We start from the raw sequence: 57,216 nt of genomic DNA on the forward strand, positions 1-57,216 counted from the left end.
TTGTCAGGCGCATCCAGGCTTTAAAGAAACCTGCAAAAACAGGGGTTGCCTTTGAGCCCATAGCAACCTGAAAAGCTCGACCGTTCAGCTACCAGAATCTGTAGTGTGGGCAGACAGCAGCGCGCAAGCCTAGAGCCGCAAATCGGTTAGTTCGGCGGCGGCCGGTTTTCTTTGCAGTTCACTTACGCTCGGCATGGAACTACTCAAGCATTTTTTCGACATCATTCTGCACCTCGACGTGCACCTTAAACTCCTGGTGAACGAATACGGCAGCCTCACCTACCTTATTCTATTCCTCATCATCTTCACCGAGACAGGCGTTATCATATTCCCCTTCCTGCCCGGCGACTCGCTGCTATTTGTGGCCGGCACGCTGGCGGCCCAGCCCAACTTGCAAACCGGCGAGCCCCTGCTCAACGTCGTGATACTGATTCCGCTGCTGATGGCGGCGGCCTTTATCGGCGACAACCTCAACTACTTTGTGGGCGATTACCTTGGGCCCCGCGTGTTCCGAGAAAATTATAAGTTTCTGAACCGCAAGTACCTCGACCAAACCCAGGACTTCTATGCCAAGCACGGAGGTAAGACCATCATCATGGCGCGCTTTGTGCCCATTGTTCGCACGTTTGCGCCCTTTGTGGCCGGGGTGGGCACCATGACGTACCGCTTCTTTGTGACATACAGCATTGCGGGTGCGGCCCTGTGGGTGATTTCGCTGACGCTAGCGGGCTACTTTTTTGGCAACATTGCCTGGGTGCAGAAGAACTTCACGCTGGTTATCTACGCCATCATCCTCATCTCGATACTGCCGCCCCTGTGGTCGTATTTGAAAAGCAAGTTCAGCCCCCAGCCCGCTGCTGGCGGCCAGTAAAGCTTGCAGCTACATGCATCTGTGGCTGGCCAGCACAGGTAGCTGAGCAGCGGCTGAAATTGTAATATGTTAGTCAAACCGCCCCACCATTGCTTTGTTGGGGCGGTTTTTTTGTGTTATTTTGGGGCTGTTTTCTTCTATCAAAGCATTATCGCATGCGTCAGTTTGGGCTCATTGGCCGTACCCTCAGCCACTCGTTTTCGCAGACCTTCTTCACGCAGAAGTTCTACTCGCTGCAGCTGACCGAGCACCAATACGACCTGTTTGAGTTGGCAAAAATTGGAGAGTTGCCAGACCTGGTGGCGGCGCACCCCAATCTGGTGGGCCTGAACGTGACGGTGCCCTACAAAGAGCAGGTGGTGCCCTACTTAGATAAGCTGGCGCCCTCGGCCAGCCGCGTGGGCGCTGTGAATGTGATTGAGTTTGATGCCGAGGGCCTGCTGGTGGGCCACAACACCGACTACATCGGCTTTCGGGATTCGCTGCGCACGTTCTGCCCGTTGCGCGGCGAGGAGGCCCGCGCGCTGATACTGGGCAACGGCGGCGCTGCCAAAGCCGTGGAAGTAGCCCTGCTCGACCTAGGCATTCCCTACTGGAACGTGACGCGCCACCCCCTGGGCCCCGGTCTGACCTACGACGACGTGACCCCGGAGATACTAGCCGCCCATCCGCTCATTATCAACACCACGCCGCTGGGCACCTTTCCGCTCACCGACGAATGCCCCCGCCTGCCCTACCCGTCACTCACTGAACACCACTACCTCTACGACCTGGTGTATAACCCCATGGAAACGCTTTTCATGCTGAAGGGCAAAGAGGCCGGAGCGCAAGTAAAGAATGGGTTTGAGATGCTGTGCCTGCAGGCCGAAGCAGCCTGGGACATCTGGAATAAGCATTTTGCTTGATGCACTCTAGTACAGATATAAAGAGAAAGACCCGCCAGCACGCTGACGGGTCTTTCTGTGAATTGGCTGAAGCTTACATACGACTACTTAACCGCCAGCTTCTTGGCAATTTCTGCTGTGTGCTTACCTTGGAAGCGCGCGCCTTCCAGCTCGTTTTCGCTGGGCATGCGCTCGCCCTGGCCGCCGGCCACGGTGCTGGCGCCGTAGGGCGTGCCGCCAGTCACTTCCTCATGGCCCATCTGCCCCTGCCAGGCGTAGGGCAGGCCCACAATCACGAAGCCGTGGTGCAGCAGTTCGGTATGGAAGGCGCGAATGGTGGTTTCCTGGCCGCCGTGCTGGGTGGCGGTGCTCACGAAGGCGCCGCCTACTTTGCCCACTAGCGCGCCTTTGGCCCACAGACCGCCGGTGCTGTCCATGTAGGCTTGCATCTGGCCGCACAAGTTGCCGTAGCGCGTGGGGGTGCCGAAGATGATGGCGTCGTACTCAGTTAGCTCGTCGGGGGTTGCCACGGGCAGGTGCGAGAAAGCTTTTTGGGCTTCGGTGGCGCCAATCTGGTCCAGCAAGGACTGGGGCAGGGTTTCGGGCACCCGCTTAATTACTACTTCGTTGCCATCGACTTGGCGGGCACCTTCGGCAATGGCTTCGGCCAATTTCCAGATGTGACCATAGGTGGAATAAAACAGCACAAGAGTCTTCATAAAAAAGGAAAAAGGGTTGGGAAATAAAAACGGTTAGTAGAAAGATTGCAGAGGGGCGCTTGATAAAAGCCGAACCAGATGCGCAAATGCATGTAGGTACATAGGTCATACTGCATGCGGGGCCAAATGGTTGTCAACCGTGCCGATAATATCTTCAGCGTTCAGTTTTTAGAAGGGTCACAATTTTCGAATGTTCAGCATGTTTAGGAACCGCTTGCAACCTTTCGGAGCCAACCGGCATCCAAGAGCAGCAGGCCGCCTCCGGGCCGGGCTGCACCCCGCTTTGATTCGCCTTTCTACGCTGCAGAAAATGACCTTCTCTATCACTTCACCCGCCGGCAGGGGCTACCGGTTTTCGGCATGAGCACCGCGGTTACCTGGTTCGCGTTTGGCGCCGACGATGTGCTGCCGGACCAAACGCCCGCGGCGCCACGCCTCACGGCCAGCCGCAGCGCGGCCGCAACCGGCCCGCCCACCGAAGCCGAGCTGATTGACGGCTGCCTGCGCGGCCGGCAGCTGGCCCAAAAGCTCTTGTACGACAAATACGCGGGCAAAATGATGGCCGTATGCCTACGCTACGCCCAGACCACCTTCGAGGCCGAGGACGTGTTGCAAGAAGGGTTCATCACGGTGTTTCGGACGCTGGCCAGCTTTCGCCGCGAGTGCCCGCTCGAATTCTGGATTCGCCGTATTATGATTAACGCGGCCCTCCGGCAACACCGCCGCAATGCCTCGCTGGTAGCAGTGAGCGACGGCGAGTACCCCCAGAGCTTGGCCAGCGAAGAGTTTACCCTTAGCAATTACAATTTCCAGGAGCTATTGGAGATGGTGCAGGAGCTGGCTCCGCGCTACCGCATGGTCTTCAACCTATACGCTATCGAAGGCTACAACCACAAAGAAATCGGAGAATTATTAGGTATCACCGAGGGCACGAGCAAATCGCAATATTCCCGGGCCCGGGTCATCTTACAAACTAAACTGGAACGCCTCGGCACTCCAACCCGCCATGTCAGCTAATCCTATCGAAGAGAACTCTACGCCTAAACCCACCGGCAGCTTAGAGGACCTATTTCGCCACCACTTGGGCGAAGAGGCCGCCGTGCCGCCGCGGCCCATGCTCTGGGACCAGATTGATAACTCCCTGCTGGTTCGCCAGAACGAAACCTACCGCCGTCGGCTGGCTGCCACACGCTGGGTAGCGGCGGCGAGCCTGCTGCTGGCCACCCTGGCCGGCACCGGCTGGTGGGCCCACCGCGCCGGCGACATGGCCAACCCGGAAGTGGCCACTGCTACGCGCGCGACGACTCCCAACGACAGCACCTCAGCTCGCTTTGGCCGCCCGGCAAACAGCCCCGGTGGCTCAAGCCCTGCATCGGACGCGTTGGTAGCTGCCTCGGGCAGCACCTCCCTGAACCCTTCCCTTAGCGATGCCGACGCAATGCGTCGCAACGCAGCGGCTGGTTCTTCCACGGCAGCGTCGGGGGTAGCAGCCAACTCGGCAAGGCGTAGCACGGGATTTGGTCCTGCATCAACGGGCCAGAACTTGGCCACTAGCCGCGACGCTAACAGCGCGGCAAATGGCTTGGGTGCTGGTAATACAAACACTACCAGCGCTGCAAGCACCAAAACCAGCCTTGCCGCCAATCAGTCCTTGGCCGCACGCTCAACACAAACTGCCACCACCGACGACACTGTCCTAAACAGCGCCGCTACTGGCGAAAACGTTGCAATGGCGGCAACTCCTGCAGCCACCGGAGCAGCTGTTGCTAGCGGCACAACAACCACCGGCGCCGCCGCGACGGCCACGCCCGGCGCAGCGTCATTCGCGCAAGCTGCTTCTACCGTGGCGCCCGAGCAGGTGAGCCTACTCGCCGCGAACTCCGCTGCGCTGAGCTTGCCTGAGGCCGCAGCCCTTCCTAATGGTTTGACTTCTTTGTCTATTGCCGAAATCGAGCCAGTACTCGCAGCTCAGAAATGGCACTACGGCGGCAGCTACACCGTGGGCGCATTCAACCCCAACATCAATTTCTCGCGCACTGGCATCGAGCCGCAGCACGACTACAACCCCGCCCTAGGCGCCGACTCCCCGGCTCTAACCGAGGCCGCTGCGGCTCAGTACCGCGAGAACCTGCGCCCCGGCCTTAGCCATCGCATTGCGCTGGTAGCCAAGCGTCACTTGGCCGGCCATTGGTCGTTGAGCACCGGTGCCGAATTCACCCAAGCCACTGCCAAGTCGGCTTCCTCTTCGGCTTTTATCGGCGAGCAGCTTATTGACCTGGGCCAATTCACCAATGGGGCCATGCGTACCACGGACTTTCGCTATCGCATGGCGGGCATTCCCGTCGAGCTGAGTTATAGCAACCCCGCGAAGCGCGGCTGGAGCATCTACGGCCGCATTGGCGGCGTGGTAAGTGCCCTGCTCGGGGTTCGCAGTGAAGTAGATGGCTTGCCCGAAGCTACCCGCACCTACTCGTTGGCTTCGACCGGTATGCCCTACCGGCGCCTGCTGGGCAGCGTGCGCGGCGCGGCCGGCGCGCAATACCGCACCGGCAACTGGGGCTTCATGCTCGGGCCAACAGCCGAGCTGGGCCTCGTGCCCCTGAATGCTCATCCAGTTCAGAGCTTCATGGCGCAGAGCCGTCCTTACAGCTTCGGGCTGGAAGCTGGCGTGGAGTTCGGTCGATAGTTCAATTGCCTCAGCAAGACAAACTCCCCTCCTTAGCTAAGGAGGGGAGTTTTCGCGTAGCGAAAACGGGGGTGGTTGGAGTCGTTGAACGATGATAGAACAACTCGTGGCAGAATCGTTCGGGTTTCGTTCAACGAGTGCAACCACCCCAGCTGGAGCTTCGCACCAGCGTCCCCTCCTTGGCTAAGGATGGGAGCTTGATGTTCTGCCTCCCATTTCACTTCCGACGAAACCCAAAAACCTGGTTTGTGGTTAAGTTAGGCTGACCTTTTCGGCCTACCTTTCCCGTTGCATGGAGTACCAACTTACCTCTGAATTTAAGCCGACCGGCGACCAGCCCACGGCCATTGCCAAGCTCGTAGAAGGCGTAAACAACGGCGAGCACGCCCAGGTGCTGCTCGGGGCCACCGGCACGGGCAAAACCTTCACCATGGCCAACGTAATTGCCCAAACCGGCAAGCCCGCCCTGGTACTTTGCCACAACAAAACGCTGGCCGCGCAGCTCTACGGCGAATTCAAGGCGTTTTTTCCGAACAATGCCGTCGAGTACTACATCAGTTACTACGACTATTACCAGCCGGAAGCCTACATCGCCAGCACCGACGTCTTCATCGAAAAGGACTTGGCCATCAACCAGGAAATCGAGAAGCTGCGGCTCCACACCACCTCTACCCTACTCAGCGGGCGGCGCGACATCATTGTAATTGCCTCGGTGTCGTGCATCTACGGCATCGGCAACCCCGAGGAATTCGCTAAAAACGTCATTTTCCTCAAGCCCGGCATGCGCTATACGCGCAATAACCTGCTTTATCAGTTTGTGCAGATTCTGTACTCGCGCACCGAGGTAGAATTCACCCGCGGCACCTTCCGGGTGAAGGGCGACACGGTGGACGTGTTTCCGGCTTACGCCGACCATGCCTTCCGCATCTATTTCTTCGGCGATGAAATTGAGTCGGTGCACAAGATTGACCCGGTGAGCGGCAAGAAGCTCAGCGACGAAGCCAACGGCGTGGCCCTGTACCCCGCTAACCTGTTCGTGACCGGTAAGGAAACCCTAAACTCAGCCATCAAGCAGATTCAGGATGATATGGTGCTCCAGCACGCCTACTTCGAAAAGGAAGGCCGCGACTCGGAAGCCAAGCGCATTATGGAGCGCACGGAGTTTGACCTGGAGATGATTCGGGAGCTGGGCTACTGCTCGGGCATCGAGAACTACTCGCGCTACTTTGATGGGCGCACGCCGGGCTCGCGGCCGTTCTGCCTGCTCGATTATTTCCCCGACGATTACCTCCTGGTGGTAGACGAAAGCCACGCCACCATGCCCCAAATTCGGGCCATGTGGGGCGGCGACCGCAGCCGCAAAACGGCGCTTATCGAGTACGGTTTCCGCCTGCCCTCGGCCCTCGACAACCGGCCACTGACCTTCAACGAGTTCGAAAGCATGTACCGGCAGGCCGTGTTCGTGTCGGCCACGCCCTCGGACTACGAGCTGGAGCAGAGCGGCGGCATCATCGTGGAGCAAATCATCCGCCCCACGGGCCTGCTCGACCCCGAAATAGACATTCGCCCCAGCATCAACCAGATTGACGACCTGCTGGACGAAGTGGACGAGCGGGTGAAGCAAGGCGACCGCGTGCTCGTGACCACCCTCACCAAGCGCATGGCCGAGGAACTGAGCAAATACATGGACCGCCTGGGCATCAAGGTGGAATACGTGCACTCCGACGTGAAGACGCTGGACCGCGTGGAAATTCTGCGCAAGCTGCGCCTGGGCGAAATCGACGTACTTATTGGCGTGAACCTGTTGCGCGAAGGCCTCGATTTGCCCGAAGTAAGCCTCGTGGCCATCCTTGATGCTGACAAGGAAGGCTTCCTGCGCGACCAGCGCAGCCTGATTCAGACCATGGGCCGCGCCGCGCGAAACGACAAGGGCAAGGTGATTATGTACGCCGACCGCATCACGGGTTCCATGCAGCGGGCCATCGACGAAACGAACCGGCGCCGCGCCACCCAGGCCGCCTACAACGAGCTACACGGCATCACGCCGCGCACCGTACGCAAGAGCCACTCCGAAATCATGGGCCAAACGGCCTTGTCGGACTACCGCATTGTGGAAACTCAGGGATATGCCGGCCCCGACGGCGATGGCACCGCCCTGGCCCTGGCTGCCGAACCGGTGGTAGCCATGATGACGCGCCCCGAGTTGGAAAAGCTCATTAAGACCACCGAGAAGCAGATGGAAGCCGCTGCCAAGGAGCTCGACTTCCTGCAAGCCGCCAAGCTGCGCGACGAACTGGCCGCGCTGAAAACCATGCTCAAGGGCAAGCGGGAATAGGCATTTGGCATAATATTAGGAAAAGGGTTAATGACGCAGCCGTCTTGCGTTATTAACCCTTTTTCCTGTTTTCACTATGAGATACTGGCTACTTATTACAGGTCTGCTGATGGGCCGGATGGCCGCAGCACAGACGGTGCCCGTGCCCGTACCGATGCCCCTTCCCGCAACCAACTTGCAGTCGACGGTAAATACCACAACGCTTAAGGATACACCGGGAGTGCGCTATCAATATCAGGCGGTATACCCTGATACATATTGTGTTTGGCTTGCGCCCGCTTGGCGTGGGCAAACTAAGCTGGAGCCCAAACGCTACATGTTCAATACTAACTACCGAGGCGAACTGGAAGGCATGCTAATGCAAACCATCAATGAGCTTTCCGCCGATGGATGGGAGTTTGTTGAAATCCGCACGGAATCGAGAACAACCGGAGCAACACAGACAATCGAGAAAGAAGCGCAATCAATCGGCGCTAACAACCCCGTCTACAAGGCCACTACGTCTTTTCATACCTCTTCTGAGACACGATACCTTTTTCGCAAAGCCCTAGTAAATTAGTGCGCGCTGGGCAACCCCGACGCGGGTCCCTGCATCGACTGATTCGCACCTTTATTCTGCTTTTGCTATGAAAAACTTTTTCCTAACTGCGGTTTTAGCTGCTGTCTCGCTCACCTCCTGCATGGCGCAGGACAAAGTGAAGCAACCGCGCCAGCTCAGTGGCTTTGAGGTCGTCAGCTCCAGCGGCGGCATCGACGTAGTGCTCCGACAGGGCTCCAACACCACCGTGGTTGTAGAGGCTTCGCCCGAAGCACAAAAACACCTAGTTACCAAAGTGGAGGGTAAAACGCTGAAGATTGGCTGGGAATCCAATTATTCCTGGCGCAATCTCCTGAGCAATGGTCGCAAGGCGAACGTTTACATTACTCTCCCGAGGCTCACGGGCCTGTCCCTGAGTGGTGGGGCAGATGCCACGGGCGAATCAAATTTTAGCGCCGACAATTTCCGGATTGATGCCAGCGGCGGCAGCGACATAAAGCTGAGCATCACCGCCAAAACCCTCTCCGTGCAGGCCTCGGGCGGCAGCGACGTCAACCTCACCGGTCGTGTCGAGCGCCAGAAAGTGGACGTCAGCGGCGGCTCCGATTACAACGGGTTCGCTCTGCAAAGCACGACGGCCACCATCAGCGCCAGCGGCGGCTCCGATGCCAAGGTATCGGTCGATGGCGAGATTTCCTCAGATGCATCGGGTGGCAGCGATGTGCGCTACAAAGGCGACGCCCGGGTGGCCAGCTCCAACAGCAGCGGTGGCGGCAGCGTGCGCCGCGTGAAGTAGCGTTGTTGTTTAGTTGTCAGTTGCTAGTTGTCGGTTGTTAGCATTCTACTATAGTAGACTGATAACTAACAACCGACAATTAAAAAATCAAGGCTGCTTGTAGAGCACGCCACCCTTCATCACAAGCTGCACCTGGCGCACGGCGAGGACGTCCTGCGTGGGGTCGCCGGTCACGGCTACTAGGTCGGCCAGCAGACCGGGGCGAATGCGGCCGCGGTCGGCCAGATGAAATACCTGGGCGTTGCCGCTGGTGGCTTGGCGCAGCACTTGTAGCGGGCTGAGGCCGTGGTCTTGAACGAGCTGCTCCATTTCGCGGGCATTGTCGCCGTGGGCAAACACGCCCACATCGCCGCCCATCACCAGCGTGACGCCGGCTTTTAGGGCGGCTTGCACGCTTTGGGCTTTTTGCTGGATGCGTGGCGGCACGGGGTCCTGGCCCTTTTTCCAGCCGCGGTACTGGGAAATGGCGTCGCCGGCAGCCACCGTGGGGCACAATGCCACGCCGCGCTGCTTCATCAGCTTGAATATTTCGGGCGTGCCGTCATCGCCGTGCTCGATGGTTTCGACGCCGGCCAGCGTGGCGCGCTGCATGCCCTCGGGTGTGCTGGCGTGGGCCACCACGCCGCGGCCGGCGGCGCGGGCAGTCTGTACAATCAGCGTGAGTTCTTCCTGCGAAAACGTGGGGGCGGCCGTACCATTCAGGCCCCAGCGGTAGTCGGCGTAAACTTTGATAATGTCGGCACCCTTGCCGATTTGCTCGCGCACGGCGCGCACGATGCCATCGACGCCGTCGGCCTCCTGGGCGCCCTGGGGCACGTCGATATCGGTGGCGAGCTTGGGGCCGTAGCTGCCGGTAGCTACCAGGGCCCGAGTAGCTATCAATAGCCGAGGACCGGGAATAATGCCCTTGTCAATGGCTTGCTTCAGGCCAACATCGGTGTAGCCGGCGCCTTCCGTGCCCAAATCGCGGGCGGTGGTGAAACCGGCCAGCAGCGTGCGCTGGGCATGCACCGTGGCCCGCGCCACGCGCAGGGCCTGGGACTCAAGCAGCACCTGGTCGTTCCAGGGCGTTTCGTTGTACGGGTGCAGCAGTAGGTGCGAATGGCCTTCGATGAGGCCCGGCATGAGGGTGAGGCCCGGCAACTCCAAGGTCCGGGCCCCGGCGGGTGGCGTGACTTTGCCAGCCGGCCCAGCTGCCGTGATTTTATCGTTTTCGACTACTACCACCCAGCCCGGATGCAGGTCCTGGCCGTCGAATACAGCGGCGGGCCTAAGCAAAGTAGCGGGCGTGGCGGCTGGCTGAGCGCGCAGTACGCCCGCGCAAAAAAGCAGGAGCACACTCCATCCAAAACGAAGAAAAAGACCTCGTTCCCGGCGCACAATATGAAACAATAAAGCCGCAGCGGCCCGGCAATCAGTTGACATAAGCACTGGGGATGAAGAAAACTCGAGCGACGGGACGAAGCTACTGGATTGAGCGGGGCTTAGCCATGTACCCTTGGGTTAAAAACCCGAGCGTATCTGTAATATTGGGCACTCCCGGATGTTTTGTCGGCCACGTTGCGTGGCGCTCCGAGGTGCACCCCGCCCCATGCCGAACACTACCATTCGCTCCATCGAGATTTTTAAGTTGTTCCTGCCGCTGAAAGAACCCTTTGTCATCTCTCTGGGTCCCATCAACCAAGTGCAGAATGTGGTGATTCGAATTCGCACGGCCGATGGCTGCACCGGCTACGGCGAATGCAGCCCCTACCTCACCATCAACGGCGAGAGCATCGACACTTGCTATGTGGTGGCGCAATACCTGGCCCCTGCCCTGCTCGGGCACGACGCCCTGGACATTGCCGGCGCGGTGGCCATCATGAACCGCATTATCTACGCCAACAACAGCATCAAAAGCGCCTTCGATATCGCCCTGCACGACGTGGCCGCGCAGCAGGCCGGCCTGCCGCTGTACGCTTTTTTAGGCGGGCAGCGCAACAAGATACTCACCACCGACATGACCGTGAGCCTCGGCCCCGTGGAGAAAATGCAGGCCGATGCCGTCCTGTTTCAGCAGTTGGGGTTTCCGGCCATTAAAGTAAAGTTGGGCGAAACCCTGGAAGCCGACGTAGCGCGCATCCGGGCCATTCGCGAAGGCATCGGGCCCACGCACCCGCTGCGCATCGATGCCAACCAGGGCTGGCACACGGCCGATGCGGCCCTTGCGGTATTGCATGCCCTGGCTCCCTACAACATTGACCACTGCGAAGAGCCCATTGCCCGCCACGCGTTCATGGACCTGGCGCGGGTTTCGGCCGCCTCGCCCATTTCCATCATGGCCGATGAAACCTGCGGCGACGAACACGACGCCGCTCGCCTGATTCAGCTCGGCGCGTGCACGCAGTTCAATATCAAGCTGGGCAAGTCGGGCGGCCTGCACCGGGCCCGCAAGATTGTGGACCTGGGCGCCGCCGCGAGCATAGTGCTGCAGGTGGGCGGATTCATGGAATCGCGCCTGGGCATGACCGCCGCCGCGCACCTAGCCCTGAGTAGCAGCGCCATCCAGCACTGCGATTTTGACACGCCCCTGATGTACACCGAAGACCCCGTGGTGGGTGGCATTCGCTACCTGGCCAATGGCGTGGTTGACGTTCCCGATACTCCTGGCCTGGGCGCCGCTATCGATGAGGCGTATTTACGGCACGCCGAGAAACGTGAGTTCACCAGGTAATAAGGAAACAGCTTATTTCAACCAACATCATGAGTTAGTTAAATCCAGTTTGCATGTAAAAAGCGTAGGGTAACATTCAGTTTTTGAGCAGCTCACCAATTAAGCGGCATCCTCCCAAAGACTGCTTTTCGTAGCACGCCACTGCTGTTTTCACCCCCATGCTTCCCTCTGCAAAACTGACCTGCCTGCTCGTCGACGACAACGAGATGAACCGGCTGACCCTCGAACATCTCATCGAGCTAACCCCCGAGCTAGAACTGGTAGCGTCCTTCACCAACGCTGTGGATTGCCTGGAATTTTTCCGCCAGGGCGGACAGGTTGACCTGGCTTTTCTGGACATCGAAATGCCTCTGCTCTCGGGCCTAGACCTGGTGCGCATCATGCCAGAGCCTCAGCCCGACATTGTGCTCGTTACCTCGCACCGCGACTTTGCCCTCGATGCCTTCGAGCTGCGCGTGACCGATTATGTAGTGAAGCCCCTTGAATTTCCGCGCTTTCTACAGGCCGTGCAGCGGGTAATCAAAAACCGCCAAGCTCCGGCCGCTGCTCCCCAGGCCGCGGCGGCTTCCTTCGCTCACGACCAGCACTTCTTCGTAAAAGTGAACAAGAAAATGGTGCGGGTTAACTACGAAGAGCTCCTGTACATCGAAGCCCTCTCCGACTACTCCGTGCTGGTACTCGACAAGCAGAAACTAATTGTTTACACTACCCTAAAAAACCTGGAGGAGCGGCTTCCCACCAACCAGTTTGCGCGGGTGCACCGCTCCTACATTGTCAATACCCGCCGCATCGATGTGGTAGAAGACCACATGCTGATTTTTGGCAAGCACGAAGTACCCGTGAGCAAGTCGTACCAAGAAGGTTTTTACCGCCGCCTGCGCGGGGTGTAAGCGCGTCGCCGCAGCGGTACCCCAGCCCTCTTCTGGGTAGCCGCGCCAACCTATTCCTTTGGCAGCTCCGTAGGCAGGGCTGCCAGCACCTGGCTCACCGATGCCATCAGCTGCGCCACCAGCGCAGCCCGCTCGGCAGCCGACTGGTTGGGCCCTGGGGCTTTCTCTAGTATAGCCACCGCATGCGCCACGCCGGCCACGCCCAGCGCCGCCAGGTTGGGCTTGATGTGGTGGGTGAGCTCGGCCACTTTGGCCCACTGGCCGGCCGCAGCGGCCTCCTGCAGCTGCACCAGGCTGGCGGGGGTGTTGGCAAGGAACGAACGAATGATTTTCGCCACGAACGCCTCCCGGCCGTGGGCCATGGCCCGCAGCTTGGTCAGGTCGTAGGGCGTGGCGGTGCGGGGCAGCACGCGCAGGGCGTCGAGCTTGCGGTAGAGCTCTTCTTCATCGAAGGGTTTGGCCAGGCAGTCGTTCATGCCGGCGGCGCGGTAGCGCTCGCTGTCTTCGCGGAAGGCATTGGCCGTGAGAGCCAGAATGGGCACCTGCGCCCGCACGGGGTCGGGTAGCTGGCGCACGGCCCGGGTCACCTCCACCCCGCTCATGATGGGCATCTGAATGTCCATCAGCACCACATCGTACACATTGTCGGTGAGCAGACGCAGGCCTTTTTCACCGTCGACGGCTTCTTCCAGAATCACGCCCCACTCTTCCAGCATAAAGCGGGCTACCTCGCGGTTGATTTCGTTGTCTTCCACCATCAGCACCCGCAGGCCGGCCAGGGCGCCCGTGTTGAAGGTACTCGCGGCGAAAAGCGGCGGCGCCATGGGCTTTTCGGCTTTTGGCAGCGTGAGGGTGAAAGCAAAGGTGCTGCCCTGCCCGGGCATGCTGTGGCGCAGCGAGAGGGTGCCGCCCAGCTGCTCCACCAGCGCCCGGCTGATGCTCAGGCCCAGCCCGGTGCCGCCAAACTGCCGGGTGGTGTCGGCGTAGGCCTGGGTGAAGCCTTCGAAAATGGTTGCCTGCTTATCGGGGTCGATGCCGATGCCGGTATCCGCCACGCTGAATTCGACGGTGAGGTGCGTGCTGGTTTCGGCCAGCTGCTGCCCCACCACCGTGATGCTGCCGCGAGGTGTGAACTTGATGGCGTTGGCTACGAGGTTGATAAGGATTTGATTGAGGCGGGCGGGGTCGCTCACCACCCACGGGTAGGCGCAGCTCTCACGCAGCATGGTGCCGTGCACCACCAATCCTTTTTCCTGGGCTTGCAGCACCAGGGGCTGCACGGCCTGGCTCATCGAATCGCAGAGGTTGAAGCTCACCTGCTCAAACTCCAGCTTGCCGGAGGTGATTTTGGCCATGTCGAGCACGTCGTTGATGACGCTGAGCAGGTGCTGCCCCGAGGAGCGAATCATGCGCAGGAAATCCTGTTGGCGGGCATCGAGGGGGGTTTTGCCCAGCTGGCTGGCCATGCCCAGAATGCCGTTGAGCGGCGTGCGAATTTCGTGGCTCATGTTGGCCAGAAAATTCTCCTTGGCCAGGGCCGCCGACTCGGCCGCTTCCTTGGCGCGCTTCATTTCGCGCTCGGCCGCAATGCGCTCGGTGATGTCGTGCGAGTGCGAGATGACGTAGGGCGCCTGCCCGGGCTCGTCGACCAAGTAGTTGCGATACAGCAGGTAGCGCAGCTCCGAGCTGCCGCGCGGGCACACGCGCTGCACGCCGGAGGCTTCGTGGTCGAGGGCAATGTTTTCGAGGTAGACGGCGAAGGTCGCCCGGTCTTCCAGCGTCATCACGTCGGCCACGTTGCCGCCCACAATGGCTTCCATGGGCATGTTCAGCAGCTCGCTCAGGGCGGGGTTGGCGGTGAGTACGGTGCCGTCGAGCGAATGCGCGCAGATGAACGCCTGGGCGTAGTTCATCAGGTCGCGGTACTGCTTCTCGCTCTGCTCCAGGGTCTGCTGCGCTTGTTTGAGCGCAGTGATGTCGGTGCTCACGCCCAGCACGTGCACGCTGCCATCTGGCCGGAGCAGGGGCCGCTTCACGGTCTGGAAAATAAGCTGGGTGCCGTCGAGCTGCGTCAGCGACTCTTCGGTGGTCAATTCCTGGCCGCTGCGGATAACGATTTTGTCGTTTGCCACGAACTGGGCTATTTCCTGCTCTTCCACACTGCCGGACACCAATTTTTCTCCGGTCAGGTGCCGCGAACTCTCGCGGATGGCCTGCATGGCATGGTTCTCAAACACCAACCGATGTTCCTCGTCGCGCACGTAAATCACGCTCGGGCTGGCATCCAGGATGCTTTGGGTGAACTCCTGCTGCTCGCGCAGCTGCCGGCGCGTCAGCTCTTGGGCCGTAATGTCGAGGCCGTAGCCGATGACCAGACTTACGTTGTCGCCGGCTTCGGGCACGGGCTGCAAGCGGCGCAGAATGAAGCGCGGCGCGGCCGCATCGCCCAGGGTCTCGACCCACTCGTGGCGCTGGCGCTTCGCAAGCACCTCCAGCAAATGGGTTTGCCGCTGCTGGGCCACGGCGGCGGCGTGGCCGCGGCGCGCGTTGTACTCCTCGCTGGTGCGGCCTAGCATCCAGTGGCGCAGTGCGGCATCGGGCACAGCGGCGGGGTTCACAAAGCGGTAGCGGTATTCTTCGTCAACGACAAAGATTTCGGCTGGCAGCTCATTAAGAATGGTTTCGTAGAAACGCTGCTGCTCCTGCAGCTCCTGCGCCATGCGCACGCGGGCCGTGGTGTCAACCAGGTACAGGTTGACGTAGCCCTCGGCGGCAAACGGCACGACGTGCACGCTGAAGCTGCTGTTAGCAATCGTTATTTCTTCCTGATAAGGAGTACCCAACGCCAATGCCTCGGCTGCCAGGGCCCGCAGCTTGCGCTGTCCGGGCACGCGCTGGGCCCGTGGTAGGGTTTGGGCCAATACGCGGGCGGCGTTGTTGGCGTACAGTTCCTGGCCCGAATCAGCCAAGCGCAGCACCGGATAGGGGTTCTGCTGAGGAATGCGGGCGATGGACTCGAATTCGGCCAGCATTTGGTGGCGTTCCGTGACGTCGTGCAGGCACAGCAGCCAGCGACCGGAGTTGTCGGAGTCGGTTGGCTCAGGCAGTGTATCACAAGCCAATACCCGGCCATCGCGCAGCTTGATGCTGTTGCCAAGGCTGCTGGGCGCGATTGCGCCTATTTGGGGTCGCACGTGCGCCAGCAAGTCATCGGCGCCACAGCCTAGCCAGCCGGCCGGGGCGTCAGCGAGGCCATATAGGGCGAAAAAGCGTTGGTTGATGGCCTCAATCCGTCCCTCGGCGTCGAACAAGGCCACGCCCTCGGGCAGCAAATCCAGCAGCAGCGAAAACGACTGGCTAGCTGTTTCGGCCGTGCTCGCTGCGTGGGTCAAAGCCCGCAGCAAGTCGGCGTTGCGTTGCTGGGCCTGCGCCAGGGCGGCATCGGCAAAAGCAGGCGTTGGGAGCGGAGAGGTGGCAGGCATGATAGAGAACAACTGCAATATCAGTCGATGCCTTGCCAGATTTCAGCGATGCTGGCCCAACGGCGCATTCTGCTGTCCCAAGGACGGTATTTACTAGTTCAACCGTCAATTCCAGCCGGTGAAGGCCGCTGCCCTTTTTTCAGCGGAGTGCTGCTTCCGCTATGGTGGTGAATCCCAACACTGCCTGACTATGGACACTATGCAAGTTTATACTTGCATCGTTCAAATCCCTCTTAAACTGCCCACTCCACGCACTGCCTATTGCAGCCGCAGCTCTGGCAATATTTTTGGTGCCTTCGTCTACTCAGTGGCCGCGGAAGTACTGCTCTTTGCGCTGTGTTTTTTGTCAGCCTCACTCTCGTCATCTCTGCTTTCCTCAGCAAGCTCGGCAGCTATTTTCCGGCCGTGGCGGCGGTCCAGCCAGTTCATAACGGGCGTAGCCAGCACACCGTGCAGCACAATGGAAACCAGAACAATGAAGCCCAGCACGGCCCACAGCTCCCGGGCCTGCGGAAAGTTGGCGTGCTCCAGCGCAAAGGCAATGTAGAAAATGGAGCCGATGCCCCGGATGCCAAAGAAGGAAATGACACCGCGCTCGGCTACCGTCACGCGCTTGGACCGCATCAGCGTGAGCATGCCGCCCAACGGCCGCAGCACCAGCAGCAGCAGCAGCCCTACCCCCACGCCCGCCCAGGTGAGTGGGCCCAACAGCCCGCCCGCAATGGCCCCGCCAAAGAGAATCAGAATAATCACAATCAGCAGCCGCTCCATCTGGTCGGTGAAGGCGTGCATCTGCCGGTGATACTCGTGCTTGCGCTCGCGACCGCGCAAGGTCACGGCTGCGACAAACACCGCCAGGAAACCGTAGCCGTGCAGCAGTTCGGTAACCCCGTAGCTGGTGAGCGTGACGGCTAGTGCCACAAAACCGTAGGCGCTGGCCTTGACGCTAAACCGCTTGGGCAGGCTGAAAATGAGATACGCCAGCAGCCGCCCCGACAGCCACCCCAGCACCACCCCGGCAGCTAGGCGGTAGAATACGTCCATCCACAGCCAGTTCAGCATGCGCTCTCCTACGGGCGTTGCTTCCGGCAGCAGGGCAATGGCCAGCCACACAAATGGGAAGGCCAGGCCGTCGTTGAGGCCGGCTTCGCCCGTGAGGGAAAACCGCACGTTGTCTTCGCGGCCCTCGCCGGGGTCGCCCACCTGCACATCGCCGGCGAGCACGGGGTCGGTAGGAGCCAGCGCGGCAGCCAGCAGCACGGCCGAGGGCAGGGCCAGCCCCAGCAGGGCCAGGCCCATCCACGTGATGCCGGCAATGGTGATGACCATGAGCACCAGCACCAGCAGCAGCGGCGTGCGCCAGGCCCGCACCGAAAACGGCCGGTCTATCTTCAGCCCCGTGCCAGTGAGGGCCACAATTACGCAGAGTTCCGACAGGTGCGTGGTGAGCTTGGGGTACTCAAAAGGGTCGGTAGAAGGCAGCCCTATCGGCAGGGAGAACACCCCCAGGCCCAGCAAGATGTAGAAAATAGGGTACGACAGCGGGTACTTCTCGAGCAGAGAAGGCAACCACGCCACACCCAAAATAGCCACGCCTAGCAAGACGAGGGCAACATTATAAAAAGACATAGCAACAAGTAATAGGCATTGGAGAAGCCACGGGGCTTTCGCAAAGCAAGCTGCATTAGCTCGCGGCTCTGCATACGTAAGAACGGCAGCGCCGGCAATACAACACGCCAAACTTGACTGCCACCACCCGGCCCCAGGCGACTTAGTGCAGCGGACGTCTTTTCACGAGGCCGCCCTTGGTTTCCCGCACGCTGTGCATCACCACAAAAGCCCGGGGGTCAATCTGGTCGATTTCTTCCTTGAGGCGCGCCACTTCCAAGCGGGTGGTCACCGTGAAAACAATGTCGATGGCCTCGCGCGTTTGCCCTTCGGAGCCGTAGCCGCGCCGGCCGGCGTAGATGGTGGCCCCGCGCCCCAGCTTTTCGGTGAGCATGCGGCGAATGCGTTCGCTGTGCGCCGAGATGATGGTGACGCCCGTGTACTCCTCAATGCCTTCGATGATGAAGTCGATGGTCTTGGCCGCCGAGAGGTAAGCCAGGATGGAGTACAGCGCCGTTTCGACGGACAGCAGCAGCGCCGCGGCCCCAAAAATGACGAGGTTGATGAGCAGCACCACGTCGCCGACTGAAACCGACGTTCGCTTGCTCAGGTACAGGGCCAGCACCTCGGTGCCGTCGAGCACGGCCCCGCCGCGCACGGTAAGGCCGATGCCCGCACCCAAAAAGAAGCCACCAAACACGGCAATGAGCAGCTTGTCATGGGTGAGCGAGGGCACGGAAATGACGAGCAGCACCCCGGCCAGGGCCAGAATGGCTATCAGTGTTTTGAAGGCAAACTCTTTGCCCAGCTGGTAGTAGCCCATCACGATGAATGGCAGGTTGAGCAGCACAATCAGCAGCGAAACCGACAAGCCCGACAGCTGATTGCCCAGCAGGGAAATGCCCGTGACGCCGCCGTCGATGAAGCCATTGGGCAGCAGAAACCCCTTCAGCCCCAGTGCAGCACACAGCACCCCGGCAGCCATGAAGGCAAACTGTACCAACTGGCGCCGAACCGATATGCCCGTGAAAGGAAACACCCAACCCTCGGGCGGGGGCGGACCGGCCGGATGTTTTTCGCCCTGCGCCCGGCGATGCTTCTGGCGGTATTGGCGAATGATAAATTGAGGGATTAACATACCGTCTGGTTAAAGAGCAGGGGCTGGGCAGGCAGTGCCCGCACCAAGGCCCCTGCATTTTTCAAAAATGCAACTAATTAGCCGCAGCGGAACTGGCGCACCCAAAGGCAGCAGCCACCGTGTGCCACAGCTACACAAACCGGGTAAGCAGACGGTGGGCTAAGGAGCGTTGGGCGAGAGCGTGGCCCGAAGCAAGCGCACCCGGAAGTAGCCGAGCAATTTTCCGGCCTGCACGCGGGGTGCTGTGCGCGCCGCCAGTGCGGCAGCCTGCCGCCAAGCGGGCTCAAACACCCCCAGATACTTATGGTCCGGTTCCGACAGGATAAGGCCTGCCGCCCAGCCCATTATTGGATTCGCGCAAAGTGCTTCCTGCTGGCTAAGCAGCCAATGGCTCCAGGAAACTACACCGGGCTCGTGGGCGCGCACCACGGCCATAGGCGCTGCGACAGGCGCCGCTTCCGCAGATGCTGCTGTCCCCAAAAGCCCCCACAGCATCACTGCAAGGCACACTAAGCGTAGAAAACAGGGAGCAGAGAAGAATAGCAGCACGGGCGGCAATTGCGAGCAGACTTTCAGCGCACTCTTGGCGAATCAACGGCTGTCGGTAAAAATAGTTGAAACTTAAGCCAGAGCCTAGTTTGATAACGCGAACATTTGCAGTTGTTCAAAGGCCGCTACTGCTGGCGCTAAGCGGCGAAGGAATTGCTGTATAGTAGCAGTGGTTTTTGCAGTTGTGCTCAACGTAAAGCACGGGCGATGCTTGGTGTGAGTACCGTACAAACAAGAAAGCCACTTCCCTCAGAAGTGGCTTTCTTGTAATCAATGAGCGAGAAACGAGGTTCGAACTCGCGACCCTCAGCTTGGGAAGCTGATGCTCTACCAACTGAGCTACTCTCGCGGGGTGACTTGGTGCTACGAAATTACGCCAAAGAACCGGATAAGCAACCGGCTTTGGGGCTGCCTGAACCCGAGCATTGGCCGGCTCGTATGAACGGGGCATCTATGGCCACACGTCCTCTCCCACCCATCACACGCCGTCTGGTAGGCTTTATGCTCATGCTGAGCGGAGGGATGATGGGGGTAGGGCTGCTGCTGAAAGTATATGTAGCAGTGTATAGTTGGAGCACAGTGGGCTACCAGGACCCTTTGGCCTTACAGCTGTCGCTCAACTTAGTGGGCTTGTTGGCCAGTGGTTTATTAATGCGGATTGGACTGAGCATGCGCCGTGGCAACAACGCCCCCCGCGACCCCAACCCCAACGAAATGCTGTAAATCGGTCGGCGCTGCTCGACCTTTGCCCTATGTCATCACCTCTGCGCATTTCCCTGGCCAAGGCCAACGCCGTTACCGCTGCCCAACTCGCCGACCTGGGCCGGCGCACCTTTCAAGACGCATTTTCGGCCGCTAACAGCGCGGCCGACATGGAAGCCTACCTGGGCAAAACCTTTGGTCCCGATATTCAGCTGGCCGAGCTGCAAGACCGCGAAAACACCTTCCTGCTGGCGCACATGCAGTCCGAGCTGGTGGGCTACGCCAAGCTGCGCGACAACTCGGCCCTGGGCCTGCCCGAAGGCCAGGACCCCGCCGGCCGCCTCGAAATAGAGCGCCTCTACGTGCGCGACGACTGGCAGGGCACCGGCCTGGGCGCCGCCCTCATGCGGGGCATTTTGGCGCTGGCCGAGCAGCTGCATTGCTCGGCTGTGGTGCTGGGCGTGTGGGAGAAGAACGAGCGCGCCCGCGCTTTCTACCAGCGGTTTGGCTTTCGCGAGATTGGGCAGCACAACTTTCAGCTGGGCCAGGACGTGCAAATTGACCTGATTTTGCGCAAGGGCATGGCGGGCCGCTAAACTGGCTACTTTTGGGAATGCCTACGCCTGGAGTAACGCTTTTGACTAATCGCCGTGGCCGCCTGCTGTGCCGGGCCGCGGCACTATTGTACGCGGGACTGCAACTCGCAAGCTGCCAGCCCAGTACCGACAAAGCTAAAGCCGCCCCTCCCCCACCCGTAGGCCATTACGAAGGCAGCATCGCGCTGGCCGGGCAGCCCGAAATGCGCGCCGCCCTCGACATTCGCCACCCCAGCCCCGGCCACTACGAAGCCGAACTCACCGTGCCCACGGCCAGCGCGCTCAACTTTGTGGCCGACACCATTCTGTTCAGTGGTAACCAGTTACGCCTCGTCCGGCCCGCCCGCGCCAACCAGGTGCTCACGCTCACGCAAGAAGGCGACTTCTGGCGCGGCTCCCTGGCGCTGGACTCTGCCAAAGCCGAAACCATTTTGCTGAAGCGTGGCGCCCCCACGGCCAGCACTTACCGCGTAGAGGAAGTAGCCCAAAGCGAAGGTTCCGGCTGGCTCTTTTTCCCATCCGACACGGGCACACCTGGGGCAGCGCTTATGCTGCTACCCACTACCGAAACTGCACCTGCCGCCGCGTTGTGGGCCGATGCCCTGGCCCGCGAGGGTGTCATTGTGCTGGTGCTGCCTGCCACCGACTCCGTTACGACCGCTGCAGAAACGACGCGCCTACAAGCCGGCCTACGCCTGCTCCATAGCACGCCGGGCGCCGATACGGCCAGCATTGGGGCCTGGGCTTCGGGGGCCCGGGCCGTGGCCGTGGCTCAGGTGCTGGCAGGTCCGGACAGCCCGCGGCTGGCTTTTTTCATGGCTCAAAACGCAGATTTTGGCCCCGCCGACCGGGCTAAATTCCGGGAGCTAAAGCAGCGGAAGCTCCCTTTGCTGGCGCTGTATAGCGGTGAGGCATCGGCACGCCAGTCTACTGCGCTGCGCAATGTCTTGAGCGGCTCACGCGGAGCCACGGTTCGCACCTATCGCGCCGTGGGACCCGACTTGCTTGTGCCGGGTGGACCGTATCCTCGGTTTGGCGCGGGCCTGCCCGGCGAAGTGATAGAGTGGCTGCGGGGCGCAACCGCAACGCAGTAGGGTACTATTACGTCGCCAAAGCCTCCTTATATCTTCTTCGCAATCAAAATACAAATAGCAGTAGCGCGACCACGTTACTATTTAGAGTACCAGCAGCCCCTTTTCGCGCAGCAACTGCCACGCCGGGCTTTGCAGAAACGCTTCAAACGTACCCTCCCCAGTTGGGAAAGTCACCGCTGCTTCCTTCACGAGGACCTTGGTGTCGTAATCGTGGGTGAGTTGGGTGAGTAGCTGGTGTAGCCACTGGCCAGCGGCGGCGCTGGTTTTTACTTCAAAATCCTCAGCCTGCTCGTAGCAGGTGAGCACGGCGCGCGGGGCTTTTTTGCCTTGCTCGATGCGGATTTCGGGGACGTTGCCGAGCCAGAACAGGCGTTGGTTTTGCTTGGCAAAATCGGGTTTTTCGGGGGCTTGCAGGGCCTGCTGCACGAGGTGCCGCGGCGTGGTGGGCCGGGGCGTTTTGAAATCGAACCAGAAACTAAGGGGCTCATCCAGGGCCACGCTGTGCAGGTAGTTGTAGAGCGACTTGGCCAGGCCGGGGCCGAAGGCTTCGTGGTCGGTGCCGAGGGGGTCGTCGTGCCAGAGGTCGTTCCAGGCGAAGCCGGCGGGCTCGGGGCCGATGGCGGCTACCTGGTACTTCGCGGGGTTCTTGCCCACGGGCGAGTGCGCCGTCATGGAGAAGCGGTGCCAGTAGCCGCTTTGCACCACGCCGGCCGCGAACAGCTGACGCACGACTTCGAGGCTGTCCACGGTTTCCTGCGCGGTTTGGGTGGGGAAACCGTACATCAGGTAGGCGTGCACCATGATGCCGGCCTGGGTGAAGCCGTCGGCCACACGGGCCACCTGGGCGATGGTCACGCCTTTTTCCATGAGGGTCAGCAGGCGGTCGGAAGCCACTTCCAGGCCTCCCGACACGGCAATGCAGCCGGAGGCCGCCAGCAGCCGGCAGAGGTCAGGCGAGAAGGTTTTTTCGAAACGGATGTTGCCCCACCACGTGATAGCCACGCGGCGCTTGAGGAGTTCAATGGCGAGGTCGCGCAGCGCCAGGGGTGGCGCGGCTTCATCCACGAAGTGAAACCCGGTTTGGCCGGTTTGCTGAATAATTTGCTCGATGCGGTCGACCAGCAGGGTGCTCGGGGCGGTTTCGTAGCGCGAAATGTAGTCCAGCGTCACATCGCAGAACGAGCAGCGCTTCCAATAGCAGCCGTGGGCCACGGTGAGCTTGTTCCAGCGGCCGTCGCTCCAGAGGCGGTGCATGGGGTTGAGCACTTCCAGCACCGAGAGGTACTCGGTCAGGGGCAGGTCGGAGTAGTCGGGCGTGCCCACTTCGGCGTGCGGCACGTCGGGGTACGGGTGGTTGACGTACTCGATTTGGCCTTGGGCATTGCGCAGGAACGTGCGTTGGAGCAGGCTGCTAGCATCGGGGGCGTAGAGAGTGGTTTGCAGGGCGCAGTGTACTTCGTCGGCGGGCTCGGAGAACCTCACCCCCAACCCCTCTCCAAAAGAGAGGGGAGCCTGACGCAAGGGCGTAACCGGTGTCCCCTCTCCATGGGAGAGGGGCCGTGCCCGGCAGGGGTCAGGGGGTAAGGTTCCCCACGAGTGAGATGCTTCGGCAAGCTCAGCATGACGTTCTTTTTTTGCGCCTAACTTATCAAAATACTCCAGCAGCCGCAGCCACGGGCCTTCGCCGTCGTCCAGGGTCAGGAAGTCGATGTAGTTAAAAAAGCGCGGCTCCTGAATGGTGCGCAGCTCCGTATTCGGGTAGCCGCCACCCATGATGGTGTGGGTGGCCGGGCTGATTTCCTTGATGCGCTTGGCCAGCCGCAAGGCTCCGTAGAGGTTGCCGGGGAAGGGCACAGTGAAGCCCACTATATCTGGCTGTGCGCGTGTGAGCAGCGCGTCCAGTTCTTCGAGCAGCAGGCGGTCGAGTAGGTTGGGAGTGGCCTCCAGGGCCTCATGCAAGGGCTCGAAGCTGGTGGCGGAGAGGGCCAGCTTCTCGGCGTAGCGCGAGAATCCGAAGTGCGGGCCCACGGTTTCCTTGATGAGGTCGGCGAGGTCTTCGAGGTAGAGCGTGGCCAGGTGGCGGGCCTGGTCGGTGAGGCCCATGGTGCCGAAGGCGGTTTCCAGGTCGGCCACGTTGTCGAAGCGGCTGGCTTCGGGCAGGAAACGGCCGTGGCAGATGCGCGGGGCCAGCGTCAGGTCCTTATTCTGCAGGAAACGAATGACTGGCGTAATGGTGGCCAGGTAGCGGTTTTGCAGGCGCAGCATGCGCTTGGCGTTGTCGCTCAGGTCAAAGTTGCCCGCTTCTATTTCCGCAAAAACCTGTTTCAGGCCCGCTACCGAAAACAGGCGCAGCACCAGCTGCAAGCCCATGTCGGCCTGCGTCACGGCATAGCCGCGCCCGCCCAGAAAGCCCTTGATGTAGGCCGTGGCCGGGTACGGGGTATTGAGCTGCGTGAGCGGCGGCGTAAGCAGCAGGATGCGGGGAGAGACAGGCGACACGACAGCAAGTAACCCGGCGAAGGGGGCCGGGGTTCATTTCCTGCAAAGGTCGGGGCTAAAGCAGGTTTTGTAACGCGTGTCATTGCGAGCGCAGCGCGGCAATCCGTTCTGTTAATCCCAGACACTTTCAAGATGTAAAAAGCCCCGACACTGCGTAGTGCCGGGGCTTTTTACTTTATGAGGTTGGTCGCTGAGAACAAGACGGATTGCTTCGCTCTGCCTCCTCGCAATGACACACGTTCTATTACACTATGCCAGCGAGTCGAGCGAAACCCGCTCGGGCAGCATCAGGCGGCGGAATTCGCTTACCGAATAACCCGTTACCTGGCGGAACTGGTTGCTGAGATGCTGGCCCGAACTGTAGCGCATCTGGTCGGCTATCTGGTTTAGGGTCAGTTCGCCGTAGCTGAGCATTTCTTTCACGCGCTCAATTTTGAGGCGGATGAGGTATTTCTCGATGGTGAGGTGCGCGGTGCGCGAAAATACCTTGCTCAGGTGCGAGTAAGTAGCGGCAAACCGGTCGGTGAGGAAAGCCGAAGTGGTGAGGGGCGAGCGGGCCGTGCGCAGGTGCTCAAGGTAGTCGGCCAGCACGGTTTTGATTTGCTCGGTGAGCTGCTCGGCGCGGCCCATCAGCAGCTCAAAGCCGGCGGCTTCGAGCAGGGGAGCCAGGTCTTCGGGGTTGGCGGGGGTGGCTTCGTCGAGCTCGGCCACGCCCAAGGTCACTGCCTTGGGGTGATAGCCGGCCCGCTCCAACAAGTTGTGCACGGCTTCGACGCACCGTGGGCACACCATATTTTTGATATGCAGTAGGTTGGTTTTCAAGGGCTTTAACGAGTTTCGGGCCGCCGCGAGGTGGCCGGTGAAGAAAAAGAACGAGTTGCTGCTGAACCGCCACTTGCCCGGCGCGGACGCGGTGCCGGAGTCGAAACCTCCGCCCAGCCACGACCAAACCAGTGCTCAGTGGCCCAGGTCACGAAAGGCACAACGGCCAGGAACGTAACAGCCAGCAGCCAGAACAATACGGCAAATGCGGAAAAAAGTCGACCAAAGAAATGGTCGCTGATTCCAAACAGATAAACCACCAGCGTTAGTGCCAACACCAAGCTCACGCCCGCCAGCACGCCCACGCGCCGCCAGGGCCAGGTAGCGACGTGTTTTTGGAGGCGATTACGCAAGGTCAGCGGCATAATTCTGGAGGGTTGAGAAAGTGAAAATACGGCAAAAATTACTTCGAACCACCAGCTAACCCAACAGCGCCAGCAGCTCTTGCTGCAGGGCTTGGCCGCCATCGGCCTCGTACCAGGCATTCATGGTTTTTATTATTTCATTGATGTGCAAAGACTTATCGGCGTGCAATTGTTTGGAAAGCACTTGTGCCGCGGCCGGGCGGGGGCCCCAGTCGCCCAAATCGTTCCCGGTGCCCTGCTCACGCCGAATGAGCTTGGGAATGCTGTTGCCCCCGTTGGTTTGGTGGGCCGCCATCAGGTCGGGGTGCTCGGAGCGGAGTAGCACGTGCAGCGCCACGCGGCCCGCACTTTCATCGGCTAGGCGCGCCAACAGGGGCAGCAGGTGGGCCGTGTCGCCGCACCAGGCTTCGCCGAGCACCAGCCAGTCTTCGGGCTGGGGCAGGCGGGTTAATTTTTCTACCAGTTCGGGCAGCAAGGGCAGGGCGTAGGCGCGGTCAAGGTGCTGCCGGTTTTGGTCGGTGTAGCGGATGAGGCCAGGGCTCTGGTCGGGGCCGGTGGTGCGGCGCTCGGCGGCGAGCGTGTCCATCAGGGCCCGGAACTGGACGTAGGTGTAGGCCGGCGCAGGAACCGCTGCGGGCGCTGGAAAGGAGTTGGGCATCAGCACAAAAGGGAGAATGACGGCGCGGCGCGCAACCAAACAGGCGCAGCTCACGCTACAACCGTACCCGCGCCCCAGAGTTCGGGTTGTGCGGCGGCAAGTTATTTTTCTACCTTGCGGCTGCGCTCATTCTCACCTCCTCACCTCTGCTTACCCTCTTTCATGCTGTTGAAAAATCTCCTCCGTCCCTTGGCCCTGGCCTGTGCCCTCACCGCCACGTTTAGCGCCTGCAGCTCTGGCACCAAAGAGGGCGACACCAACGTAGAACGCGGCTACACCAAAAAAAGGACCCCGAACCACATCGATGGCTCGCCAACCGGCGACTCGGCTACTTCCGGCATGACCCGCCAGACCGGCCCCCGCCAGCCCACCGGCAAAGAGGTTTACAAAGCCGCGGCCGATGCCAAAGACCGCAACCACGACGGAATCGCCGATTAAGCAGATAGCGTCCTGCTGGCTCTTTTGCTGAAAACTCCGTCGCGACTGAGACAGCTCGCCGCGCATGCTCGGCACGACGTGCTACTCGCGAGTGCGCACCACTTCATTGCCAAAGCACAAAAAAAGGCCCCTACCGTACGGTAGGGGCCTTTCCTTTTTTGCAGAATTTAGGAGAGCTTCGGTAGAGGGGAATTTGGTAGAGGGAATTGGTAGAAGAGTAGGTTTAGTAGAACACGAAGCCGTTGGGGCCCACTTTCACTTCGAAAGAGTCGATGGCCACGCCCGTGGCCTGGTAGCGGATGAAGCGGCCGTTGGTGCTGAAGCTGGGCGCAACCGCTGCAAATACCGTGTTGTCGCGCGGGTCGATGGCAAAGCCCGAGAAGCTGCGGCGGATGAAGGGCGTTGTGGGCAGGGCCGTGGCCGCAGTGCTCATCTGATATTCGGCGCCGCCGAAGGCGTAGTAGAGCTGGTCTTTGGCCGGGTTGATGCGCAGCTTGCTGGGACCGCCGGTAGCCGGGAACGTGAGCTTGAACTGAGTGGCCGGGCTGTTAGGGCTGAAGCGGATGAGCGCGCCGTTGGACACGCGGGTAGCCGTGAAGGGCGGCGTGCTCAGGTAAGTCACGAAGCCCGAGCAGAGCACCCATACGTTGCCGTCTTTGTCGGCCACCATGCTCGAGGGGCCGTCGGATAAGGTGACGGTAGACGACACGGCGGCCGAAGCCTCGTCAACGATAGTGACCGTATTGTCCAGGCTGTTGGGTACGTAGATTTTACCACCCAGGGCCAGCAGCTGCTCGGGGTTGCGGCCCACGGGCACGCTCCGGATTACGGCGTTGGTGCTGAGGTCGAGGATGCTGAGCACGCCCGGCAGGTAGCCCGTGAAGGGACCGCGCCACTCCGTGACGTAGCCCCGGGTGGCCGAGGTGGAGGTGAAATAGCGAGGCTGGTCGAGCCCATTGATGGTGCCGGCCGTCTTGAAATCGGGCAGGGTCACCACCTCAATTTTATTAGAAGCGTTGACCACGATGTAGCCGCGGTTGCCCTGCACGCCCATGCTCTGAACCACGTCGCCGAGCTTGGCGCCGCCGTTGGCGCTGCCGAAGGCATCTACGTTCAGGGTCTTGGAGGCTTTGTCAAATATGCTTACGGCGCCATCACCAGCGCCAAACCGGCCTTCGCTAAGCACGAATACGCCCGTAGTGGGGGCCGGCTCCGGCACCGGAACGATTTCGGCAGCTTTGGGGTCGCAGGCAGCCAACAAGGCCAGCCCCGCAAGGAAAGGAACAAACTGTTTTTTCATGAAATGAAGCACCGGCCTTGGCCGGCAATAAAAAATAAGAAATGGAGAGGTTTAGGTAGAAAGGCCAGGGCCTGCCATCGGCTTAATTCCAGCTCAGGCGCAAGCTGCCGCCCACGGTGCGCGGCGGGGCCGGCCGGCCGGGGTAGCTGTCGTAGGCCTGGTTGAGCAGGTTGGCGGCCTGTACCAGCACCAGCAGGCTGGTGCCCGCTGGCCCGTGCAGCGTGCGCCCCACCGTGGCCCCAAGCAGCCCGGTCCCGGGCAGGAAATCGGTGCCCGAGGCGCTGGTGTAGCGGAAGCTGGTGAACACAAACGTGCCGCTCACCAGCCAGTCGCGCCAGCGGTGGTCGGTGGCGAAGCTGGCCTGGTGCTGGGGCACAAACGCCAGCTGCACGCCCACGGGGTCGGAGTCGGCGGTGGAGCCCTGGGTTTTGCGGGTGTCGGTAAAGTGGTAGGCCATTTGCGCGCTGCCGGTGTAATGACCCTGGCGCCGGCGCAGGGCCGTGCTGGCCTCTAGGCCCTGGCTGCGTACCTGCCGCAGGTTGCGCGGGCTCCAGATGCCCGTGCCGGCCGTGGGCAGCCACTGCACCCAGTCGTCCACGTCCTGGCGGAAGGCCGTAAGCTCGGTTTCCAGGGTGGTGCGGCGGCCCCAGCTCAGGCGGTGGCGCAGTCCGGCTTCGGAACCAAAGCCTGACTCGGGGCGCAGTGAGGGGTTGCCGCCCGGCAGCCAGTACCGCTCGTTGAGGGTAGGCGCCCGGTAGCTGCGCGCTGCGCTGGCTTTGGCGGTGAGTTGGTGAGTTGGTGAGTTGGTGAGCGTATCGATTGGGGCAGGCAGGAGGTCCCATTCCAGGCCCACGGTGGGCGTGAGCGGGGCCAGGCCGGCAGGCAGCACGGCCTGGCGCAGGTTGGCGGAGAGGCGCAGGCCTGGGCGGGGGTCGTAGCGCAACAGGGCGAAGGCGGCGGCGCGGTTTTCGGTGATGGTCTCGGAGCCGTAGCCGCCCACCAGGGCGGCAAAGTGCTGGGCTTCGGCGCCCAGGCGCAGGCTGCCGCGGGCGCCCAGAGCAGACGTGTGCTCGGCCTGGGCCTGGGTGGTGCGCACGCGCGAATTGCTGGGGGTGCCCCGGTCGCGGTAGTTGATAATGTCTTCGAACCAGGCGCCGCGCACGGCCCATTGCTGCCGGGCGGCCAAGTGGCGATAGCCCAGCACCAAGCGGCGGCTTTGGTCGCGCTCGCGGGCTTCGCTGCCCGCCACGTTCACGCCCGACTGTATTTCGCGGTCGGCGTCGGTGAGCCAGGCGGCGGCGGTCACCTCGCCGGCTGTGCCCACGCGCCAGGCCACGTCGGGGCTGATGCTCCACTGGTGGCGCAGGGCGGCGTTTTGGAGAGTGTAGCGCACGGGGCCGCGGGCTTCGCGCAGCACGTAGGAGTAGTTGTTCTGGGCTTCGCGGTAGCTGGCGGCCACGCGCACGGCCACGGTGGGGGTGGTGGTGCGGGCTTCGAGGCTGCCGCCCAGCAGCCCGAAGCTGCCGGCATCGAATTGGGCGCTGCCGCGGGAGCCGGGCCGCCAGTCGGGGTCGTTGTTAAGGAGCACGGCTCCGCCCACGGCGCCGCTGCCGTAGAGCGCCGCGGCCGGCCCGGGCTGAATTGAAACGCGGGTGTTGGTCCCTACCGGCAACAGGGCGAAGTCGTTCTGGCCCAGCGTGGGGAGCATGATGTTCAGCCCGTTCCAGAGCACGGCGGTGTGCTGAGCCGAGGTGCCGCGCAGGGCAATGGTGGCCAGCTGGCCGGGGCCGTAGTTTTTCAGGATGAGCGGCGTGCGGGCCTGCAGCACGTCGGCCAGGTTGCCGCCGCGGTACTGGGCGAGCACGGCCGAATCGAGCTCGAAGCGACGGCTGCCCACGGCAAACCGCTCGGGGCCCACGGCGCGCACCTGCACTTCGGAGAGGCGGTGCTGGCGCTGGCTGAGGCGGGCCGAATCGGGCGGCGCGGCAGCCGGGCCGGGCACCTGCTGCCCCACGGCTACGCCCGGGCCCGCCAGCAGCGCCCAGAGCAGGCCACGCCGCCAGGCAGCGCGTCCGAAATTAAAAAAATGCATCCGAATCAAATTTTCGATAAAGAAAATTCGATTCAAAACCCCTCGTGGCTGCCTTCAAGCGAAGAAAACCACTGCCGGGCCGAGGCCGAAAAACAGTTGTAAAACCAGCCACCCGAAGGCCGCTGCTGCTCTCTTTCTCCATCCGTCCTCCGCGAATGCTGAACCTGTGAATGTCCGGGCAGGTCTCCTGGCTTGCTCCGCCGAGTGGGCCGCCTTCCCATTCCTTGCCTTGGTTTTCAAAGAGAAACCAGCGGCGAACAGTGGCATGTGGGCCCACCCCGATATGGAGCGTACAGTTGCGGGGACAGCTCCGGCGTTGAACCGGATTCCCTTTTCAGCCGCGCCCCGCGATTGGGGTTTGGCACCTTGACGGGGACAAAGATAGGCAGTAGCGCTGACTCAGTCAGCGGTATTTGGGTACGACCGCGCTACTGTCATCGCCGCACGGTGATGCCGACGAAGTACTCTTTGTCGCTCAGGCGGTTCAGGGCAATGTGGGTGCCGGCGTCGAGCTGAACATTGGGCGTAAGCTTCAGGAGCGGGGCAATATTGAAGGAAGCCTCCCAGCGCTGCTGCAGGGTATTCCATTGGCCCACGCCTTCGGTGATGAGGCCTAGTTTTTTGGTAAAGTCGTATTCCAGAGCCACGGAGGGCGTAAACTGCAAGTAGCGGCCGGCCTTCTCACGGTCGTAGTTGAGGTCGCTGGCAAGCTGAAATTCCAGGTTGGCTTTGTCGCTGACCTCAATGTCGCTGGTGACTATCATGCCGTATTCGCGCCCGCCCTGGCCTACCCGCCCGCCGCTGGGCAGGCGCACCAGCCCAATCACGGCCAAGGCAAACGAGCCGTCTTGCTCGTGGCCCAGGAAATTGTGCTTGACGCGGAGCATGAGGTCGCCGAAAGCCGCGTTGCGGCTCTCCCACTCGCTGGTGCCAGCGGGTCGTGACTTGGCCACGGTGTACATGGGAAACTCCAGCTGCACGTCGGTTTGGCGGCCCAGGCCAAACTTGAGCATGGTGTAGGCCATCCGTAATTCGCGGCTCAACTCATCATTTCCCTTGCCGCTGTTGCGGAGCCGGACGGCATCCATTTCCACCTGCAGGTGGCCAGCATCAACGGTGAAAGGGCTTTCGGTGACGCCGGGCCGGTCGGGCTGCAGCTCGCGCAGGCGGTTGCGGGGCACGGGCTTGCGCCAGCTATAGTGGGCCGAATCGTAAACCGTAGGCTTTGATTGCTGCTGAGCTTGGCAGAACAGTGGAAGAAAGCACAAGCACCAGAGAATTTGTTTCATGCCGCTTCTACGCAACTGCTTTTATTTAGGCCAAGCTGGCTCACCAGGTGTCGGTTTATCCCCGTTCTAATCGTCTGTCATGCTGAGCTTGCGAAGCATCTTATCAGGTCAGCACGATGTGTTCATGCATGACAAGGTGCTTCCTTCGTCAGCATGACAGGCGATAGAGTTTACTGCTGCACGCGAGATGCTTCGACTCCGCTCAGCATGACGGCCCGTAGCTACATGATGACCGATAATTAACTAATGGATGAAGCTTAAAATGGCACCACAACCTTCGCGCTCACGTTGCGGCCGGGGTTGTAGATGCCGGAGCGGCCGTTCGGCGAACCCTCGTAGTATTCAAAATATTTCAGGCGGTTGAGGTGAGATTGGTAGGCGACGTCGAGCACGTTGTCGACTTGCAGGAACAGTTGCACGGCTTCGCGGCCGGCGCGAGTGCGGAACGTGGTGCCGGCGCCCAGGCCCAGCAGTGCGTAGCCGGGCGTAGCAGTTTCGGTGTTGTCGAGGGCGTAGAAGCGGTTTTGGCGGGCGCTGCCGTCGAGGGAGGCGCGGAAGTAGGTACCGGTGAGGCGGCCAGCGCGGGCGGGCAGGGTAGCGCGGGCTTCGGCGCGGGCTCGCAGGGGCGGGATGAGCGGCAGGTAGCGGGCAGCATTGCCTTGGTTTTCCACAAGCTTGGCGTCTTCGTTTTGGCCGTTCACGAGGGCCATGCTGCTGCTTAGGGCGAGCCAGGGCAAGGCGGCCGGGCGCACGTTTAAACTGGCCTCGATGCCGTAGAGGCGGGCTGCGGCTTGTTGAAACTGGTAGGTGGTGTTGCCGGGCACGATGACCACTGGCTGCCCCACGGCGTCGAGCAGGCGGGCCTGGTAGATGAAGTTTTCCACATAATTGTGGAAAACTTCTACGCTGGCGTCGAGCGTGGGCTGGTGCCAGAGCATGCCCACGTCTTGCTGCCAGCTGAATTCGGGTTGGAAGCTGCGGTTGCCCAGGTACACGATATGGGCGCCGGGGTCGAGGCCGTTGGAGCCGATTTCGGGGATGTTGGGGGCGCGGTAGCCGCGGGCCAGGTTGGCGCGCAGGGTGAGTTGCTCGGTGGCCACGTAGCTCGCGCCCAGGCTGGCCGAAACGCCCTGGTAGCGCCGCTGAAACGCCGGAAACTGCAGTTCGGCATCGGCTGTGCGGGGCCCAGCGGCTCCCTCGAACCCGGTGCGCGGGTTGGGCGCCACGTAGAAGTCGTCCCAGGTCACGAGGCGGGTGTCGTAGCGCAGGCCACCGCTGAGCTCCAGCTTGCCCAGGGGCTTTTTGATGAGTAGGAAGGTGCCGGCGTCCAGCAGGTTGTAGTCGGGAATGGGGAAATCGGTGGCGTCCTGGTGGCGGTTCACTTGCGCCATGCCATTGCTACCCACGCTCATTTCCAGGCCCTGCCAGGCGGGCAGGTGGTAGCGGACGTCGTAGGTGTAGGTGGTCAGGTCCAGGGCCAGGCCGGGCTGGGCGGGCGCGGTGGGGTGGTTGAACTCGCGGCGGCGGTTTTGCTGGGCGCCCAGCAACAGGTTGAGCTGCCCGCTGCCCAGTTGCATCTGCGTTTTGGTGAAGATGCGGTAGTGCCGAATGCTTTGGTGCAGGGGCGCAATGGCGTAGGATTTCAGCTCGCCCCGGCCTACCCGAGGGCGGTTTTTGATGTCGTCGAGCTCGCTCTCGGCCACTTGCCGGGTAAAGGCGCGGCTGAGCGAGTCACGGCTGCCGTCGGGGATTTCCTGCTGGTTGTCGTAGAGGGTGAGGTACCAATGCGAGCTGCCCCAGGGTTTCACCACGCCGGCCATGCCCGTGAGGTTGAACTCGCGAAAACCGGTGTTATACACCAGACCATCGACGCGGTTGCGGTAGTCGCGGGCCAGGCGGTGGCTGGTCCGGAAGCTAGTTTGGAAGCCGTTTTTCTGGTAGTTCAAACCCAGTGAATTGCCGATTAGGCCGTTGTTGCTCTGGTATTCGGTGAGGGCTTCGCCGCCGAGTTGGCCTTCGGGGCCGCTGGGCAGGCCGGGCAGCAGGTTCACCACGCCGGCCACGGCATCGGAGCCGTAGAGCAAGCTGGCGGGGCCCTTCACTACTTCCACACGCTCAATATCATAGCCGTCGATTTCGACGCCGTGCTCGTCTCCCCACTGCTGGCCCTCCTGACGCAGGCCGTTGTAGAGGGTCAGCACGCGGTTGTAGCCCAGCCCGCGAATGAAGGGCTTCGATACGTTGGGGCCGGTGGTAACGGCACTCAGGCCGGGAATGCCACGCACAGCGGCGTCAATCACGTTGGTGTTGGCGTTGAGGTTGATTTCGCGCCGGGCCAGGGTGGCGATGGGTACGGGGCTGCGACGGATTTCGGTGGCCCGGCTCACGCCGGTTACCACTACTTCGTTGAGGACGGCGGGCTCTCCGGTTAGCAGCAGCTGCAGGTTTAGGGTCTGGCCCTCGGCGAGGGTGGTGTCGCGCTCGGCGGCGGTGTAGCCCACGGCGCTTAGGTGCAAGCGCAGGGTGCCCGCGGGCACGTTGGGGAGGCGGAAACGGCCCGCGGCATCGGCGGTGGCGCCCAGGCCGGTGCCTACTATGGCCACGCTGGCAAAGGGCACGGCGGAGTGCTTGGCGTCATGGATGGCGCCGGTTAGGGTGCCGGTTTGGCCCCGCAGCAGGGTTGGGAGTAAGAGTAGAAAGAGGAGTAATGCTTTCATATAGTTCTTTCTAATGCGGTGTAGTTCAACGATTCGCCTCACCCCCCCCGGCCCCTGCCGGCCACGGCCCTTCTCCGGTGGAGAGGGGGAGCCTGACGATTCTCAACACGTGCATTACCCGTGCCCCCTCTCCATCGAAGAGGGGGCACGGGGTGAGGCGGACGTCCGCGCCCTCCTACGCCCCCTCCGTGAAAGTTTGCCAGAGCAGAAAAACGTTAAGCGCAATGATTATCGCTGATATTACCCAGGCCACGACTTTCACCACGGGCTTGTTCACGAACACGCCCATCTTGGCCTTGTTGCTGGTAAAAAGCACCAGCGGCACCACCGCGAAGCTGAGCTGAAACGACAGAATTACCTGGCTTAACACCAGCAGTTGGCCAGTGCCTTTTTCGCCGTAGAGAATGGTCACGAACAGGGCCGGCACTACCGCGATGCTGCGCGTGATGAGCCGCCGCAGCCAAGGCTTGAGCCTGAGGTTGAGAAAGCCTTCCATCACAATCTGGCCGGCGAGGGTGCCGGTGAGGGTTGAGCTTTGGCCGGAGGCGAGCAGCGCCACGGCAAACAGCACGCTGGCCGCCCCGGCGCCGAGCACCGGCGTGAGTAGCTTGTGGGCATCGGTGATGTCGGCGACGTTTTCGTAGCCCTTGCCGTGGAAGGCCGCGGCGGCCGTGACGAGAATGGCCGCGTTCACGAAAAACGCCAGGAACAGCGCCACCGTGGAGTCGATGGTAGCGAACTTGATGGCCGAGCGTTTGCCGGGCTCGTCCTGCGGGAAGGCCCGGGTTTGGACGATGCTGGAGTGCAGGTAGAGGTTGTGCGGCATCACGGTGGCGCCCAGGATGCCTATGGCCACGTACAGCATGGCGGGGTTGGTCACGATTTCGAGCCGGGGCATCAGCCCCTTGCTTAGGGCCAGCCAGTCGGGGTTCGACGCCACGATTTCGTAGACGAAGCACCCGAAAATTATGAAAATAAGCCCCGCCACAATGCTTTCGATGATGCGAAAGCCCTTGTTTTGAAAGTAGAGCACCACCAGCACGTCGAGGACCGTGAACACCACGCCCCAGGCCAGCGGCAGCCCAAATAGCAGGTTCAGGGCAATGGCCGAGCCGATGACCTCGGCCAGGTCGCAGGCGGCGATGGCGATTTCGCACAGCACCCAGAGCACCAGGCTCACGGGCCGGGAGTAGTGGTCGCGACAGGCCTGGGCCAGGTCGCGGCCGGTCACGATGCCCAGCTTGGCGGCCAGATGCTGCAGCAGCATGGCAAACAAGTTGGAAATCAGCACCACCGAGAGGAGGGTGTAGCCGTAGCGGGCGCCGCCGGCAATGTCGGTGGCCCAGTTGCCGGGGTCCATGTAGCCCACGGCAATGAGCAGGCCGGGGCCCCAAAAGGCCATCAGCTTGCGCCAGAACGAGGCATCGGCGGCCGGCACGCGTATGCTGGCGTACACCTCGCTCAGGGAATTGCCTTGGCGGGCGCGCCGCCAGCCGGCGTCGGGCACGGGCTGCTTGGTATCAGTTACAGTAGAAGGAGGCACGTTAAGCAGTTGATTTAAAGCAAAGATACTTTATTTTTAGGCTCACCTAAAAATATTTTTCGACTGCCTTAAATACAGCAAAACTAAAAAAAGGTTTCACCGCTGGATTATGTTTTTGGCCACTGGTGTTACGGCTAGCTTTTGGCGGCGTTTTTCGACTTGTTAAGCACACTTGTTGCGGACGTTTCCGGGGATTTCTAAGTTGATTTTAACAAGTTGTCAGGCCCAGCCCAATGTGACATTCCGTTCGTCGCGTCGAATCAAAGCCCAGCGCAGCTAACGTTTAGGGCTACTACGGCACGCGAGCTGCCTCCGCTGCACTCGGCATGACCATTCCTCTGACGACCGATTCGGATAGGTTCTTACTGCGCGTGCCCGACCTTTGCCCTGATATTCCTTTCGCATGACGCCGACCCAAATCAAACGCCGCCTCGGCCTGCTGTCCCTCGTGGTAAGTGTGGTGCTGGTGGCGGTGAAATTCTACGCCTACTACCTCACCCGCTCGCAGGTGGTGCTCACCGATGCGCTGGAAAGCATCATCAACGTGTTCACCAGCGGGTTTGCCCTCTACAGCATCTACCTGGCCAGCCTGCCCAAGGACGAAAACCACCCCTACGGCCACGGCAAGGTCGAAAACCTGTCGCTGGGCTTCGAGGGCGGACTGATTGCGATGGCCGGCGCCTACATTCTCTATAAGGCCGGGCTGGCCATGCTCACCCCGCAGCCCGTGGCCCGGCCCGACTGGGGCGTGCTGCTGTTAGCCAGCACGGCCGTGGTGAACCTGGGCGTGGGCCTGCTGCTGGTGCGCAACGGCAAGAAGCTGAAATCGTTGGCCCTGGTGGGCGATGGCCAGCACCTCTATATCGATGCGCTCACGTCCATTGTTTCCTCGTTGGCCCTGCTGCTGGTGGCCGCCACCGGCGAGGTCCGCTTCGACGCCGGCGCTGCCCTGCTGCTGGGCGGCTTCATCCTGGTGAATGGCGGGCGCATGCTCCGCCGCTCCATCTCGGGGCTGATGGATGAAACCGATACCGCCACCGTGACGGAGGTAATCGCGGAGCTGCAGGCCCAGCGCCGCGCCCCCTGGATAGACGTGCACAACCTGCGCGTGCAGCGCTACGGCGCCAACCTGCACATCGACTGCCACATGCAGATGCCCTACTACTTCACCCTGGAGCAGGTGCACACCCAGCTGCACGACATCGAAGAGCTCATCCGGGCCCGATTTGCAGTGGAGGTCGAGATGTTCGTGCACGCTGACCCCTGCACGTTTGCCGCGTGCTCGTTGTGCCTCATGCCCGATTGCCCCGTGCGGCAACACCCCCTCAAGCACGAGGTGAAATGGGACCTGCACAACGCCGTGAGGAACCAGCGGCACACGCTGGAAGAAGGCGTGAGGGTAAGCCGGTAAAGGCTATTCGTGGATTCGAATAAAGCAGCCTTTAGCGTGGCGGCTGCTAAGACAATCCATTTAAGGGAAGGCCCACGCGAAAGGTCGTGCCCTGGCCTTCCTGGCTTTCCACGTGGAGGGTGCCGCCGTGGCCCTGGGCGATGATGTCGTGGGAAAGCGAGAGGCCCAGGCCCGTGCCCTCGCCCGTGGGTTTGGTGGTGAAGAAGGGCTGGAAGATTTTCGCCTGCACGGCCGCGCTCATGCCCGGGCCATTGTCGGTGATGCGGATTTCGACGCCGCCCGGCCCGGCGCTGGTGTGCACCCGCACTTCGGGGCGGTAGCCGGCCTCGCCCGCCTGCTGGCGCTGGCGCACGGCATAGAAGGCATTAGTAAGCAGGTTGATGAGCGCCCGACCCAGGTCCTGCGGCACCACCGCCACCAAGGGCAGGGCCGGGTCCAGCGTGGGGGTCAGGTGGGCGCTGAAGTCACGGTCTTTGGTCCGCAGGCCCTGGTAAGCCAAGCGCAGGCTGTCTTCCACCAGCGCGTTGAGTGAGGTGGGCACGCGCTGACCGGTGCCAGCGCGCGAGTGCTCCAGCATGCCCTTGATAATGGCCGTGGCCCGCTGCCCGTGCTGGCTGATTTCGTGCAGGTTCTGCTTCAGCCCGGCCAGAATTTCGCCCTCCAGCCCGGCGCTGCCTGGGCGGGTGCCGCCCATGTCGTCAACCAGTCCGGTGCTCACCTCGGCAAAGTTTTTCATGAAGTTGAGCGGGTTCTGCAGCTCGTGAGCGATGCCGGCTGTGAGCTCGCCCAGAAAGGCCATCTTCTCCTTCTGCACCAGATGGGCCTGGGTGGCCCGCAAGTCGGCCAGCGACTGCTCGAGCTGGGCAGTGCGCTCCGAGAGCAGGTCGTTTTGCGCGCTAATGACGCGCATGGTGGTGTTGTTGATGTTGTCGAACACCAGCGCCACCACCAGCAAAATCAGCATGAGTCCGGCCAGGATGTCGAGGTGCCAGAACTGGGCCTTGTCGGCCGGCACCAGGTTCGGAAACACGTAATGCTGCTGCTCCAGCAGCCACAAGGTCACGGCTGTGGCCAGGCCCAGGCCAAAGAAAACCAGTCCCGCCCGGCGGCCTAGCAGAAAGGAGCCCATCACGCCGCACAGCCCCAGCCACCAGGTAGTGGCCGCGTAGTAGCCGCCTTGATACACCGAGTTGACCACCACGGTGAGGTAGCCGATGAACAGAAACCAATAGCCCAGCGCTACGTGCGAAAACCACCCGGCGCGGTAGCCAAATGGCAGCAGCACAAAGCTGACGACGCCGAATAGCAATACGTAAAAGCCCGGCATCAAATTGGCCCACCAGCACAACACCATAAAGTTGAGCGAGAACAAGCTCGTCAGCAGCATGGTATTGATGATGATGCGCACCCGCCGCCGCAGGTCGAGGCTGCCCGCAAAATCGGTGGGAATGAAGTAGTCGGTGATATTGGCGAACATGGCTACCCGGCAATGGTGAAGGCAACGAAGCAGCCCCACGGCTGGTAGGCGCAGGCTTCGTGGCAGCGGTAGCGGGCCTGGCGTTGGCTCAGCACCTGAGCTTGTCTCGCAGCAGGGGCCGCCAGCCATTGCAGGGCCAACAAGTAGGAATAGCACATCAGGACCGGAGCCACCCCGCAAGCCCTGCACGTGGGTGGCAATCCATTAAAGAAGTTGAGATTTGGACAGGCAATCTACGGTGAAAAGCGGAGCCTTTACGGGCACAGCATTCATGTGCAGCCCAAGCGGGTTACGAGCGGTAACGGGCTTCCTCCACCTCGGGAGATTCCCGGCTTCTGTCCGCTTCTGGTGGCAACACAAAACCAGCTCCTTACTGATATTTGGGGAGGGCTCAGCGAAAGGCTGGCTCACGTAACAGATGGTATTTTTGAGCAATCCTAAGGTTCTCACCAGCTATTGCTGCCTAATGGCCACTCGCTATACACTTGCTTGGTTCCAAAACGAAATAGAACCCCAATTATCAGGTTTCTCGCTTTCCTATAGTTCCTTCGAGAAAGGCGATTTTGGCAATTTGGAGCGGGTTGAGTTCGAATCAGGAGGCTTGATGGGCACCTTTGATTTCTGGAGTTACGGATGGCTCGACCTGCACGTGATTGACCCATTAATAGGAGAAGAGCAACTAAACGTTTTTAACGAACCAGAAAAAAGCCAGGCCGTGGCTACCTTTTTAGCGTTTCTGTAAGGCGCATCCACGCCATTCATGAAAACGATGAATTTTCTTCTAAATCCCGTACGCTACTCCACCACCAGTTGGCGCGTGGCACTGCCCAAAGCGGTTTGAACCTGCAGCGAATACGCACCGGGGCGCAGGCTGCTCAGGTCCAGCGTGGCAGTGGTACCAGTGGCGCGGCGCGTGAGCACGGCACGGCCCAACAGGTCGCGCACCGTGAGCAGGGCGTTGGGCTGGGGCAGTTGCACGGTGGCCTGGCGCCGGGCGGGGTTGGGAAACAGGCTGAACGAAAAGTCCGACGCGGCGCGGGTGCCGGTGGCTACAAAAGAGCGGTTTTCGAGGGCAATGATTCGGTCGGTGCTGCCGTTGCTGGTGCCCAGGTACACGGCGCCGCTGGGCGCCACGCAGATGGCCCGCAACCGCCCAAAGGCATTAGTCACAAATTCGGTGCGGGCCGTGATGTCGTCGCCGGTTGGGCTGAGGGGTAGCTGCACCAGCTGCTGGTTTTTGAGCGTGGCGAGCAGCAAGCTGCCCCGCCAGCCGGGTATGGCCGGGTGGTCGTAGTAAGTGAGGCCGGCCGGGGCGATGGTGGGCGTCCAGGTGGTGAGGGGTTCGCGCACGTTATTTGCGGCGCAGAAGGCGAGCTCGCTGGGCGTGGTACAATTGCCTTCCACACTGGGCCAGCCGTAGTTGCGGCCGGCTTCAATCTTGTTGATTTCGTCGTCGTTGTTAGGTCCGTGCTCGGAGCTGTAGAGGCGACCGTCGGGCAGGCGCACCAGACCCTGGGGGTTGCGGTGGCCTAGGGTGTAGACCAGGCTGCCCGGCGTGGGGTTGTCGGCCGGCACGGTGCCGTCGAGGTTCAGGCGCAGGATTTTGCCGTTGAGAGAGGCTAGGCTTTGAGCTTCGGGAAGAAGTTGGGCGTCGCCGGTGGTCATTAGCAGCGTGCGGTCGGGCAGGATGAGCAGGCGCGAACCGCTGTGCGTGGTGGTAGCCGGTATATCGCCGAGCAACACCAACGGCGCCGTCAGGGTATTGGCCGTGGCGGAATACGTGAGGCGCACCAGCTTCTCCTTTAGGCTGCCCGCCTCGGTGTAGTTGTACACCACGTACACGTAGGGCGTGGCGGCAAAATCGGGGTCGAGCACCATACCCAGCAGGCCGCTTTCGCCCACGGGCGTGACGTCGGGCAGGGTGAGCAGGGGCAGCACCTGGCCAGTGGCGGGGTCAACGCGGCTGATGCGGCCGCTGCGCTCCGTCATCCACAGGAAGTTGTCGGGGCCCCACAGCAGCTCCCACACGTGGTCGAGGTTGGTGGCCAGGGCCGACGCGGTGACCGTGGTGCTCCCGACCGAGAAAGTGGTGAGGGCCGGAGCTTGGGAGCGTGCCGCAAAAGGAAGCGCAGCCAACAAAGCCAGCGTGACATTGCGTAGAAATTTCATAGCGGTAGGCAAAAAGCGTGGACAGGACTCAAGCGTATTGCCATAACAAACGAAACGCCAGGCAGGGCGGATGTTCGGCCCGACCCTCCCCTGCTTTTGTAGCTTGCGGGTGCTTTCACTCCTTCCTGCGCCCATGTCTGCCTTCTTCACTGAAACCCACCCCGCCGGCTACGTCCTCAGCACCGACCCCGCCCGGCTCGACGTAGCGGCCATTCATCGCTGGCTGAGCGAAGACTCGTACTGGGCCCGCCACATTCCCCTGGCCACCGTGGAGCGGGCCATCGCCAACTCCCTCAACTTCGGCCTGTACGCCCCCGATGGCCGCCAGGCCGGCTTTTGCCGCGTGGTGACGGACCGGGCCACGTTTGCCTGGCTCTGCGATGTGTTCGTGCTGCCCGAATTCCGCGGCCACGGCCTCTCCAAGTGGCTGGTAAAACAAATGTTGGCCCACCCCGACCTGCAGAACCTGCGCCGCCACCTGCTCGCCACCTTCGACGCGCATACTCTTTATCAACGCTTCGGCTACGAACCGCTGGACCGCCCCGACCGCTGGCTCGAAATCAAGCACCCCAACCCCTACGGGTGAGCGGGTTGTAAATGGATGGGTGGTTTAAAAAAATTCACGTTTCGCTGAACCCGCAACTCGCCTTTGCTTCCGAAGCCTAGCCCTGCGGTTGTCCACGTGTTGCTACCCCTTAGGAAGCCATCGCCCGCACAAGCTGGGGCGTCGCGCCGCCCACCCTGCGGCCCGACGCCCCGCGGCGCAGCCACGCCGCAGGAGGGGCGGCCTGAAACACCTGCTACACCGGGGCCCTTTTCCGAACGTCCTGCAGGAGCGAGGAAAGGGCCAGGCGGGTTGAGGCGTCGTCGGTCAGGGCCCAGCGGGTTCCCGGGGGTACCGGCACGCCTGGGCCGTCTCGGCTGGCAATTACCGGGGAGAAACCAAACTGTACAAGCACTCGCCGCTGCGTCCGGGAGGCTGAAAAGGGGGGCGAAACGGGGCACATACGAACTAAATGGCGCCTTGGATTGCGGCCCATCCAGCCCTGTTTCCCAATTTAGGACAAACATCCCAAAGCGAGAGTACTATTCAATAGATGTAAAACTATATCTGCTTGACGCTTAGGCAACGGTCCTGTGGGGAGTGGGCTGGCGGCAAAGTTGCGACGGTCTAACTGGCACATTGCCAAGGACCCAAATAATTTTTACCCGGCCATGCAACATCCTATAAAAGATTTCGCCCTGTTCTCCGTTTGGCTCGTGCGGTTCCGGACGTGGTTCGTAGCGGCCTTGGTCGTCGAAATGGTGACTCGGGCACTGGCCGTGTCCGCCCAAAGCCCGCTCCCCGCCTATTATTCTACCGGCGGGGTGTTTCAGGTAACGCAACCGGCAACGGCCACCGCGGGCGGCAGCGTAACGGCCGGGGTGAATGCCGCCGACGGCAATTTTTCCACCTTTGCTACCCTCCAGACGGACGGCCGCCTCAACGTGGGGGTGCCCGTGGCGTTGCGCTTGAAACTAGCCGGCGAAGCGCCGGCGGGCTACCGGGCCGGCGTGGTGCTGGCCAACGCGTCTAGTACGCTCGACCTGGCGGTTTTGGGCGCCGTGACGCTCCGCACGTACTTGACCAGCGCGGGCCCCACCCCCCGCGAACAAAAGGTGGTGCGGCTCGACCTCTTACAGGCGGCGCTGGGGGCCAACGACTTGCCCACGCAACTGGAATTTACCTCGGCGCTGTCGTTCGACGCCGTCGAAATCGAATTTGTGTCGGCGCTCAACGTGGTCCGTAGCTTCAACATTTTTTACGCCTACGGGGTAACGCCGGGCGTGCAGACCCGCGCCACTGGTTACTTGTCGCGCTTTGCTGCCCCCGTCGCGAACCGGGAATACAGCGCCGCAGTGTCCACGGCGGTGCTCTGCGTGAACGCCCGGGTGACCAACCCCGAGCGCGTGGCCGACAATGACCTGACCAACTTCGCCACCCTGCGCAGCACCGTGGGGGTGGCGTGCCGCCCGGAGGTGCAGGCCCTGCTGGCGGAAGTCCCCGCCGGGGGAGTGCCCGCCGGCCACCACGCCGGCTTTGTCATTGGGCAAGCGGGCCTGCTGGACGTCGGCGTGCTCAGCGGCCTGGAACTGACCACCTACCTCGGCAACACGCCGGTGGAAACCCGGACGGGGTTCGGCCTGCTCGACCTGACGCTGCTGCCCGGCAACAAGGCCCACGTCTCGTTCAAAACGGGGGCGGGCAAGCCGTTCGATGGGGTGCGCATTGCGCGCGTGGGGCTGCTCACGGCGGTCGATGACTTGCACGTGTACTACGCGTTCGGCCTCGACCCCACCTTTTTCGTGAACAGCACCCCCGTGCTGTCGGATTTCTCGGCCCCGCAGGCCAATACCGATTACTTTGCCAGTGCCCCGCAGGCCATATCGGTTCGCTTGAATATCGGAGTGCCGCCCTTCATTGTGAGCAGCGATGTGAACTTGACCCTCTCCAACGTCGAGAACCCCCAACTCGCGGCCGATGCCGTTATTCCGACTACGCGCATCACCACCAACTACGCGCAACTCAACACGCTGGGCCTGGGGGCGCTCAATCTATCCTCTTTGCTGACCCTGGCGAACCCCCTCACGACGTCGGCCACGGCCAGCCTGAAGCTGCGGCTGCGGGGCACCGGGCGCGCCGGCAACCGGGTGGGCATGGTCATCAGCCAAGGCAGCGGCCTACTGGACCTGACCGCCCTGGAACGCCTGACTGTCGCGACCTACGACGCGGATAATCGGCTCATCGAGTCAAAATCCGGTTCTTCTTTGCTGAGCACCACGCTGCTGGGCACCAGCGACCTGTTCCGGGTTTCGTTTCTGGCCTCGCGCGATTTTGCGTACGTGCAACTCACGGTGACCAGCCTGGCCGCGGTGGTCTCCAACACCCGCGTGTACTACGCGTTTGCCGAAGACGTGCCCATTTTTTGGGTGGGGTCGCCGTTGCCGGTCGAACTCACCTCGTTTCGCGGCCGTTGGACCAATGGCGCTGCTGCCCTGAACTGGGCCACGGCCACCGAACGCAACAGCAGCCACTTTGTGGTGGAGCGCTCCACCGGCCGCGACGCGGCGTTCCGGGCCGTGGGCCAGGTAGAGGCCGCCGGCAATACCTCCAGCGCTCAAGCCTACCAGCTGCGCGACGCCGACGCCGGCGCCCAAGGCGTAGCCCTGCTCTACTACCGCCTCCGCCAAGTGGATGTAGATGGCACCCAGGTCTTTTCGTCCGTCATTTCGGTGGCCGTGGGGCTGCCGGCCGCAGCGGCTCCGCGCCTGGAAGTGTTCCCCAACCCGGCCACCGAAGCCGCGGCCGTGATGGTGCGTTGCCCCAACCTTGCGGCTGGCGGCACGGTGCTCACCTACTCGCAGCTGGGCCAGCTGGTAAGCCAGCAAGCCGTAACCGAAGCTGCGGCCCCGCTGCGGCTGCCCGCGCTGGCCCCCGGCCTCTACCACGTGGTGCTGCGCAACGCCGCCGGCCAGGGCGTGGCCACGCAGCGCCTGGTCCTCGCCAACTACTAGGGTCACCCTTTGGCCCGGCAACCCAAGCCTGTTGGCCGGGCCAGCAGGACTTTTAAAGGGGCTCTCTACGGGCGGTGTTCATTCATGAAGACCAAGCCTTTCCCCTCGCGGCCCACCGCGTCTTCGCCGCCGTGGGCCCGCGCGAAGCGTTCGCCGGGGAGTTTCCGAGGGGTTTGGGCAAGGGCCCGGCGCCGGTTCGGTCACCGGCGCCGGAAGCGGCCCTCCCAGCGGCCCATCACAGGTGCAAGACCCATCACGGCGGCCCCATCGCCCGGGCCGCGACCGCTGGTCGCGGCGTTGAAGGTCAGACGGATACCACAAGTCGGGGAAGGGGCACCGGAGTGCGGAATGGGTACTCCGCGCTATCCGGCGGGCTGGCAAGAACGGCTTACCACCCGTGCGCCTTGACCGCTTTGCATAACTGCCACGCGGTACCGAATTGACCGTGGCTGTTGCAGAACTCCTTGGTTGGCCTCTCAAATAGGGTATTTGCGTTCGTAGCTGCCTAAAAACCTTGATTTTTCAGGCCTAGTTCTCTCGTTTTCACGCGCTCGGGCGGCTGTTCTGGTCCCTGGCTTGCCGCCTTCGACGCTCACACCCCCTACCAACGCTTCGGCTACGAACCGCTAGACCACCCCGACCACTGGCTGGAAATTAAGCACCCAAACCCATACGAATGAGCAGATTCCAGGGGAATACCGAGGCCACTGCCCCAGAACGGAGTAACGCCGCTAGTCAGCTCACTAGCGAATAGTGACCGGAAACGTCGTGTCGATGTCGGTGCTGCCGGGTGTTTCGGTGCCGTCTTTGGTGCCTACCTGGTGGCGCAATACCACACGCAGGCTGCCGGTGCTGACCGCGCCCGTAGTAGCGTTGGCCTGCAGGCCAAAGGGCAGACCTTTGGCGTCCTTGTCGGTAACGGCGACGGTGAGGCTCGCCCCGGTGGGCTTGTACACAAACAGGTGATTGTTGGCTTCCCGGACAATTTCAGCAGTCACGTCCTCGCTTTTAGAGGACGTTTCGTTGAGAACCGCGTCCACCGTCATCGTGTAAACCGCGTTTGGCAGCAGGTTGATGGCGTCGATAATGGGCGGATTACCACCCTCGCCATCCAAGTCCTTCCAGGTGGCCAGCTTCACATCGGCGGGGTTGGCCTGGTTCACAAACTTCAGGCGGACGGAAGTTATCAGCTCGTTTTCGCGCACGGCGGGCAGCGGGGTTTCGTCTTTTGAGCAGCTGCTCAGCCCGAGGGCCAGCAGGGCGGTAGCCCGCAAGCAGGTGTTAAAAAGGGAAGTGGGCAGGATACGCATGGTTACTTAGGAGAAGTGGATGAGGAATGACCGAAGGGCACCGCGAGCCGCAGGGCCACATTGCGCCCCGTTTCGGGCGCGAAGTAGCGGAAGGCGTTGAGGTAGTCGCGGTAGGTGGTGTTGAACAGATTGTAGGCGCTTAGGCTCAGCGTCATGGGCTGACCCAGCAGGCGGGCTTCGGTGCTGAAATCGACGTTGCAGAGGGTATAGCCCGCGGGCGGGGGCGCCACGTCCTGGTCGGCGCGCACGCGCCATTGACGCGCCGTGTGCACCACGGCCACGCTCAGCGTGTTGTCGGCGAAGCGCGCCCAGTCCGGCAGGCTCAGGGTCAGGCCGCCCGACACCCGGTCAGCCGGAATCAGCTCGAGGTGCTGGCCGCTCTGGCGGTTGTAGGCCCGCACCGCCGAGTACTTGGCCGAGGCGCTGAGCCAGTCGGTGAGGCGGTAGCTGGCCGAAGCATCGGTGCCGTAGATTTCGGCGTTCACCTGCACGTAGTTGTAGGCCAGGAATGCGCCGCGCACCGTGAGCACGGCCTCCCTGCCGGGCCGCAGGTAGATGTAGTTGTCGAGGGTGTTGTGGTAGAAACTCAGCTCGCCGTTGAGGCGCGGGCCAGTTTTAGCCACGCCGCCGTACAGGTTCAGCGTCGATTCTTCTCCCAGGGTGCGGTCGCCGAGCTCATAGCGGGCGCTGCTGTGGTGCACGCCCTGCGAAAACAGCTCGTTGATGGACGGCGGCCGCCAGCCCTTGGCCGCGCCCGCGTTCAGCCGCCAGCCGGCCGGCAGCTGGTAGGCCGCGCCCACCGTGCCCGTGAGCTGCGCGTAGTCGAACGCGGGGCGGATTTCGGGGCTGTTTTGGTCGGTGGGCACCTGGCGCAGCCGGGCCTGCATGTGCCGCTGGTCGTAGCGCACGCCGGCTTCCAGTTCGAGCCGGCCGCTGGTCCAGCGCTCGGTGGCGAAGGCCCCAGCGTTGTAGCTGGTGAAGAACGGGATGAGGTAGCGCCCGTCGTAGTAGTTCTGCTGGTGCTGGGCATTCACCCCGATTTTCCCGCGCAGGCCGCCCACGCTCACGTGGTCGAGGTAGGCATCTACGGCCTGGGTGGTGAGGTCGAAGCGCAGCTGGTACTCGTTTTCGTAGGCCTGGCGCACCAGGTCGTACTCTTTGCGGTCGTTGCGCTGGTAGCTGTACTGCAAGTGCAGCTGGCCCACGCGGGGCAGGTCGTAGCTGCTTTTGAACTTGACCAAGTGGTGGCCCACCAGCTGGTAGGGTCGCCCGATGGCGTACGAAAAATCGCCCTTGATGAGCGGCTCGGTGCGCTCAATGGCGGCCATCAAATCGGTGGTGTTGCCGATGTGCGCGCCCTCGTATATCCCGAGGTGCGTGTTAAACGTGCTGGCGTACAGCTCGGTCGTGAACGCGCCCTTGGCAAAGCCCAGCGCCGCCGAGCCGTTGTACTCGCGGAAGCCGGTGTTTTTGAGGTAGTAGTCGGGCGTGCGGGCGTTGGCGGCCTGCCGGGTGGTGAGTTGCACGCGGTAGCTGAGCAGGCCGTGGGGCGCCGCGCCCTCGGCCGTGGCCGACAGCGCCCCCAACCCGTTGTTGCTCATCAGCACCGACTCGACCCGGCCGCGCAAACCAGGCCGGTAGTCGAGCGGCGCGGGCTCGACCAAGATGATGCCGCCCACGGCGTCGGCCCCGTACATGACGCTGGCCGCGCCCTTCACCACTGTCACGCGGTTGGCCACAAAGGGGTCTACTTCCGGGGCGTGCTCGCTGCCCCACTGCTGGCCCTCCTGGCGCACGCCGGCGTTGTAAATCAGCACCCGGTTGGAGTGCATGCCATGAATAACCGGCTTCACGATGCTCGGCCCCGTCTGAATGGTGCTCAGCCCCGGTATGTTTTTCAGAGCTTCGCCCAGGGACTGCCCACGCGTCAGGGCCAGGGCTTTATGTTCTAAGACACTTTGTTGCGCTAGCGGCGTATCGTACTGCCGCTGCCCGGTGGTCACTACCTCGTTCAGGGCATTGGCTACTGGCATCAGGGCAACGGTGAGCTTGGTAGCGACCGTCAGCTCTACGGTGCGCACCACCGGGGCAAAGCCCAGGTAAGACACTTCTACGTGGTACGTACCCGGGCACAAACCCGCTAAGTCGAAGAAGCCTTCATTGTTAGTTATACTATTGATATTAAGCTCAATAATTCGAACCGATGCGGCCGGCAGCGTTTCGTTGTCCTGGCTGGCCACTGTGCCCGACAGCTGCAAAGAACAGCTCTGAGCCAGGGCTACGCCTGGGACACCCACCAAGCTAAATAAGCAAAGCGCGCAGAGTACTAGATGGGAGATGGAAGGCACGAAGGAGAACAAAAGCGAGTTATTTTATTGCATCATTGTTGCAAAAGTAAGACTAACGGCGGTAATATTGCCCTCGGTTTACACAAACTCTCATTCTACACTTACCCCACCTTCATGCAGCACCTCCTCTCCCCTAAAAATTTAGCGCTGGCTTTCCTGGCCTCCATGGCCCTGGCCTCTTGTAAGAAAGACGGAGAAGACGCCACGCCGGCCGACGTTGACGCGGGCAAAGAATTCCGCTACGTGCGGGTACTGGTGGCCGACGAGCAAAGCAATAAGCTCACGCAGATTGTGCCGCGCGATGCCGCCATTACCTCGGTCGATGCCGATTTCCCGCTCGGCACGCTGTACCCCACGGCTTCCGGCCGTTTTGCCGCGGTGATGTACGGCTCGCAAAACCTGGTGAAAATGTTTGACACCGGCCTGGAATGGCACGGCGACCACGTCGACGTGAAAGGCTCGCCCAAGTGGGGCACCATCCAGTCCACGGCTGCCCGCCCGTCGCACTTCAAAAGCAAGGGCACCGAGTCACTCATTTTCAACGACGGCGACGGCACGCTCAGCGTAGCCAACGAGCCGTCTTTTCACAACTCGGGCGCCCAGTTCACGGTCATCAACGCGGGCTTGCTGCCCCACCACGGCGCCATGGCGCACTACAGCAACGACACCTACGCCGTGACGACGGCCAGCGCCAGCGGGGCCAACCCCACCCGCGTGCAGGTAATCAACAAGACCGGTGCTCTAGTGCACGCATCCACGTTGCAAACGGGGGCCATCCACGGCAACGCATCCGACGGCGAAGACGCAGTGTTTGGCGCCTGGGAAACCACGGCCAATGCCAACGGTGGCATCCTGGTGGTGAACAAGAACGGCCAGCAACGCTTTATTCCGAACCCTGCCGGCTTCGGGGCGGCTCGCCTGGGCACCGTGCTCTACGCCCAGGAGGCGCGCAAGTTCATTGGCTACTCGAATGCCAAAGGGGCTTACATGGTTAACCTGACCAGCAACCAGCTCACGCCGATTTACACCGGCACCGACGCCATCCAAGCCAAAACCGATTATGCGGGCAAAAACCTGTTGGTGCTGAGCCTCGATGGCAAGCTGCGGGTGTACAACCTGGCCACCGGTGCCCTCAGAAAGGAAGGGAACGTGATTCCGGCCACCCCAGCGGCCGACAGCTTCAAGCCGGTATTGGAAGCTACCGACCGGTTTGCGTACATCGCCGTGCCCGCCCTGGGCGAAGTACACCAGATTAAGCTGGACGACTTCACCACCGTGGTCAAGCACAAAGTGAGCGCCCGCCCCGTGCGCCTGACTGTGTTGGGCTACGAGAGCGACGCCACGCACTAACGCCGAGCGAAAGCCCAACTGTTAGGAATTACGCCAACGGCCCACCTGCGCAAGCGGGTGGGCCGTTACTTTTTGCTGGTTGGGGAAGAAGGCCGTGCTTAATTGAGTAACATCGACCTTCGCCAGCGGCGTTAATATCAACCACAACACAGCTGTCACCATCGCCAGCACATAGTACTTAATGCGTGCGTCGCTGCGCTGGCGCTGGCGCTGGTGGGCCCGCACAGCTTCCAACGGCAAAAAATACCCGCGCCAAGCGTTATCCGGCGCGGCCAGCGCCCAGATTTGGTGGCAGGTGCCGCATCGGTAGAAAGCCTCGGGCTCGAAGGCCGTGAGCGGTGCCGGCACCGGCCAGTATGCCGGCCGCCCTTGCGCTTGCAGGTTGGTGCCTAGCAATTGCTGCTCAAACTTAGCAAAGACGTCGGCGGATGAAAACCGATGGATGCCCTTCACAAAACACGCTTCACACATGCAACAGGCACCATTTGAAGATTAACGAAACGGCTGCTCAACAAACATAGCTTCGTTTCACCTTCCAGGCTGCTTTGGACCTAAGCTCGGCCGCTGGAGTACCTTTCGCCGGCCCTTATCCGTGCGCTGATAGTGCGCCGTTTCCTCTACTGCTCCCCTTATGAAATCCTTCTACTTCGGTGCCGGGTACACTATCCTGATGCTGGCCAGTCTGGCCGCTTTGCTGGCTGCCCAAGCGCCTTCGGGCAACGCCATCACGCTGCTGACGCTCAACCAGCCACCGTGCACTACCCTAACTCCGAAGTCGGTCATTCGTGCCAAGCTGGCCTACCACCTGGCCGAGGCTGAGCAGTCAGAATATGGCTTTGCCGTGTCCATCAAGTTTCAAAGCACTGACCCGCGGATGACCTTTTCCGACGGAACGCTGGGCGTGGCCACAATCACGGCTCGCCACGACACGCTTACGTTGAGTTACCCTGTGGCTGCCATCCGTCGCAACGACCGGCTCAAACGTCCCGTTACCTGCTATTTCTACCTGCATCGCAACACCGCCCCTGGGCGTAGCGTGGTCCTGGCCCAAACCGAGCCGATTGTGTTCCAAGAATGCATGTAAATACTTGCTTACAAGGCATTAATTCTCCTATAACCTGATGACTACAGCGCGTTCAGTAGCGCGAACTCTGTAGTTCGCGTCCCAGAACGACACCCGAACGGCGCGGGGACGCGAACTACAGAGTTCGCGCTACTGAAACGCGATTGAACGCGCGGCTGAACGTGCTATACACTAACTTAAAAATCGCCCTAATTGCTCTCAGACCTGAGGGCCCGTGTGCGACAGTTTCCGGATGACGCGGCAGGGGTTGCCCGCCGCGACGACATCGGCGGGGAGGTCTTTCGTCACGACGCTGCCCGCGCCGATAACCGTGCGGCTGCCGACGGTGACGCCGGGCAGGATAATGGCACCGCCGCCAACCCACACGTCATCGCCGATGACGACTGGCTCGCCTCCTTCCAGGCCCGCGGCCCGAGTTTGGTAATCGAGCGGGTGCGTAGCGGTATAAATCTGGACGTTGGGGCCAAACAGGGTGCGGCTGCCAATAGTAACGAGGGCGACGTCCAGGATGGTGCAGTTGAAGTTGAAAAACACGTGGTCGCCCAGGCGAATGTTGGTGCCGTAGTCGCAATAAAAAGGCGAGTTCAAGTCCAGGCCGGTGCCCGTATGCGGAATCAATTCCTCCAGCAGGCGGGCCCGCTCCGCTGGCTCGTCGGCCGAAGTGTGGTTGAGTTCCTGAAACAAGCGGCTGGCGCGCCGGCGTTCGGCAACCAGCTGCGGGTCCTGGGCATTATAGGGCTCGCCGGCGAGCATTTTTTCTTTTTCCGTCTTCATCGGGAGGGCGCGTCGCTTACGATTGGGAAGATGGGGACAAGGTCGGAAAAGGTCCACGGATTCTACCGTGAACCCTAGCCCGCAAGCGCAGCTTTATGCGGTGGGGTTGCTTCTTTCACGCCAGGGTCGCGAGTGCCAACCAAAAGATGGAGTTGTCACAGGTTATCGAACTAGCCGACCACGCTTCGCCTGGCTGGTTTAGCCATTGCCGCGCAGGCGCAACTGTCAGGTTAGAACTTGCGGGCGTGGCAGGCCGAGCAGTCGGCGGCGGTGGGCAGCATGTAGGCGTGCCTTTCAATGGCGCTGTCCAAGGCCTGTCGGAACGCCACCAGCAGCTTGTCGCGCTCCACCGTGGGCATGTTTTGTAGCACCTGCTCGATGGAGGCCCGGTAGACGTGTGCCATAAAGTTGGGCCCGTAGGCGGCGAAGAACCCGTTGTGCAGGGCGTCAAACGTCGCTTTTTCCGAAGCGGAGATGGATTGTGACAGCGCCAGCCACTGCTTGGCGTTGTCGGCCAGGTCGAGTTGTAGGTCTTGGTTCATAGAGCGGGAATTCACAAACGGAGTTAGCCCGTTCAATACCCAAAGCTACCAGGGCTATATAGCCGGCTATATGACAAAGTGCAGCCCAATACCTGAAGCTTGTCAACTATTGGGCGCGCTTTACCAGCGGGCACTGCGCAGCTTATCGGGCTGCAGCACCCGGATGCTTTTGGGCGTGAGCTCTCCACCAGCCCATCAGGCCGGAACTCGCTGAGTGTGCGAATCAGCGACTCGGGGGCGGTGCCCACCATAGTGGCCAGGTCGTCGCGCGTGAAGTGTAGGCACTCGTCGGACCCGGCTTGGGCGTAGGCCATGGCCAGCAGCTGGGCTTCGCGCTCGCTCACCCGGCCCGCCAGCAGGCGGATGAATTGCTGGCTCACGGCAGGGTTGCGCAGCAGCAACTGGCTGAAGTCGTCCTTGGGAATGTGGACCAGCTCCGATTCGTCGGTGGCCACGGCCGAGTCGCTGCGCGCGGTGTGCTCCAATAGGGGCAGGAACCCAAAAAACTCGCCCGGGCCGTAGTAGCCGGTTATTAGCTCCTTGTCCGTGGCGTTGGATTTGAGGGTTTTCACCCGGCCGGTCTTCACGAAGTACACCCGCGTAGGTTCCGTACTGGGCCCGCCACATTCCGCGGGCCACCATGGAGCGCGCCACCTTCGCCTGGCTCTGCGACGTGTTCGTGCTGCCCGAGTTCCGCGGCCTCGGCCTCTCCAAGTGGCTGGTGAAGCGCATGCTGGCCCACCCCAACCTGCAAAATCTGCGCCGGCACCTACTCGCCACCTTCGACGCCCACACCCTCTACCAACACTTCGGCTACGAGCCCCTGGCTCGAAATCAAGCACCCCAACCCGTACGGGTCAGCGGGGCAGTAGGTGAAGGGGGTGTAATAAATTTCACCGTTTGATTAAACAACCTTATTGGTTCAGGCATACCTGGGCCTCATAACGGCTAGTCTCCTAAAAGAACTGATTTTAGGCCAATTACAAGTTTTGTGGGGCACCGAATATGCAACATTTGCAAGATGTGAATTAACATTTATGAAATTGAAATTATTCAATAATCAACTCCTTTTAGTTAGTATGAAGCAATTGTTGACTACGATTTGTTCAAATGGGGTTAGCTGATTTATCTGCCGATTTTACTCTTTGACCGACCGAATCCGGGTGCTTAACGAAAAGCGCCGCAATCTGCCCGGAGGCGGCAAGAGCATTTGGCCGCTTGCCGGTTGAACAACCACGCTAGCCCGGCAGGTGGTCTGCCGGTCAGTTTATCCATTTTTTTCCTCCATCACATTATTACAAATGCAAAAAAAATACGCTTCACTGCTTCTCGCCTCGTTTGGTCTGATTACGGCTTGCAGCGAAAAAGAAGAAACCCCGCCGATGTCGACCACAACCGAGCTGGTGGCCACGGTCAACGGGGGGCAGCAGGTGCCGGCCAACGCGTCCACGGCGACCGGGACATTTGCTGGCACGTACAGCAGCGCCAACAAGCAACTCGTGTACACCGTCACCTACCAGGGCCTTACCCCCACCATTGCTCACATTCACACCGGGGCACCCGGCGAGAGCGGCTCGGTGGCCGTTCCTTTTCAAAACCTGGCCTCGCCCATCACGGGCACGGTGACTTTGACCGCCGAGCAGGCCAACAACCTGCTCAGCAACCGCATGTACGTCAACATCCATACGTCGGCGTTCCCGAGCGGCGAAATCCGCGGCGATATCAAGAAAAAGTAAGTTGCGTGCCCCTTCGGCGGGCTTGGGCGCTCCATACTTAGTAGCCCTTTCCAGCTCGTTGCTTTAGCAGCGGGCCGGAAAGGGCCCCACGCCGAACCATCTTAATGCGGGATGCCTGACCCCAGCTTGGGGTGTGTCCGTGCGGGCCCTCGTAGCCCGCACCCGGGGTTCCGTGCCCGGCCGCGAGCAACGGGCTGCTTCCCCTTCTCTGCTTATTATATGATGCATTTTACACAATACGCCCGGGTTATCCTCACGTGCCTGGGAACTGGATTAACTACTCTCACGGCGGGGGCGCAAGCGCTGTCGCCCGCCCCGGTGGCTGCCCCCGACAAGGAGCCGGTGAGCTTAAGCGGGAAAGTAACCGCACGCTCGGGCGAAGCCCAGGGAACGCCGCTGCCGTTTGCCTCCCTAACCCTGGTGTCTCTGTCCACGGGCACACGCCAAACCACCAGCGCCGACTTAATGGGCCGGTTTGCCTTCACCAACCTGCTGGCCGGCGGCCCCTACATTTTGCAGGTACAGCAGCCGGGCTTTCAAGCCCAGACGGTCACCAACATGTACCTGAAGGCCGACGCCGCGACGGCGCTGGACATCGACTTAAGCCCCGCCACGGTGGCCGTGGGCACGCGTCGCGACGACCGCACGGCCCTGGAGTCGGCCGTTCCCGTTGACGTGGTCGACATAGCCGCGCTGCTCCGCACCGTGCCTCAGACCGACCTCACCCAGCTGCTGCACTACACCGTGCCGGCCTTCAACTCGACCCGCCAAACGGCTGCCGGGGGCTCCGACCACGTGGACCCCGCCAACCTGCGCGGCCTGGGCACCGACCAGATGCTGGTGCTGGTGAACGGCAAGCGCCGCCACACCACCGCCCTGGTCAACCTGCTTAGCAACCGCGGCCTGGGCAGCGTGGGCACCGACCTTAACACCCTGCCCAGCCTGGGCGTGGAGCGGGTGGAAGTGCTGCGCGACGGCGCCGCGGCCCAGTACGGCTCCGACGCCATTGCGGGCGTGATGAACATCAGTTTGAAAAACAGCAACAGCGACGGCAGCGTGCTGCTGAACACGGGCCTGACCACCGAGGGCGACGGCCTGGCCACGCTCCTGGGCGTCAACCAGGGCTTCCGGCTGGGGACGAAAGGCTTTTTGAACGTGACGGCCGACGCCGACTACCGCGACCGCACCGCCCGCGGCTACGGCCGCGACCCGGGGGTCAGCCCGGTGTTTGTGGTCAACGACCCGGCCCGGGAGCAGGCTGCCCTGACGGCCGCCGGCAAGACGTACAACGACTTTGCGCAGCGCAACGGCGATGCCCGGGTGCGCAACGTGCGCGGCCTGCTCAACGCCCGGGTCGAAGCCTCCGACCGGCTGGCTTTTTACGGGTTCGGGGGCTATAACTTCCGCCGCGGTCAGGCGTCCACCCTGTGGGTGCTGCCGGCCACGCAAAGTGCCGACGTTGTCGAAAGCCTATTTCCCTACGGCTACCAGCCCCAGGTCAACACCCGCATCCACGACGGCGCGGGCACGCTGGGCGTGGTGCTCGGCCAGCCCGGCCCCAACCGCTGGACGCTGGACGTGAGCAATACCACCGGCTACAACCGCATGACCTACGACCTGGAAAACACGCTCAACGCCTCGCTGGGGGCTTCATCGCCCACGGTGTTCGACAACGCGGGCGGCTTTCAGTTTCTGCAGAACGTAACCAACGCCACCGCCAACCGCTTCTTTGACCGGGCGCTGGCGGGTACCAACGTGGCTTTCGGCGCCGAGTTCCGGGCCGACCGCTACCAAATTTTGCGCGGCGACGAGCGCACCGAGGCCGAGTACGACCTGGGCCTGCCCAACTCCCAGCAGGGGGCGCAGGGCTTCAGCGGCTTTGGCGAGGCCTCGGCCGTGGTGGGCAGCCGCACCAACGTGGGCGCCTTCCTGGACGTGGAAGCGGACGTTACCAAACACTGGTCGGTGAGCGGAGCGCTGCGCTACGAGAACTACTCCACCTTCGGGTCGGCCTTTATTTACAAGGCCACCTCCAGGCTGGAAGTCGCTCGCTTCCTGGCCCTGCGCGGTGCCTTCAACACGGGCTTCCGGGCGCCATCGCTGCAACAGGTGCTCTACCGCCAGATTACCCAGCGCCCCGGCGTGACCGGGGTGGTATACGCGGGCATTTTCAACAACCAAGATGAGCTGCGGGTGCAGGCCGGCGTGCCCGACCTGACGCCCGAGCGCTCGCGCAACGTCAGCGGCGGCCTGGTGTTCACCCCCAGTTCGGCCTTCTCGTTCACCGCCGACGCCTACCTCATCGACATCGACGACCGCATCACGCTCTCGGGCCTGCTGCGCCCGGGCTTCGGCATCAGCCCCGCCCTGACCCAAACGCTGGCCAACAGCCGCGTGAGCCAGGCGCAGTTCTTCACCAATGACCTCGACACCCGGACCCAGGGCGTGGACCTGGTGGCCAACTACCGCCACGCGTTCGGAGCCGGCCAGTTCAGCGCCACCGCGGCTGGCAACTTCACCCGCACCCGCACCCGCCGGCTGAACGTGCCGGCCACGTTCCGCAGCCTTCAGGAAGACGACGACCCCACCACCAACTACGTCGACCCGCGCCAGCTGTCCCTGATTGAAACCGGCAACCCCGCCAGCAAAATCCTGCTCGGCCTCAACTACACCCTGGGCAAGGTCGGGCTGGGCCTGCGCAACACGTACTTTGGCGAGGTGCGCTACTACGACGTGGCCCCCGACCCGGCCGTGTACGACTTTGGGGGCTATCTGCTCGTTTTCCGTCCCCGCACCGTTACCGACCTGACGGTCAGCGTGCAGGCCACCAAGGGCCTGAGCATCAGCGCCGGTGCCCAGAACCTCTTCAACGTGAAGCCCAATACGCTGGACCAGGCTGCTTCCAACGGGGAGGCTCCCGGCGGCTTCGCGACCCGCGCGCAGTTCGAGGCATACTATCAAAACCGCTACAGTGCGCCCTCGCCCTTTCCCACCAACCGCGACGTGTATCCCTATGCGCCCGTGCAAATGGGCTTCAACGGGGCATTGGTTTACTTGAAAGCCGTGTACAGCCTGGGCCTGTAAGCGCTCTGTTTCGTAACTCATGGCCACTCTCTTGAGACCATCCTTCCGGCTGCTTGGGGCATTGGCGGGGCTGCTCGCCCAGGGCTGCACCTACGCCCAAGGCCCGCCCCCCGGCCCCTGCAACGACGCGGCGGCCCCCACCTACGCGGCCGTCATTGCCCCCTTGGTGGCGGCGCAGTGCCTGGAGTGCCACGGGGCCGCCGTGAACGCAACCCAGGGCGGCGGCCTGGACTTCAGTACCTACCGGGGGTTCACCAACCAGTCGGCGGCGTACCTGATGAGCAGCGTGCGCCACGAGCCGGGGGCGGCGGCCATGCCCAAGGGCCGGGCCCAGCTCTCGGACTGCGACATTGCCCGCCTGCAGGCGTGGATTGACGCCGGCTGGCCCAACAACTAACTGCTGTGAAGCGGTGGCCCTTTCGCCTTGTTTTCGCGCGCCCGGCCCGTCGGAGCAGCACCCTTTACTCCTTGTGGCTTAATTCATGAAAAGGATTTTCTCCGTTGTGCCCGTGCTGTTGCTGCTGGCCACGCCTTGGTCCGGCCGGGCACAGGGCACGTTCATGACGAAAACCGGCCGCGTCAGCTTTTTGTCGACCACCATCCTCGAAGACATCGAAGCCCGCAACAACGCGGCCGCGGCCGTCTTCGACTTGAACACCGGCCAGCTGGCCCTTGTCATTCCCGTCAAAGAGTTCGTGTTCAAACGCTCCCTGATGCAAGAACACTTCAACGAGAACTACATGGAGTCGGATAAATACCCCAAGGCCACCTTCACGGGGCGGTTCACCGGGGCTGATGCCGCCACGCTGGGCTGGGCGGGCTCGCACGAAGTGCAAGTGGAAGGCGAACTGACCCTGCACGGCGTAAGCCACCACGTGAAGGTGCCGGGCGCGCTGGAGCTGAAAAACGGGCAGCTGCTCGCCTCTGCCGTCTTCAACGTGGCGCCCGCCGACTACAACATCGAGGTGCCACTGCTGGTCCGCGAAAACATTGCCAAAATCGTGAGCATCCGCGTGGCGCTGTCCTGCGACGTAGTGGCGGGCAGCGGCCCG

General features: G+C 61.9%; 48 protein-coding genes, 1 tRNA gene and 1 riboswitch (1 of these 50 cut by a window edge). Of the genes, 24 read left to right on the top strand and 25 right to left on the bottom strand.

The annotated features are described in order from the left end of the window. The first annotated feature begins 193 nt into the window (after positions 1 to 193). Positions 194 to 871, top strand: coding sequence for a DedA family protein (locus BMZ66_RS07230; RefSeq protein ID WP_092670609.1), 678 nt, complete (start codon positions 194 to 196; stop codon positions 869 to 871). Positions 872 to 1,026: 155 nt separating this feature from the next. After that, the gene (locus tag BMZ66_RS07235; RefSeq protein ID WP_092670611.1) at positions 1,027 to 1,776 is read left to right on the top strand and encodes a shikimate dehydrogenase family protein; all 750 of its coding nucleotides are present in this window, start codon (positions 1,027 to 1,029) and stop codon (positions 1,774 to 1,776) included. A gap of 83 nt (positions 1,777 to 1,859) precedes the next feature. On the opposite strand, the gene wrbA is transcribed toward BMZ66_RS07235, so the two are convergent. After that, on the bottom strand, positions 1,860 to 2,474 hold the full coding sequence (gene wrbA / locus BMZ66_RS07240; protein ID WP_092670613.1) for an NAD(P)H:quinone oxidoreductase: 615 nt from the start codon (positions 2,472 to 2,474) through the stop codon (positions 1,860 to 1,862). A 360-nt stretch (positions 2,475 to 2,834) separates the two neighbouring features. Between wrbA and BMZ66_RS07245 the strand changes: the two genes are divergently transcribed. The 5 genes from BMZ66_RS07245 to BMZ66_RS07265 all read left to right on the top strand — a co-directional run bounded on the left by BMZ66_RS07245 (position 2,835) and on the right by BMZ66_RS07265 (position 8,829). After that, entirely contained in the window at positions 2,835 to 3,491 is a 657-nt protein-coding gene (locus BMZ66_RS07245) for an RNA polymerase sigma factor (RefSeq protein ID WP_092670615.1), read from the top strand. Further along, on the top strand, positions 3,481 to 5,160 hold the full coding sequence (locus tag BMZ66_RS07250; RefSeq protein WP_143080090.1) for a hypothetical protein: 1,680 nt from the start codon (positions 3,481 to 3,483) through the stop codon (positions 5,158 to 5,160). Before BMZ66_RS07245 ends, BMZ66_RS07250 begins: the two co-directional genes overlap by 11 nt. Positions 5,161 to 5,452: 292 nt before the next feature. Next, positions 5,453 to 7,495: an excinuclease ABC subunit UvrB gene (gene uvrB, locus BMZ66_RS07255; RefSeq protein WP_092670619.1), complete on the top strand. Its 2,043-nt coding sequence runs from the start codon at positions 5,453 to 5,455 to the stop codon at positions 7,493 to 7,495. 76 nt (positions 7,496 to 7,571) lie between these two features. Next, positions 7,572 to 8,054, top strand: a complete 483-nt coding sequence (locus BMZ66_RS07260; protein ID WP_092670621.1) for a hypothetical protein — start codon at positions 7,572 to 7,574, stop codon at positions 8,052 to 8,054. Between the two features lie 67 nt (positions 8,055 to 8,121). Then, entirely contained in the window at positions 8,122 to 8,829 is a 708-nt protein-coding gene (locus BMZ66_RS07265; protein WP_092670623.1) for a head GIN domain-containing protein, read from the top strand. Between the two features lie 87 nt (positions 8,830 to 8,916). Here BMZ66_RS07265 and BMZ66_RS07270 read toward each other — a convergent pair whose 3' ends face one another. Continuing rightward, a complete protein-coding gene (locus tag BMZ66_RS07270) occupies positions 8,917 to 10,167 on the bottom strand; it encodes a metal-dependent hydrolase family protein (protein WP_234795014.1) in 1,251 nt (416 codons plus the stop codon). Positions 10,168 to 10,420: 253 nt separating this feature from the next. Between BMZ66_RS07270 and BMZ66_RS07275 the strand changes: the two genes are divergently transcribed. After that, positions 10,421 to 11,542, top strand: a complete 1,122-nt coding sequence (locus BMZ66_RS07275; protein WP_092670627.1) for a mandelate racemase/muconate lactonizing enzyme family protein — start codon at positions 10,421 to 10,423, stop codon at positions 11,540 to 11,542. Positions 11,543 to 11,700: 158 nt separating this feature from the next. Beyond that, entirely contained in the window at positions 11,701 to 12,432 is a 732-nt protein-coding gene (locus BMZ66_RS07280; protein WP_092670629.1) for a LytR/AlgR family response regulator transcription factor, read from the top strand. Positions 12,433 to 12,482: 50 nt separating this feature from the next. Here BMZ66_RS07280 and BMZ66_RS07285 read toward each other — a convergent pair whose 3' ends face one another. The 5 genes from BMZ66_RS07285 to BMZ66_RS07305 form a co-directional block, all read right to left on the bottom strand. Next, positions 12,483 to 15,914 (bottom strand): PAS domain-containing protein, encoded by a 3,432-nt coding sequence (locus BMZ66_RS07285; protein ID WP_092670631.1) that lies wholly within the window; start codon positions 15,912 to 15,914, stop codon positions 12,483 to 12,485. A gap of 300 nt (positions 15,915 to 16,214) precedes the next feature. Beyond that, positions 16,215 to 17,543 (bottom strand): cation:proton antiporter, encoded by a 1,329-nt coding sequence (locus BMZ66_RS07290; protein WP_092670633.1) that lies wholly within the window; start codon positions 17,541 to 17,543, stop codon positions 16,215 to 16,217. Between the two features lie 142 nt (positions 17,544 to 17,685). Continuing rightward, positions 17,686 to 18,660 (bottom strand): YitT family protein, encoded by a 975-nt coding sequence (locus BMZ66_RS07295; RefSeq protein WP_092670635.1) that lies wholly within the window; start codon positions 18,658 to 18,660, stop codon positions 17,686 to 17,688. A 159-nt stretch (positions 18,661 to 18,819) separates the two neighbouring features. Further along, a complete protein-coding gene (locus BMZ66_RS07300; protein WP_143080091.1) occupies positions 18,820 to 19,095 on the bottom strand; it encodes a hypothetical protein in 276 nt (91 codons plus the stop codon). Between the two features lie 390 nt (positions 19,096 to 19,485). Continuing rightward, positions 19,486 to 19,558, bottom strand: a tRNA-Gly gene (locus BMZ66_RS07305). A gap of 104 nt (positions 19,559 to 19,662) precedes the next feature. Between BMZ66_RS07305 and BMZ66_RS07310 the strand changes: the two genes are divergently transcribed. From BMZ66_RS07310 to BMZ66_RS07320, 3 genes are read left to right on the top strand one after another with little or no spacing between them, the layout of a single operon-like run. Continuing rightward, the gene (locus BMZ66_RS07310) at positions 19,663 to 19,932 is read left to right on the top strand and encodes a hypothetical protein (RefSeq protein ID WP_143080092.1); all 270 of its coding nucleotides are present in this window, start codon (positions 19,663 to 19,665) and stop codon (positions 19,930 to 19,932) included. Positions 19,933 to 19,961: 29 nt separating this feature from the next. Beyond that, positions 19,962 to 20,507: a GNAT family N-acetyltransferase gene (locus BMZ66_RS07315; protein ID WP_092670641.1), complete on the top strand. Its 546-nt coding sequence runs from the start codon at positions 19,962 to 19,964 to the stop codon at positions 20,505 to 20,507. 17 nt (positions 20,508 to 20,524) lie between these two features. Beyond that, positions 20,525 to 21,601 (top strand): hypothetical protein, encoded by a 1,077-nt coding sequence (locus tag BMZ66_RS07320; protein WP_143080093.1) that lies wholly within the window; start codon positions 20,525 to 20,527, stop codon positions 21,599 to 21,601. 81 nt (positions 21,602 to 21,682) lie between these two features. On the opposite strand, the gene BMZ66_RS26020 is transcribed toward BMZ66_RS07320, so the two are convergent. The 4 genes from BMZ66_RS26020 to BMZ66_RS07345 form a co-directional block, all read right to left on the bottom strand. Beyond that, positions 21,683 to 24,100 carry a B12-binding domain-containing radical SAM protein gene (locus tag BMZ66_RS26020; protein WP_234795015.1) on the bottom strand — a complete coding sequence of 806 codons (2,418 nt, stop codon included), beginning with the start codon at positions 24,098 to 24,100 and terminating at the stop codon, positions 21,683 to 21,685. A gap of 249 nt (positions 24,101 to 24,349) precedes the next feature. Next, positions 24,350 to 24,922, bottom strand: coding sequence for a helix-turn-helix domain-containing protein (locus BMZ66_RS07335; RefSeq protein ID WP_143080094.1), 573 nt, complete (start codon positions 24,920 to 24,922; stop codon positions 24,350 to 24,352). A 5-nt stretch (positions 24,923 to 24,927) separates the two neighbouring features. After that, entirely contained in the window at positions 24,928 to 25,287 is a 360-nt protein-coding gene (locus tag BMZ66_RS25085; RefSeq protein ID WP_143080095.1) for a hypothetical protein, read from the bottom strand. A gap of 55 nt (positions 25,288 to 25,342) precedes the next feature. Next, entirely contained in the window at positions 25,343 to 25,945 is a 603-nt protein-coding gene (locus tag BMZ66_RS07345) for a thioredoxin family protein (protein WP_143080096.1), read from the bottom strand. A 168-nt stretch (positions 25,946 to 26,113) separates the two neighbouring features. On the opposite strand from BMZ66_RS07345, the gene BMZ66_RS07350 reads away from it, so the two are divergent. Beyond that, entirely contained in the window at positions 26,114 to 26,383 is a 270-nt protein-coding gene (locus BMZ66_RS07350) for a hypothetical protein (protein ID WP_143080097.1), read from the top strand. 223 nt (positions 26,384 to 26,606) lie between these two features. On the opposite strand, the gene BMZ66_RS07355 is transcribed toward BMZ66_RS07350, so the two are convergent. The 5 genes from BMZ66_RS07355 to BMZ66_RS07375 all read right to left on the bottom strand — a co-directional run bounded on the left by BMZ66_RS07355 (position 26,607) and on the right by BMZ66_RS07375 (position 35,288). Continuing rightward, positions 26,607 to 27,683, bottom strand: coding sequence for a YncE family protein (locus BMZ66_RS07355; protein ID WP_092670653.1), 1,077 nt, complete (start codon positions 27,681 to 27,683; stop codon positions 26,607 to 26,609). Positions 27,684 to 27,765: 82 nt separating this feature from the next. After that, on the bottom strand, positions 27,766 to 29,775 hold the full coding sequence (locus BMZ66_RS07360) for a TonB-dependent receptor (protein ID WP_092670655.1): 2,010 nt from the start codon (positions 29,773 to 29,775) through the stop codon (positions 27,766 to 27,768). Between the two features lie 160 nt (positions 29,776 to 29,935). Continuing rightward, positions 29,936 to 30,159, bottom strand: a riboswitch (cobalamin riboswitch). 50 nt (positions 30,160 to 30,209) lie between these two features. Further along, entirely contained in the window at positions 30,210 to 31,064 is an 855-nt protein-coding gene (locus BMZ66_RS07365; protein WP_092670657.1) for a transporter, read from the bottom strand. Positions 31,065 to 31,321: 257 nt separating this feature from the next. Further along, positions 31,322 to 33,781 (bottom strand): TonB-dependent receptor, encoded by a 2,460-nt coding sequence (locus tag BMZ66_RS07370; RefSeq protein ID WP_092670659.1) that lies wholly within the window; start codon positions 33,779 to 33,781, stop codon positions 31,322 to 31,324. A 175-nt stretch (positions 33,782 to 33,956) separates the two neighbouring features. Further along, the gene (locus BMZ66_RS07375; RefSeq protein WP_092672863.1) at positions 33,957 to 35,288 is read right to left on the bottom strand and encodes an Nramp family divalent metal transporter; all 1,332 of its coding nucleotides are present in this window, start codon (positions 35,286 to 35,288) and stop codon (positions 33,957 to 33,959) included. 439 nt (positions 35,289 to 35,727) lie between these two features. Between BMZ66_RS07375 and BMZ66_RS07380 the strand changes: the two genes are divergently transcribed. Continuing rightward, positions 35,728 to 36,735 carry a cation diffusion facilitator family transporter gene (locus tag BMZ66_RS07380; RefSeq protein ID WP_092670661.1) on the top strand — a complete coding sequence of 336 codons (1,008 nt, stop codon included), beginning with the start codon at positions 35,728 to 35,730 and terminating at the stop codon, positions 36,733 to 36,735. 46 nt (positions 36,736 to 36,781) lie between these two features. Here BMZ66_RS07380 and BMZ66_RS07385 read toward each other — a convergent pair whose 3' ends face one another. Further along, positions 36,782 to 38,212 carry a sensor histidine kinase gene (locus tag BMZ66_RS07385; protein WP_234795016.1) on the bottom strand — a complete coding sequence of 477 codons (1,431 nt, stop codon included), beginning with the start codon at positions 38,210 to 38,212 and terminating at the stop codon, positions 36,782 to 36,784. A gap of 2 nt (positions 38,213 to 38,214) precedes the next feature. Next, the gene (locus BMZ66_RS26025) at positions 38,215 to 38,370 is read right to left on the bottom strand and encodes a hypothetical protein (RefSeq protein ID WP_234795017.1); all 156 of its coding nucleotides are present in this window, start codon (positions 38,368 to 38,370) and stop codon (positions 38,215 to 38,217) included. 308 nt (positions 38,371 to 38,678) lie between these two features. Here BMZ66_RS26025 and BMZ66_RS07390 point away from each other — a divergent pair, with 308 nt between their 5' ends. Beyond that, positions 38,679 to 38,954, top strand: a complete 276-nt coding sequence (locus tag BMZ66_RS07390; RefSeq protein WP_092670665.1) for a hypothetical protein — start codon at positions 38,679 to 38,681, stop codon at positions 38,952 to 38,954. Between the two features lie 53 nt (positions 38,955 to 39,007). On the opposite strand, the gene BMZ66_RS07395 is transcribed toward BMZ66_RS07390, so the two are convergent. Then, entirely contained in the window at positions 39,008 to 40,381 is a 1,374-nt protein-coding gene (locus BMZ66_RS07395) for a PQQ-dependent sugar dehydrogenase (protein WP_177204634.1), read from the bottom strand. 133 nt (positions 40,382 to 40,514) lie between these two features. On the opposite strand from BMZ66_RS07395, the gene BMZ66_RS07400 reads away from it, so the two are divergent. Continuing rightward, complete coding sequence (locus BMZ66_RS07400; RefSeq protein WP_092670669.1) at positions 40,515 to 40,967, top strand: GNAT family N-acetyltransferase; 453 nt, start codon at positions 40,515 to 40,517, stop codon at positions 40,965 to 40,967. 629 nt (positions 40,968 to 41,596) lie between these two features. Beyond that, complete coding sequence (locus tag BMZ66_RS07405) at positions 41,597 to 43,936, top strand: T9SS type A sorting domain-containing protein (protein ID WP_092670671.1); 2,340 nt, start codon at positions 41,597 to 41,599, stop codon at positions 43,934 to 43,936. Between the two features lie 743 nt (positions 43,937 to 44,679). On the opposite strand, the gene BMZ66_RS07410 is transcribed toward BMZ66_RS07405, so the two are convergent. Further along, the gene (locus BMZ66_RS07410) at positions 44,680 to 45,246 is read right to left on the bottom strand and encodes a hypothetical protein (protein ID WP_092670673.1); all 567 of its coding nucleotides are present in this window, start codon (positions 45,244 to 45,246) and stop codon (positions 44,680 to 44,682) included. A gap of 2 nt (positions 45,247 to 45,248) precedes the next feature. Further along, positions 45,249 to 47,594: a TonB-dependent receptor gene (locus BMZ66_RS07415; protein WP_177204635.1), complete on the bottom strand. Its 2,346-nt coding sequence runs from the start codon at positions 47,592 to 47,594 to the stop codon at positions 45,249 to 45,251. 114 nt (positions 47,595 to 47,708) lie between these two features. Here BMZ66_RS07415 and BMZ66_RS07420 point away from each other — a divergent pair, with 114 nt between their 5' ends. Then, positions 47,709 to 48,944, top strand: a complete 1,236-nt coding sequence (locus BMZ66_RS07420; protein WP_092670677.1) for a hypothetical protein — start codon at positions 47,709 to 47,711, stop codon at positions 48,942 to 48,944. Positions 48,945 to 48,965: 21 nt separating this feature from the next. Here the strand turns inward: BMZ66_RS07420 and BMZ66_RS07425 are convergent, their stop codons facing one another. Further along, on the bottom strand, positions 48,966 to 49,415 hold the full coding sequence (locus BMZ66_RS07425; protein ID WP_143080099.1) for a hypothetical protein: 450 nt from the start codon (positions 49,413 to 49,415) through the stop codon (positions 48,966 to 48,968). 160 nt (positions 49,416 to 49,575) lie between these two features. On the opposite strand from BMZ66_RS07425, the gene BMZ66_RS07430 reads away from it, so the two are divergent. Further along, positions 49,576 to 50,028, top strand: a complete 453-nt coding sequence (locus BMZ66_RS07430) for a hypothetical protein (protein WP_092670681.1) — start codon at positions 49,576 to 49,578, stop codon at positions 50,026 to 50,028. Between the two features lie 198 nt (positions 50,029 to 50,226). Here the strand turns inward: BMZ66_RS07430 and BMZ66_RS07435 are convergent, their stop codons facing one another. The 3 genes from BMZ66_RS07435 to BMZ66_RS07445 all read right to left on the bottom strand — a co-directional run bounded on the left by BMZ66_RS07435 (position 50,227) and on the right by BMZ66_RS07445 (position 51,940). Next, entirely contained in the window at positions 50,227 to 50,802 is a 576-nt protein-coding gene (locus BMZ66_RS07435) for a sugar O-acetyltransferase (protein ID WP_092670683.1), read from the bottom strand. A gap of 230 nt (positions 50,803 to 51,032) precedes the next feature. After that, entirely contained in the window at positions 51,033 to 51,344 is a 312-nt protein-coding gene (locus BMZ66_RS07440) for a hypothetical protein (protein WP_092670685.1), read from the bottom strand. A gap of 32 nt (positions 51,345 to 51,376) precedes the next feature. Next, positions 51,377 to 51,940 carry a Crp/Fnr family transcriptional regulator gene (locus BMZ66_RS07445; protein ID WP_092670687.1) on the bottom strand — a complete coding sequence of 188 codons (564 nt, stop codon included), beginning with the start codon at positions 51,938 to 51,940 and terminating at the stop codon, positions 51,377 to 51,379. A gap of 44 nt (positions 51,941 to 51,984) precedes the next feature. On the opposite strand from BMZ66_RS07445, the gene BMZ66_RS07450 reads away from it, so the two are divergent. The 5 genes from BMZ66_RS07450 to BMZ66_RS07470 all read left to right on the top strand — a co-directional run. After that, complete coding sequence (locus BMZ66_RS07450) at positions 51,985 to 52,248, top strand: GNAT family N-acetyltransferase (RefSeq protein WP_092670689.1); 264 nt, start codon at positions 51,985 to 51,987, stop codon at positions 52,246 to 52,248. Between the two features lie 397 nt (positions 52,249 to 52,645). Beyond that, a complete protein-coding gene (locus BMZ66_RS07455; RefSeq protein ID WP_092670691.1) occupies positions 52,646 to 53,080 on the top strand; it encodes a CHRD domain-containing protein in 435 nt (144 codons plus the stop codon). A gap of 219 nt (positions 53,081 to 53,299) precedes the next feature. Further along, positions 53,300 to 56,164 carry a TonB-dependent receptor gene (locus BMZ66_RS07460; RefSeq protein WP_177204636.1) on the top strand — a complete coding sequence of 955 codons (2,865 nt, stop codon included), beginning with the start codon at positions 53,300 to 53,302 and terminating at the stop codon, positions 56,162 to 56,164. 19 nt (positions 56,165 to 56,183) lie between these two features. Then, positions 56,184 to 56,561: a c-type cytochrome gene (locus BMZ66_RS07465; protein ID WP_092670695.1), complete on the top strand. Its 378-nt coding sequence runs from the start codon at positions 56,184 to 56,186 to the stop codon at positions 56,559 to 56,561. A gap of 85 nt (positions 56,562 to 56,646) precedes the next feature. After that, positions 56,647 to 57,216: the 5' portion of a YceI family protein gene (locus BMZ66_RS07470; protein ID WP_092670697.1), read on the top strand. Its footprint extends 30 nt past the window's final position; 570 of the gene's 600 nt are visible here — the first part of the coding sequence; its start codon is at positions 56,647 to 56,649; its stop codon lies off the right edge, out of view.

The sequence above is a fragment of the Hymenobacter arizonensis genome (assembly GCF_900115775.1).
Lineage (GTDB): Bacteria > Bacteroidota > Bacteroidia > Cytophagales > Hymenobacteraceae > Hymenobacter > Hymenobacter arizonensis.

Bases quoted from the DNA above. Each gene is read 5' to 3' on its own strand.
- BMZ66_RS07230 (WP_092670609.1), top strand. From the start codon at position 194: ATGGAACTACTCAAGCATTTTTTCGACATCATTCTGCACCTCGACGTG.
- BMZ66_RS07235 (WP_092670611.1), top strand. From the start codon at position 1,027: ATGCGTCAGTTTGGGCTCATTGGCCGTACCCTCAGCCACTCGTTTTCG.
- wrbA (WP_092670613.1), bottom strand. From the start codon at position 2,474: ATGAAGACTCTTGTGCTGTTTTATTCCACCTATGGTCACATCTGGAAA.
- BMZ66_RS07245 (WP_092670615.1), top strand. From the start codon at position 2,835: ATGAGCACCGCGGTTACCTGGTTCGCGTTTGGCGCCGACGATGTGCTG.
- BMZ66_RS07250 (WP_143080090.1), top strand. From the start codon at position 3,481: ATGTCAGCTAATCCTATCGAAGAGAACTCTACGCCTAAACCCACCGGC.
- uvrB (WP_092670619.1), top strand. From the start codon at position 5,453: ATGGAGTACCAACTTACCTCTGAATTTAAGCCGACCGGCGACCAGCCC.
- BMZ66_RS07260 (WP_092670621.1), top strand. From the start codon at position 7,572: ATGAGATACTGGCTACTTATTACAGGTCTGCTGATGGGCCGGATGGCC.
- BMZ66_RS07265 (WP_092670623.1), top strand. From the start codon at position 8,122: ATGAAAAACTTTTTCCTAACTGCGGTTTTAGCTGCTGTCTCGCTCACC.
- BMZ66_RS07275 (WP_092670627.1), top strand. From the start codon at position 10,421: ATGCCGAACACTACCATTCGCTCCATCGAGATTTTTAAGTTGTTCCTG.
- BMZ66_RS07280 (WP_092670629.1), top strand. From the start codon at position 11,701: ATGCTTCCCTCTGCAAAACTGACCTGCCTGCTCGTCGACGACAACGAG.
- BMZ66_RS07285 (WP_092670631.1), bottom strand. From the start codon at position 15,914: ATGCCTGCCACCTCTCCGCTCCCAACGCCTGCTTTTGCCGATGCCGCC.
- BMZ66_RS07290 (WP_092670633.1), bottom strand. From the start codon at position 17,543: ATGTCTTTTTATAATGTTGCCCTCGTCTTGCTAGGCGTGGCTATTTTG.
- BMZ66_RS07295 (WP_092670635.1), bottom strand. From the start codon at position 18,660: ATGTTAATCCCTCAATTTATCATTCGCCAATACCGCCAGAAGCATCGC.
- BMZ66_RS07300 (WP_143080091.1), bottom strand. From the start codon at position 19,095: ATGGCCGTGGTGCGCGCCCACGAGCCCGGTGTAGTTTCCTGGAGCCAT.
- BMZ66_RS07310 (WP_143080092.1), top strand. From the start codon at position 19,663: ATGGCCACACGTCCTCTCCCACCCATCACACGCCGTCTGGTAGGCTTT.
- BMZ66_RS07315 (WP_092670641.1), top strand. From the start codon at position 19,962: ATGTCATCACCTCTGCGCATTTCCCTGGCCAAGGCCAACGCCGTTACC.
- BMZ66_RS07320 (WP_143080093.1), top strand. From the start codon at position 20,525: ATGCCTACGCCTGGAGTAACGCTTTTGACTAATCGCCGTGGCCGCCTG.
- BMZ66_RS25085 (WP_143080095.1), bottom strand. From the start codon at position 25,287: ATGCCGCTGACCTTGCGTAATCGCCTCCAAAAACACGTCGCTACCTGG.
- BMZ66_RS07345 (WP_143080096.1), bottom strand. From the start codon at position 25,945: ATGCCCAACTCCTTTCCAGCGCCCGCAGCGGTTCCTGCGCCGGCCTAC.
- BMZ66_RS07355 (WP_092670653.1), bottom strand. From the start codon at position 27,683: ATGAAAAAACAGTTTGTTCCTTTCCTTGCGGGGCTGGCCTTGTTGGCT.
- BMZ66_RS07360 (WP_092670655.1), bottom strand. From the start codon at position 29,775: ATGCATTTTTTTAATTTCGGACGCGCTGCCTGGCGGCGTGGCCTGCTC.
- BMZ66_RS07365 (WP_092670657.1), bottom strand. From the start codon at position 31,064: ATGAAACAAATTCTCTGGTGCTTGTGCTTTCTTCCACTGTTCTGCCAA.
- BMZ66_RS07370 (WP_092670659.1), bottom strand. From the start codon at position 33,781: ATGAAAGCATTACTCCTCTTTCTACTCTTACTCCCAACCCTGCTGCGG.
- BMZ66_RS07380 (WP_092670661.1), top strand. From the start codon at position 35,728: ATGACGCCGACCCAAATCAAACGCCGCCTCGGCCTGCTGTCCCTCGTG.
- BMZ66_RS07385 (WP_234795016.1), bottom strand. From the start codon at position 38,212: ATGTTCGCCAATATCACCGACTACTTCATTCCCACCGATTTTGCGGGC.
- BMZ66_RS26025 (WP_234795017.1), bottom strand. From the start codon at position 38,370: ATGTGCTATTCCTACTTGTTGGCCCTGCAATGGCTGGCGGCCCCTGCT.
- BMZ66_RS07390 (WP_092670665.1), top strand. From the start codon at position 38,679: ATGGCCACTCGCTATACACTTGCTTGGTTCCAAAACGAAATAGAACCC.
- BMZ66_RS07395 (WP_177204634.1), bottom strand. From the start codon at position 40,381: ATGAAATTTCTACGCAATGTCACGCTGGCTTTGTTGGCTGCGCTTCCT.
- BMZ66_RS07400 (WP_092670669.1), top strand. From the start codon at position 40,515: ATGTCTGCCTTCTTCACTGAAACCCACCCCGCCGGCTACGTCCTCAGC.
- BMZ66_RS07405 (WP_092670671.1), top strand. From the start codon at position 41,597: ATGCAACATCCTATAAAAGATTTCGCCCTGTTCTCCGTTTGGCTCGTG.
- BMZ66_RS07410 (WP_092670673.1), bottom strand. From the start codon at position 45,246: ATGCGTATCCTGCCCACTTCCCTTTTTAACACCTGCTTGCGGGCTACC.
- BMZ66_RS07420 (WP_092670677.1), top strand. From the start codon at position 47,709: ATGCAGCACCTCCTCTCCCCTAAAAATTTAGCGCTGGCTTTCCTGGCC.
- BMZ66_RS07425 (WP_143080099.1), bottom strand. From the start codon at position 49,415: ATGTGTGAAGCGTGTTTTGTGAAGGGCATCCATCGGTTTTCATCCGCC.
- BMZ66_RS07430 (WP_092670681.1), top strand. From the start codon at position 49,576: ATGAAATCCTTCTACTTCGGTGCCGGGTACACTATCCTGATGCTGGCC.
- BMZ66_RS07435 (WP_092670683.1), bottom strand. From the start codon at position 50,802: ATGAAGACGGAAAAAGAAAAAATGCTCGCCGGCGAGCCCTATAATGCC.
- BMZ66_RS07440 (WP_092670685.1), bottom strand. From the start codon at position 51,344: ATGAACCAAGACCTACAACTCGACCTGGCCGACAACGCCAAGCAGTGG.
- BMZ66_RS07450 (WP_092670689.1), top strand. From the start codon at position 51,985: ATGGAGCGCGCCACCTTCGCCTGGCTCTGCGACGTGTTCGTGCTGCCC.
- BMZ66_RS07455 (WP_092670691.1), top strand. From the start codon at position 52,646: ATGCAAAAAAAATACGCTTCACTGCTTCTCGCCTCGTTTGGTCTGATT.
- BMZ66_RS07460 (WP_177204636.1), top strand. From the start codon at position 53,300: ATGATGCATTTTACACAATACGCCCGGGTTATCCTCACGTGCCTGGGA.
- BMZ66_RS07465 (WP_092670695.1), top strand. From the start codon at position 56,184: ATGGCCACTCTCTTGAGACCATCCTTCCGGCTGCTTGGGGCATTGGCG.